At 65.1% G+C, this 57113-nt stretch carries 54 protein-coding genes (2 of these 54 running past the window's edge); 22 read left to right on the top strand and 32 right to left on the bottom strand.

Features of this window, described 5'->3' with window-relative positions:
- A protein-coding gene (locus tag HNO53_RS19025; RefSeq protein WP_209474304.1) for an S-(hydroxymethyl)glutathione dehydrogenase/class III alcohol dehydrogenase crosses the window boundary here: on the top strand, positions 1–56 show its 3' end. Its footprint begins 1054 nt before the window's first position; the window shows 56 of its 1110 coding nt (coding positions 1055–1110); the start codon falls outside the window, past its left edge; its stop codon occupies positions 54–56.
- 343 nt (positions 57–399) lie between these two features.
- On the top strand, positions 400–975 hold the full coding sequence (gfa, locus tag HNO53_RS19030; RefSeq protein WP_209474306.1) for an S-(hydroxymethyl)glutathione synthase: 576 nt from the start codon (positions 400–402) through the stop codon (positions 973–975).
- A 93-nt stretch (positions 976–1068) separates the two neighbouring features.
- On the opposite strand, the gene HNO53_RS19035 is transcribed toward gfa, so the two are convergent.
- The 3 genes from HNO53_RS19035 to HNO53_RS19045 are packed head-to-tail and all read right to left on the bottom strand — an operon-like array spanning position 1069 to position 4059.
- Complete coding sequence (locus tag HNO53_RS19035) at positions 1069–2373, bottom strand: amidohydrolase (RefSeq protein ID WP_242597476.1); 1305 nt, start codon at positions 2371–2373, stop codon at positions 1069–1071.
- A gap of 17 nt (positions 2374–2390) precedes the next feature.
- Entirely contained in the window at positions 2391–3854 is a 1464-nt protein-coding gene (locus tag HNO53_RS19040) for a sodium:solute symporter family protein (protein ID WP_209474310.1), read from the bottom strand.
- Positions 3847–4059, bottom strand: a complete 213-nt coding sequence (locus tag HNO53_RS19045; protein WP_209474312.1) for a hypothetical protein — start codon at positions 4057–4059, stop codon at positions 3847–3849. The genes HNO53_RS19040 and HNO53_RS19045 overlap by 8 nt, the downstream gene beginning before the upstream one ends.
- Before the next feature lie 129 nt (positions 4060–4188).
- Here HNO53_RS19045 and HNO53_RS19050 point away from each other — a divergent pair, with 129 nt between their 5' ends.
- Complete coding sequence (locus HNO53_RS19050) at positions 4189–5085, top strand: LysR family transcriptional regulator (protein ID WP_209474314.1); 897 nt, start codon at positions 4189–4191, stop codon at positions 5083–5085.
- A gap of 9 nt (positions 5086–5094) precedes the next feature.
- On the opposite strand, the gene HNO53_RS19055 is transcribed toward HNO53_RS19050, so the two are convergent.
- From HNO53_RS19055 to HNO53_RS19100, 10 genes are all read right to left on the bottom strand, one after another.
- The gene (locus HNO53_RS19055) at positions 5095–6798 is read right to left on the bottom strand and encodes a DEAD/DEAH box helicase family protein (protein WP_209474316.1); all 1704 of its coding nucleotides are present in this window, start codon (positions 6796–6798) and stop codon (positions 5095–5097) included.
- An 82-nt stretch (positions 6799–6880) separates the two neighbouring features.
- Positions 6881–8083 (bottom strand): benzoate/H(+) symporter BenE family transporter, encoded by a 1203-nt coding sequence (locus HNO53_RS19060; protein WP_209474318.1) that lies wholly within the window; start codon positions 8081–8083, stop codon positions 6881–6883.
- An 89-nt stretch (positions 8084–8172) separates the two neighbouring features.
- Positions 8173–9426: a benzoate/H(+) symporter BenE family transporter gene (locus tag HNO53_RS19065; RefSeq protein WP_209474320.1), complete on the bottom strand. Its 1254-nt coding sequence runs from the start codon at positions 9424–9426 to the stop codon at positions 8173–8175.
- 69 nt (positions 9427–9495) lie between these two features.
- Positions 9496–10278, bottom strand: a complete 783-nt coding sequence (benD, locus tag HNO53_RS19070) for a benzoate diol dehydrogenase BenD (protein WP_209474322.1) — start codon at positions 10276–10278, stop codon at positions 9496–9498.
- On the bottom strand, positions 10275–11318 hold the full coding sequence (gene benC / locus HNO53_RS19075; protein ID WP_209474324.1) for a benzoate 1,2-dioxygenase electron transfer component BenC: 1044 nt from the start codon (positions 11316–11318) through the stop codon (positions 10275–10277). The genes benD and benC overlap by 4 nt, the downstream gene beginning before the upstream one ends.
- Before the next feature lie 25 nt (positions 11319–11343).
- On the bottom strand, positions 11344–11835 hold the full coding sequence (gene benB / locus HNO53_RS19080; protein ID WP_209474326.1) for a benzoate 1,2-dioxygenase small subunit: 492 nt from the start codon (positions 11833–11835) through the stop codon (positions 11344–11346).
- 10 nt (positions 11836–11845) lie between these two features.
- On the bottom strand, positions 11846–13228 hold the full coding sequence (locus HNO53_RS19085; RefSeq protein ID WP_209474328.1) for a Rieske 2Fe-2S domain-containing protein: 1383 nt from the start codon (positions 13226–13228) through the stop codon (positions 11846–11848).
- Positions 13229–13338: 110 nt separating this feature from the next.
- Positions 13339–14313, bottom strand: a complete 975-nt coding sequence (gene catA, locus HNO53_RS19090) for a catechol 1,2-dioxygenase (protein ID WP_209474330.1) — start codon at positions 14311–14313, stop codon at positions 13339–13341.
- A gap of 56 nt (positions 14314–14369) precedes the next feature.
- Positions 14370–14660, bottom strand: a complete 291-nt coding sequence (gene catC, locus HNO53_RS19095) for a muconolactone Delta-isomerase (protein WP_159554963.1) — start codon at positions 14658–14660, stop codon at positions 14370–14372.
- Between the two features lie 15 nt (positions 14661–14675).
- The gene (locus HNO53_RS19100; protein ID WP_209474332.1) at positions 14676–15794 is read right to left on the bottom strand and encodes a muconate cycloisomerase family protein; all 1119 of its coding nucleotides are present in this window, start codon (positions 15792–15794) and stop codon (positions 14676–14678) included.
- A gap of 101 nt (positions 15795–15895) precedes the next feature.
- Here HNO53_RS19100 and HNO53_RS19105 point away from each other — a divergent pair, with 101 nt between their 5' ends.
- On the top strand, positions 15896–16798 hold the full coding sequence (locus HNO53_RS19105; protein WP_209474334.1) for a LysR family transcriptional regulator: 903 nt from the start codon (positions 15896–15898) through the stop codon (positions 16796–16798).
- Here the strand turns inward: HNO53_RS19105 and HNO53_RS19110 are convergent.
- Both HNO53_RS19110 and HNO53_RS19115 read right to left on the bottom strand, forming a co-directional pair.
- Positions 16789–17397, bottom strand: a complete 609-nt coding sequence (locus HNO53_RS19110; RefSeq protein ID WP_209474335.1) for a class I SAM-dependent methyltransferase — start codon at positions 17395–17397, stop codon at positions 16789–16791. The two genes, HNO53_RS19105 and HNO53_RS19110, sit on opposite strands and share 10 nt — an antisense overlap.
- 147 nt (positions 17398–17544) lie before the next feature.
- Positions 17545–18417, bottom strand: a complete 873-nt coding sequence (locus HNO53_RS19115; RefSeq protein WP_209474336.1) for an enoyl-CoA hydratase-related protein — start codon at positions 18415–18417, stop codon at positions 17545–17547.
- 240 nt (positions 18418–18657) lie between these two features.
- Here HNO53_RS19115 and HNO53_RS19120 point away from each other — a divergent pair, with 240 nt between their 5' ends.
- From HNO53_RS19120 to HNO53_RS19155, 8 genes are all read left to right on the top strand, one after another.
- Positions 18658–20304 (top strand): AMP-binding protein, encoded by a 1647-nt coding sequence (locus tag HNO53_RS19120; protein WP_209474337.1) that lies wholly within the window; start codon positions 18658–18660, stop codon positions 20302–20304.
- Between the two features lie 43 nt (positions 20305–20347).
- Entirely contained in the window at positions 20348–21115 is a 768-nt protein-coding gene (locus HNO53_RS19125) for an SDR family NAD(P)-dependent oxidoreductase (protein WP_209474338.1), read from the top strand.
- Positions 21116–21145: 30 nt separating this feature from the next.
- On the top strand, positions 21146–21943 hold the full coding sequence (locus tag HNO53_RS19130; protein WP_209474339.1) for an enoyl-CoA hydratase-related protein: 798 nt from the start codon (positions 21146–21148) through the stop codon (positions 21941–21943).
- A 25-nt stretch (positions 21944–21968) separates the two neighbouring features.
- Positions 21969–23108 (top strand): cyclohexanecarboxyl-CoA dehydrogenase, encoded by a 1140-nt coding sequence (aliB, locus tag HNO53_RS19135; RefSeq protein WP_209474340.1) that lies wholly within the window; start codon positions 21969–21971, stop codon positions 23106–23108.
- The gene (locus HNO53_RS19140; protein ID WP_209474341.1) at positions 23105–23659 is read left to right on the top strand and encodes a MarR family winged helix-turn-helix transcriptional regulator; all 555 of its coding nucleotides are present in this window, start codon (positions 23105–23107) and stop codon (positions 23657–23659) included. Before aliB ends, HNO53_RS19140 begins: the two co-directional genes overlap by 4 nt.
- Before the next feature lie 95 nt (positions 23660–23754).
- Complete coding sequence (locus HNO53_RS19145; protein ID WP_209474343.1) at positions 23755–24978, top strand: ABC transporter substrate-binding protein; 1224 nt, start codon at positions 23755–23757, stop codon at positions 24976–24978.
- Between the two features lie 66 nt (positions 24979–25044).
- On the top strand, positions 25045–25722 hold the full coding sequence (locus HNO53_RS19150; RefSeq protein WP_209474344.1) for a nitroreductase: 678 nt from the start codon (positions 25045–25047) through the stop codon (positions 25720–25722).
- A 111-nt stretch (positions 25723–25833) separates the two neighbouring features.
- Positions 25834–26547 (top strand): SDR family NAD(P)-dependent oxidoreductase, encoded by a 714-nt coding sequence (locus tag HNO53_RS19155; RefSeq protein WP_209474346.1) that lies wholly within the window; start codon positions 25834–25836, stop codon positions 26545–26547.
- Between the two features lie 6 nt (positions 26548–26553).
- On the opposite strand, the gene HNO53_RS19160 is transcribed toward HNO53_RS19155, so the two are convergent.
- From HNO53_RS19160 to pobA, 5 genes are all read right to left on the bottom strand, one after another.
- Entirely contained in the window at positions 26554–27777 is a 1224-nt protein-coding gene (locus tag HNO53_RS19160) for a CaiB/BaiF CoA transferase family protein (RefSeq protein ID WP_209474348.1), read from the bottom strand.
- Between the two features lie 42 nt (positions 27778–27819).
- On the bottom strand, positions 27820–29325 hold the full coding sequence (locus HNO53_RS19165) for a tripartite tricarboxylate transporter permease (protein WP_209474349.1): 1506 nt from the start codon (positions 29323–29325) through the stop codon (positions 27820–27822).
- Positions 29326–29359: 34 nt separating this feature from the next.
- Positions 29360–29860, bottom strand: a complete 501-nt coding sequence (locus tag HNO53_RS19170) for a tripartite tricarboxylate transporter TctB family protein (RefSeq protein ID WP_209474351.1) — start codon at positions 29858–29860, stop codon at positions 29360–29362.
- Between the two features lie 74 nt (positions 29861–29934).
- Positions 29935–30921 carry a Bug family tripartite tricarboxylate transporter substrate binding protein gene (locus HNO53_RS19175; RefSeq protein WP_242597477.1) on the bottom strand — a complete coding sequence of 329 codons (987 nt, stop codon included), beginning with the start codon at positions 30919–30921 and terminating at the stop codon, positions 29935–29937.
- A 189-nt stretch (positions 30922–31110) separates the two neighbouring features.
- The gene (pobA, locus tag HNO53_RS19180) at positions 31111–32295 is read right to left on the bottom strand and encodes a 4-hydroxybenzoate 3-monooxygenase (RefSeq protein ID WP_209474353.1); all 1185 of its coding nucleotides are present in this window, start codon (positions 32293–32295) and stop codon (positions 31111–31113) included.
- 149 nt (positions 32296–32444) lie between these two features.
- Between pobA and HNO53_RS19185 the strand changes: the two genes are divergently transcribed.
- Positions 32445–33371: a helix-turn-helix domain-containing protein gene (locus tag HNO53_RS19185; protein ID WP_209474355.1), complete on the top strand. Its 927-nt coding sequence runs from the start codon at positions 32445–32447 to the stop codon at positions 33369–33371.
- Positions 33372–33431: 60 nt separating this feature from the next.
- On the opposite strand, the gene HNO53_RS19190 is transcribed toward HNO53_RS19185, so the two are convergent.
- From HNO53_RS19190 to HNO53_RS19205, 4 genes are all read right to left on the bottom strand, one after another.
- A complete protein-coding gene (locus HNO53_RS19190; RefSeq protein ID WP_209474357.1) occupies positions 33432–34721 on the bottom strand; it encodes a TRAP transporter large permease in 1290 nt (429 codons plus the stop codon).
- On the bottom strand, positions 34711–35238 hold the full coding sequence (locus HNO53_RS19195) for a TRAP transporter small permease (protein ID WP_209474359.1): 528 nt from the start codon (positions 35236–35238) through the stop codon (positions 34711–34713). Before HNO53_RS19195 ends, HNO53_RS19190 begins: the two co-directional genes overlap by 11 nt.
- A gap of 3 nt (positions 35239–35241) precedes the next feature.
- Positions 35242–36270, bottom strand: a complete 1029-nt coding sequence (locus HNO53_RS19200) for a TRAP transporter substrate-binding protein (protein ID WP_209474360.1) — start codon at positions 36268–36270, stop codon at positions 35242–35244.
- A gap of 238 nt (positions 36271–36508) precedes the next feature.
- Positions 36509–37186, bottom strand: coding sequence for a GntR family transcriptional regulator (locus HNO53_RS19205; RefSeq protein ID WP_209474362.1), 678 nt, complete (start codon positions 37184–37186; stop codon positions 36509–36511).
- Positions 37187–37380: 194 nt separating this feature from the next.
- On the opposite strand from HNO53_RS19205, the gene HNO53_RS19210 reads away from it, so the two are divergent.
- Genes HNO53_RS19210 through HNO53_RS19220 form a run of 3 tightly spaced genes read left to right on the top strand, consistent with a single transcriptional unit; the run spans position 37381 to position 40494 of the window.
- Positions 37381–38463: an aromatic ring-hydroxylating dioxygenase subunit alpha gene (locus HNO53_RS19210; protein ID WP_209474364.1), complete on the top strand. Its 1083-nt coding sequence runs from the start codon at positions 37381–37383 to the stop codon at positions 38461–38463.
- A complete protein-coding gene (locus HNO53_RS19215) occupies positions 38460–39428 on the top strand; it encodes a PDR/VanB family oxidoreductase (RefSeq protein WP_209474366.1) in 969 nt (322 codons plus the stop codon). Before HNO53_RS19210 ends, HNO53_RS19215 begins: the two co-directional genes overlap by 4 nt.
- Before the next feature lie 43 nt (positions 39429–39471).
- On the top strand, positions 39472–40494 hold the full coding sequence (locus HNO53_RS19220) for a TRAP transporter substrate-binding protein (protein ID WP_209474368.1): 1023 nt from the start codon (positions 39472–39474) through the stop codon (positions 40492–40494).
- 66 nt (positions 40495–40560) lie between these two features.
- Here the strand turns inward: HNO53_RS19220 and HNO53_RS19225 are convergent, their stop codons facing one another.
- Positions 40561–41820: a benzoate/H(+) symporter BenE family transporter gene (locus HNO53_RS19225; RefSeq protein ID WP_209474369.1), complete on the bottom strand. Its 1260-nt coding sequence runs from the start codon at positions 41818–41820 to the stop codon at positions 40561–40563.
- A gap of 68 nt (positions 41821–41888) precedes the next feature.
- Positions 41889–43193, bottom strand: coding sequence for a salicylate 1-monooxygenase (gene salA / locus HNO53_RS19230; RefSeq protein WP_209474371.1), 1305 nt, complete (start codon positions 43191–43193; stop codon positions 41889–41891).
- 206 nt (positions 43194–43399) lie between these two features.
- Between salA and HNO53_RS19235 the strand changes: the two genes are divergently transcribed.
- From HNO53_RS19235 to HNO53_RS19250, 4 genes are all read left to right on the top strand, one after another.
- Complete coding sequence (locus tag HNO53_RS19235) at positions 43400–44305, top strand: LysR substrate-binding domain-containing protein (RefSeq protein WP_209474373.1); 906 nt, start codon at positions 43400–43402, stop codon at positions 44303–44305.
- A gap of 202 nt (positions 44306–44507) precedes the next feature.
- Positions 44508–45278: a crotonase/enoyl-CoA hydratase family protein gene (locus HNO53_RS19240; protein ID WP_209474374.1), complete on the top strand. Its 771-nt coding sequence runs from the start codon at positions 44508–44510 to the stop codon at positions 45276–45278.
- Between the two features lie 10 nt (positions 45279–45288).
- Positions 45289–46074 (top strand): SDR family NAD(P)-dependent oxidoreductase, encoded by a 786-nt coding sequence (locus HNO53_RS19245; RefSeq protein ID WP_209474376.1) that lies wholly within the window; start codon positions 45289–45291, stop codon positions 46072–46074.
- 172 nt (positions 46075–46246) lie between these two features.
- Positions 46247–48031 (top strand): acyl-CoA dehydrogenase, encoded by a 1785-nt coding sequence (locus HNO53_RS19250; protein ID WP_209474378.1) that lies wholly within the window; start codon positions 46247–46249, stop codon positions 48029–48031.
- Positions 48032–48248: 217 nt separating this feature from the next.
- Here the strand turns inward: HNO53_RS19250 and HNO53_RS19255 are convergent, their stop codons facing one another.
- The 6 genes from HNO53_RS19255 to dctP all read right to left on the bottom strand — a co-directional run bounded on the left by HNO53_RS19255 (position 48249) and on the right by dctP (position 55334).
- The gene (locus HNO53_RS19255) at positions 48249–49316 is read right to left on the bottom strand and encodes a porin (protein WP_209474380.1); all 1068 of its coding nucleotides are present in this window, start codon (positions 49314–49316) and stop codon (positions 48249–48251) included.
- A gap of 120 nt (positions 49317–49436) precedes the next feature.
- On the bottom strand, positions 49437–50627 hold the full coding sequence (locus HNO53_RS19260) for a thiolase family protein (protein ID WP_209474382.1): 1191 nt from the start codon (positions 50625–50627) through the stop codon (positions 49437–49439).
- A 17-nt stretch (positions 50628–50644) separates the two neighbouring features.
- Positions 50645–52204: an acyl CoA:acetate/3-ketoacid CoA transferase gene (locus HNO53_RS19265; protein WP_209474384.1), complete on the bottom strand. Its 1560-nt coding sequence runs from the start codon at positions 52202–52204 to the stop codon at positions 50645–50647.
- A 115-nt stretch (positions 52205–52319) separates the two neighbouring features.
- Positions 52320–53618, bottom strand: coding sequence for a TRAP transporter large permease (locus tag HNO53_RS19270; RefSeq protein ID WP_209474386.1), 1299 nt, complete (start codon positions 53616–53618; stop codon positions 52320–52322).
- Positions 53619–53623: 5 nt separating this feature from the next.
- Positions 53624–54142 (bottom strand): TRAP transporter small permease, encoded by a 519-nt coding sequence (locus tag HNO53_RS19275; RefSeq protein ID WP_209474388.1) that lies wholly within the window; start codon positions 54140–54142, stop codon positions 53624–53626.
- 58 nt (positions 54143–54200) lie between these two features.
- Complete coding sequence (gene dctP / locus HNO53_RS19280; protein WP_209474390.1) at positions 54201–55334, bottom strand: TRAP transporter substrate-binding protein DctP; 1134 nt, start codon at positions 55332–55334, stop codon at positions 54201–54203.
- Positions 55335–55639: 305 nt separating this feature from the next.
- Between dctP and HNO53_RS19285 the strand changes: the two genes are divergently transcribed.
- Together HNO53_RS19285 and HNO53_RS19290 are read left to right on the top strand one after the other, a co-directional pair.
- A complete protein-coding gene (locus HNO53_RS19285) occupies positions 55640–56869 on the top strand; it encodes a serine hydrolase domain-containing protein (RefSeq protein ID WP_209474392.1) in 1230 nt (409 codons plus the stop codon).
- A gap of 141 nt (positions 56870–57010) precedes the next feature.
- A protein-coding gene (locus HNO53_RS19290; protein WP_209474394.1) for a TorF family putative porin crosses the window boundary here: on the top strand, positions 57011–57113 show its start. Its footprint extends 626 nt past the window's final position; 103 of the gene's 729 nt are visible here — the first part of the coding sequence; the start codon lies at positions 57011–57013; its stop codon lies beyond the right edge, outside the window.

A 57113-nucleotide genomic window follows, 5' to 3' on the forward strand; every position in this document is an offset into this window, starting at 1 on the left:
AGGCGTTCGAGCTGCTGCACGCGGGCAAGAGCATTCGGACGGTGCTGCACTATTGATAGGCGCCCGGGGCCGCGCCCAGAACAGGTCCCCGAAGCTGCATCCATGACAAGGTGCCCGAAGCCGCACCCATGACAGGCGCCCGGGGCCGCGCCAAAGCGCCAGAAGAAAGAAGAAAAGCGATACAGGTCCGAAGCCGTGCCAACCATAACAATGCCCAAGGGCAAGGAGGCACTCATGAGTCTGATGGACATGATTCAGCGCTGGTTCGGCGGCAAACCCGCCCCACCGAAGGCCGCGTCCGGCAGCAGGGCGAGCACCGCCTCGGCAACGAGCGCACCCCGTACGCCGCCGCCAGCGGCGAACCCCTCGACAACGACGACACAGGGGAGTCGATCCACCATGAGCCACCACAGCGTTCACATCCATCCCGCCGTCGATGACGGCGTCAAGCGCGGCAGCGACAGTTTCACCGGCGGCAAGCTCCACTGTCACTGCGCCAGCGATCAGGTCGAGGTGACGATCGACGCCCAGTGCGCCCATAACCACGTCTGCGGCTGCACCAAGTGCTGGAAGCCCGAAGGGGCGCTGTTCTCGATGGTGGCCGTGGTGCCCCGCGACAAGCTCAAGGTCACTGCCCATGAGGAGAAGCTCGAGGTGGTCGACCCCGCCGCCGCCATCCAGCGCCATGCCTGCAAGGGATGCGGCGTGCACATGTACGGCCGTATCGAGAACACCGGGCATCCCTTCCACGGGCTCGACTTCATCCACACCGAGCTGTCCTACGACGAGGGCTGGGCCGGCCCCGAGTTCGCCGCCTTCGTCTCGTCGATCATCGAGTCCGGCGCCGACCCGGAGAACATGGGCAACGTGCGCTCACGGCTGCAGGAGCTCGGCCTGCCGCCCTATGATTGCCTCTCGCCGCCGCTGATGGATGCCATCGCCACGCATACCGCCAAGGCCAAGGGGGTGCTATGACGAGACTGGGAGTCATCACCCAGCCAGACGCCATGGGCCCGCCGAGTGCGGGCCCATGGCGTCTCATGATGTTCGCCTGTTGAAAGTGACGCCTCAGTCGGCCAGGTAGGCCAGGGCCCCCACCGCCATCGCCTCGATACCGGTGCATAGGGTCACATCGTTACCCGGAAAATAGTAAGGCGAATGCGGCATCTCCAGGTGGCGCATCTTCTCCGATACGCTCTTGCCCGGAACCTCGTCCCAGCGCTCCAGCGGTGTGGCGCCGATAAACCAGTAAACGTAAGGGATGTCGCCGCCGCCAAATCCACCGGCGTCGGCATTGCCGAAGAGCGGGAAGTCCTCGCTGCCGTTCAGACGTGGCATCGCATAAAGGCTCCCCTCGCCGAAGTGTTGCGCATGGGCCTGGCGCACATGGGTAACCGCCGTCGGGTCGTTGTGCAGGGCAATGGTCTCGTTGAGTACGCGGAACGTCGGCGGCTTCGGCGAGCGCCCGGCCTCGCACTCGGCGCGGATGATGCGCTCGATGGACGCCACCACTTGGCGGTGCAGGGCGTCATCGAAGCTGCGAATGTTGATCTCCAACTCCGCGGAGTGGGGAATGATGTTGGCCTGGGTGCCAGCATGCAGCTTGCCGACGGTGACCACCACGGTTTCCTCCGGCGGCACCTCGCGGGCAACGATGGTCTGCAGGCGGGTCACCACATGGGCGGCGATTACCACCGGATCCACCGTCTGGGCGGGCATGGAGCCGTGGCCGCCGGCACCGTGCAGGGTCACCGCCAGGTTGGTGCACGCCGCCATGGCGCTACCGGCGATATGCCCGACGGTACCCGCCAACGCCGGCATGTTGTGCTGGCCCAGGATTACGTCTGGGCGGGCGAAACGCTCGTAGAGGCCATCGTCTAGCATGGCCCTGGCACCGCCGAAGATCTCCTCGGCAGGCTGACAAACCAGCATCAGGGTGCCGCGCCAGTGCTCCCTGAGTGCCGCCATCACGCCGGCGGCACCCACCAGGCAGCTGCTGTGCAGGTCATGGCCGCAGGCGTGCATCAGCGGGACGGCACCGCCCCCTTCCGTGGTGGCGGTTTCCCGGCTGGCGAACTCGAGTCCAGTCTCCTCCCGGATGGGCAGCGCATCCATGTCGCCACGCAGCATCACGGTGGGGCCCTCGCCGTTGCGCAGCAGGGCCACCACGCCGGTGCCGCCCACGCCGCGGGTCACCTCGTATCCCAGGCCTTCCAGGGCGGCGGCGAGTCGCTCACCGGTTCGGTGTTCCTGGAAAGGCAGTTCGGGGTACTGATGCAGCAGTCGATAGAGCGACTGGAACTCCTCGAAGCCGACCTCCACCTGGGCGCGCACGGCACTCTTGAGATCTCGAGCAGGGGATAACATCGTCATCATGGCCTCCGAGGCGGTTAGTGACTGGGTGTGCTGGACAATGGCTGGCCATTGCGCGAGGCGCGATCGAGCCCTTGCCACACCGCCACTACCCCCACGTTGAGCAGCATGGCCCACACGCCGGCATGCCAGCCCAACGGCGAGCCCCAGGCAAACTCCATCAGTAGGTAGGCAAGGCTGCCGGCCAGGGCGCCGGCCATGACGCTGGCGCGACGCAGCTGCGGCAGGAATAGTGCCCCGATCACCATCGGGAAGAGCTGGACAATCAGTCCGTAGGCGGTCAGCAGAATCATCACCAGCGAGCCAGGGTTGAGCAGGGCAATGCCGTAGGCCGTCATCGACAGGCCCAGCACGCTCCAGCGTGTCACTTTCACCGTGCTCGTCTCGCTGGCTCCCTTCAGCACGGTGGGCCCCATCACGTCACGCACCAGCACGATGGCCGCGGTGTGCGCCAGGTTGGCGCCGGTGGACATGGCCGCTGCCAGGGCGCCGGAGAGCATCAGGCCAATCACCCAGGGGGAGAAGTTGGCCACGTCCATGACCATGCGCAGCAGCACGGTGTCGGCGCGTTCCAGCGGCGCCTCGGCGAAGGCCAGGATGCCGGCGAAGCCGATGAACAGCAGCGGCACCAGCAGGTAGGCATACAGGGGGTAGAAGACGCTGACCTTGCGCAGGGTCTTGCCGCTGTCGGCGGAGTAGAACTTCATGAACAGGTGTGGCCACATGGCGCCGCCGAAGGCGCTGACCAGCACCGCGGTGCTGAAGTAGCCCCAGTTCATGCCGGTGGCCCCGGGCATCGTCAGGTATTCCGGCGCCGACTGCTGGAGCTGGGCGAACATCTCCGCCACGCCACCGTAGAGGCGCTCGGAGATGGCCAGCCCCAGGAACCAGGCGATGGCGATCATCATGATGCCCTGTATCAGGTTGGTCCAGCCGATGCCGCTCAGGCCGCTGCAGTATACATAGGCGGCCACCACCACGAAGGCCAGCAGGCCGCCCAGCCAGAAGGGGATCAGGCCATCGGTGGCAGCCTGGAACAGCAGACCGGCGCCGGCGATCTGGATGGTCAGGTACGGCACCAAGGCCACTACGCCGATGATCCCGGCCAGCATGCCCAGCGGCTTGCTGCGGTAGTGGTCGGCGATCATGTCGCCTTGGGTCAGGTAGCCGCGCTCGCGACCCAGCTTGGCCACCCGCGGTCCCAGGGCCCATATGGTGATAGGTACCAGCGACAGGTAGGCCAGGATGTAGAAGGCCGGCGCACCGTGCTGGTAGGCCCAGCCCGGGGTGCCCAGGAAAGCGAAGGCAGAAAAGATCTCGGCACCGAGAATGAAGAACAGGATCACCACGCCAACGTGGCGTCCGCCGGCCACGTAGCCTTCCAGGCTGGAACTTGCCTGACCGCGGGCGCGCAGCCCCACCCACAGCACCATGACAAGGTAGGCCAAGGTGATACCGACGACGATCACGGAATCAGTCATGGCGGTCACCTCCGTGGCGGATCACGAAGGCCACCCACATGCCGGCGAACAGCACCAGCATCCACAGGGTGTACCAGAAGAACAGGAAGGGAAGCCCCAACACGGTGGGTTCGATACGGTTGGCGATCAGGGCACCGGGCCAGATCATGGCCAGGGTGCACAGGGCAAAGTGCAGCCCCGTCAGCAGGTGATAGGTCTTGGTCATGGGTTGTCCAGCTCGCCGCAGCGAGTCTTGTTATGGGTTGTACCTTGACTATGACCCAGGCCAAGCGATAGAAAAAATATCGATAATGAATCTTAACCATACCGTTTTGGTATAGCCACTGGAGCCCCCATGGAATTCCGTCAGCTCCATTATTTTGTCGCCGTGGTGGAAGAAGGCTCGATCTCGGCGGCGAGTCGCCGGGTGCATGTCGCCCAGCCCGCCCTCACCCGTCAGATCCGACTGCTGGAGGAGGATCTCGAGACGCGACTGTTCGACCGCCATGTCCGGGGCATGCGCTTGACGGTAGCCGGCCAGGCGCTCTACGAGGAGGCGCAGGAACTGCTCGACCGGAGTATCCGACTCAAGGCACGCCTCTCGGCGCTTGGACGGGGGGTGATCGGCAAGGTCAGCCTGGGTGTAACCGTGACCCACCTATGGGTGCCAGAAGTGGCCAGACTGATGGGGCGTTATCGCGATCGCTACCCCCAGGTCGCCTTCGAGGTGTTTCCACTACTCTCGGGGCCGCAGCTAGACCGGCTGCGGGAAGGCAGTCTCGATGCCGGCATTCTCTATCTCGACGACAGTGGCCAGCCGGGGCTCGAGACCCGCCTGTTGCAGCACGACCACCTGATCCTCGCCGTGCCTGAAGCCTCGCCCTGGGCATGCGAGCCGCCAGCGACCCTCACCGAGCTGGCCGATGCCGACTTCGTCTGGGGCTTTCGAAGCGCCTCGCCGGTCTATTTCGACCGCGTCCAGGCCCATTTCCAGCGCCTCGACTTTCATCCTCGAGTCGTGCAGTACGGCGCCGACAACATCGCCATCCTGAGCATGGTGGCCGCGGGTCTGGGCATCGCCATCTTGCCGGCGGCCAGCAGCTGTCACCCCATGCCGGGCATTCGTTTCCTGAGCCTGCCGGAGCTTGAGGCCTGCAACATGCCTTTGTGGTTCGCCTGGCGGCCGGACAACGACTTGCCGGCACTCGGCAACCTGATCGCGCTCGTCGAGAGCTTCGATGCGCCCGAGTAGCCTCCCCCGCTAGTCCGGCACCCCCAACGCGGCCAACAGCGACGCGTGCTCCGCGTCCTGCCGCTTGGCATGCAATAGCGCTACATCCGCTACCGCGAAGCGCCCCGAGCTGGCACGCAGGTAAGTCTTGCCGCTCGTGGCGTCGACGAAGCGGACCTCCGGCACCTTGGCGAGGCACTGCCTGAGGAAGGTGCAGTTGTTGGCCACCGCGAGCACGTCGCCGCCGGGATAGACCTCCTCCGGGCACGTCGCCGCCGTGTTGATCTTCTTGTAGCGTTCGATGTCGACCAGACCCAGCGGCTCCAGGATGTGGAGCACCTCACGGGTGCCGTGGGCGACGACCTCGGGCGGGGTATGCCTGGGCACGCTGTTGTCGAGGAACACGTACTTGAAGCGCGGTTGCGGACTGGCCAGCCACTTGAAGAACACCCTGGGCATGCCGTCGTAGGCCTCCACGCAGTGGCCCAGGAAGTCCGACACCGCCTTGTAGCGCCCGCGCTCCAGCCCGCGCTGCCAACCCCGCTCTACGGTAGCCTCCGGCGGGGTGATGACGAAGTACATGTGCATGGTGGAAACGTACTTGGCGTAGGTACCGTCCAGCAGGCGGGGGACCGTGTCGGAAGAGAAGCTGTCGAAGCGAAAGCGGTCGATCAGCAGATGGGGAATGGTGCCGTCCCGCTGCGCCTTGTCGCGGATGTAGCGGTCCAGCTTGGCGTCGATCAGCTTGACCTCCTTGCCCGCCAGGCGACCGGCATACTTGTAGGCTTCCCCCAACGCCTCGTAGTCGAGCAGCAGACGACGCCAGATATCGGGGGTGATGGTGCCGTACCGATCCGGTGGCATGCCCAGATCCTGCAGCGTATGTCTCAGCAGATGGCGCAAGGAACTCTTGCCTGCCGCCGAGGCCCCCTTGAAGCTGATCAGGATCGGCTCGTCGGCAAGAGGAACCCTATCGTAGCCTTCCTGCTCGATGGCCCGCTCGACGTACGGCGCCAGCAGGTTGCCGATCAGGCGGCTGCCGTAGTCGTTGCAGGCGTGGCGGGCGATCAGCATCGTCAGCACCTCGCGATCCACCCCGATATGCCCCTGGACCGCAGCAATCGAGCTCAGCACCCGGTAGGCGCTCTTGTAGACGGCCTGCTCCAGTTCGTCCCGGGCAGCCAGCCCGCGCTGCTTGATGTCCTGGATGGCATCTTGGTGGCGCTCCTCCAACGAGCGGCGGTCCTGAGGACGCGGAGCGGAACGCTTACCCAGCCAACGCGCCAGCAAGGAGACGGGCTCAGGGTCGCCCGCCTCCGGTTCGACCGCGAAGGCCGCCGCCAGGATCTCCCCCGCCCTGCCCCGTATCGACTCGCGAAGCCGGTCGAATGCCTGCTGGAATGCCGGCAGATGGGGAGAGAGGTAGTCGGCCAGGATCTTGAGCACGATGCGGCGGAAGTTGTGCCCCAACACCTCTTCCTGTTCGCCCTCGTGCACCAGGATGTCGGCGGTCACCCGCACGATCAGCTCATGCAGCATCAGGCGCTCGGCGCGAAACGCCACCAGCTCCTCCTCCTCGAGCCCGGTGAGCGCTCTCAGTTCGGGGATCTCGGCCAGGTCGGAAGAGACATTGGCCGTGCGATGTATGGTCTCCAGGGGCCGGTAGCGCCTGGGCAAGTCGGCCTCGAGACCGGGGTTCCACGCCGAATACTCGGCAGCAGCTTGGTCAAGCATAGGCGCCACGCACATGCTGAGGTGTCAGGCCGATAGCCGGCGGTCATGCCTCGACATTGGCCGAATTTTCCAAGCGGGGCAATCACGGCTTGTCGACGGCCGCGGAGGCGCCGCGCAACAGCGCGAAGGGCCGATGCAGGATCAGATAGGCCGCGCAGCCGATCACCACGCCCCAGAAGGCCGAACCCAGCCCCAGCAGGCTCATGCCCGAGGCGGTGACCAGGAAGGTGATGATCGAGGCCTCGAGATGCTGCTTCTCGGCGGCCGCCGCGCTGAGGTTGCTGGTAATGGCGCCGATCAGCGCCAGCCCCGCCAACAGGGCGACGAAGGTCACCGGCAGCGAGGTGAACAGCAGTACGATGCTGCCCGAGAACAGCGCCCCGAGCAGGTAGAAGACGCCGTTGGCCACGCCGGCCGTGTAGCGCTTGCCGGGGTCGGGATGCGCCGCCTTGCCGGTGCACAGTGCCGCGGTAATGGCCGCCACCACCGTGGTGATGCCGCCGAACAGCGCCATTGGCAGCGATACCAGCCCGGTAACGGTGAGAATCGGACGGGCCTGGGTGTGGTAGCCGGCGCCACGCAGGATCGCCATGCCCGGCAGGAACTGGCCGGTGAGGCTGACCAGCGCCAGCGGCAATGCCAGGCTCAGCGTGGCATGCAGGGTCCACTCGGGACGGATCACCTGCGGCGTGGCCAGCTGCCACGAGACCCCAGCCAGGCTGGCCCCTTCGAGCCCCACCGCCAGTACGATCCCCACCATCAGCAGCAGCACCAGGAAATAACGCGGGAAGAGCCGCTTGAACAACAGGTAGGCAGTGAGCATGCCCAGCGCCAGGGCCGGCGCGCCCTCCATGGCTGTGAACACGCCGACGCCGAACTGGAACAGGATGCCGGCCATCATAGCCGCGGCGATACCGGGCGGGATCAGCGCGACGATACGGTCGAACGAGCCGCTCACGCCGACCGCGAAGACGATCAGCGCCGCGGTGAGGTAGGCACCCACGGCCTCGTTCAGCGACAGCTCGGGAAACAGCGTGACCAGCAGCGCCGTGCCCGGCGCCGACCAGGCGGTGACCACCGGCACCCTGAGCCACAGGCTCAGGCCGATGCCCGAGACCGCGGCACCGATGGAGATTGCCCACACCCAGGAACTCATCATCTGGGGGGAGATCTCCGCGCTCTGGGCGGCCTGGAAGAAGATCGCCAGCGGGCCGGCGTAGGAGATCAGCACCGCGACGAAACCGGCGGTGACGGCGGGGAGGGAAGCGTCCTTGAGTAGCGACATGGTCAATGGCCTTGGCGATTGTCAGTCAGCAGCAAAAAAGGCCTGAGCCAGCGAGCGGTCTCAGGCCAAGGAGGATCGTGCGTAGCGGGTCAGCGAGCTGCGGCGGCCTCCCCGCGCGAGCTGCGAGCCTCGCGGGAGAAGTCGAAGTCGCGGAACTCCACCAGCATGGAGAGGCCCGCCCCCAGCACCAGTGCCCAGAAGGAGGAGCCGATGCCGAAGATCTGGATCCCCGAGACGGCGATCAGGAAGGAGAACATCGCGCCCACTTCATGCTTGCCGGAGAAGGTCATGTGCATGGCCGAGCTGATCACCCGCAGCAGCGCCAGACCGGCGATGATGGCAATGAAGTAGCTCGGCATCGCCTCGATCAGGCTGAACACGAAGCCGTAGAAGGGCGCCGCCGTGACGAAGATGATGCCGACGATCACCGCCGCCACCCAGCGCTTGTCGTGGCTGCCGGCTTCCGGCCCCGAGCAGATCCCGGTCATCGGCGCGGCGATGCAGGTGCTGTGCAGATTGAAGAAGGCCGAGACCATGGTGCCGAAGCCGCCCAGCGCGGTGATGGCATTGGCCGGCGCGCTCTTGTAGCCCATGCCCTTGACCAGCCCCACCCCGGCGGGAGTCTCCATGCCGACGAGAATCAGCGCCAGCGGCAAGCCGTAGGCCAGGAAGGCCTCCAGGGTAAAGGCCGGCATGATGAACTCGGGCAGCTTGAAGGTGAACGTGACGCTCGAGAAATCGGCACCGGAAAGCGCCATGTAGCCGACGCCTACCAGCAGCGTGACCACCAGCGGCGGCACCCGGCGCAGGTAGCGTGCGGCGAAGAAGAAGGAGAGGATCATGATCGTCGCCGGCACCAAGGCATTCTGCAGCGGCATTACCATGTTGGTGCCGAACTTGAGCAGTATGCCCGCCACCATGCCCATCACGATGGGCATCGGAATCAAGCGCATGACCAGGCTCATCCACCCTGCCAGGCCCACCACCAGCGCAATGGCCCCCGCGATCAGCGTGGCGCCCAGCGCCTCGTTGAGGCCGACGATGGGAATGATGGCAGCGAACAGCAGCGCCCCGGGGATCGAGTTGGCCATCGGCAGCGGCAACCGGTAGTAGGCCGGCAGGAACAGTCCGAACAGACCGTTGATCATCAGGTAGCTGATCACCCACAGCAGGGTGAACTCCTGGGGGAGCCCCGCCGCGGTACCGGCGCTGATATGGATGACGCCGGCGCTGAGGCCAAAGATCCCGGCCACCACACCGGCACTCAGGTTGTCGGCGTTGAGGTCACGGATGAAGTCGCGTGGCGCCGTGGCAAGGCCGGCGCCCTTCTCGATATGTCTCACGTTGTGCTCCAGGGGTATTTTTTGTGTTTGAAGTATTGGCGCTAATAGGGGACGTGTTGCTTGGGTCGATCAGCCGCTATCGCCTCCTGCCACCGGAACCACCGTCCCGGTGATATAGCTGGCCTCACGCGAAGCCAGGAACAGGACCGGTGCCGCCATCTCATCCAGGGTGCCGTAGCGCCCCATCAGACAGCTGTTCTTGGTCTGGTCGATGTGGGCCTGGAACCAGGCCTGCTCCTGCTCGTTGCGCGGCTCGGGAGTACCGCGCGAGATCCGCCGCGGCGGCGCCTCGGTGCCGCCGGGGGCGGTGGCCACCACGCGTATGCCGTGCTCGGCATATTCGAAGGCCAGGGAGGCGGTCAGGGCGTTGACGCCACCCTTGGCCGCCGAGTAGGGAATTCGATGGATGCCGCGCGTCGCCGCCGACGACACGTTGACGATGACACCGCCGCCCTGCTCCACCAGGGTGGGCAAGGCCGCACGGCAGCACCACAGCGTCGGCATCAGCGAACGGGTAATCTCGGCCGAGATCTGGGCCTCGGTGAACTCGGTGAAGGGCTTGAAATTGATCGCGCCCCCCACGTTGTTGATCAGGATGTCGAGGCGACCGTAGTGCTCGACGGTCCTGCGCATCGCCTCCTCCGCCCCCTGCCATGTCTCCAGGTCGGCCTGCAGCGCGATGGCCTCGACGCCCTGATCGCACAGCCCGGCCACCACCTCGTGGATGAGCTCGGCGCGATCCACCAGCGCCAGCCGGGCGCCCTCGGCGCCGGCGCGCTCGGCGACGCGCCGGCCGATGCCCTGGGCGGCGCCGGTGATCACCATGACCTGCTCGGCAAAGCGCATGCTCATGCCACCGCCTCCTTCTTCGCCTCTTCCGGCGCCAGGCTCGGGGTGAACTTCTCGTAGTGGAAGCTGGCCGGCGAGATGCCCTGCTCGCGGAAGTGAGCGAGCACCGCATCCACCATCGGCGGCGGCCCGCACAGGTAGACGTCGACCTCGCCGTCGTGCAGCAGCTCGGGGGCCATGTGGTGGGTCACGTAGCCCTTGCGCGGGTGCTCGCTGGCCGCATCGGCCACCACCGTGGTGTAGGCGAAGTCGGGCAGCGCCTCGACGAAGGCGTCGAGCTCGTCGAGCTTGACCAGGTGGTCATCGACGTTCACCCCGTAGAGCAGTCGCACCGGCTGGTCGCAGCCGCGCGCCTGCAGCTGGCGCAGCATGGAGAGGAACGGTGCCAGCCCGGTGCCGCCGGCCAGCATCAGCACGGGGCGCTCGACCTCGCGCAGATAGAAGCTGCCCATCGGCCCGGTCAGGGTCAGGTCATCCTCGGGTTTGGCCGCCCCGGTCAGGTAGCCGCTCATCAGACCATTCGGCACGTTGCGGATGAGGAAGGTCGCGCGCCGCTCGCCGGGCAGCGAGCTGAACGAGTAGGAGCGGGTCTCGTCGCTGCCCGGCACCTGGATGTTGACGTACTGCCCCGGCAGGAAGGTCAGCCCCTCGCCTTCGTCAAGGTCGACGACCAGCTCGAAGCTGTCCTCGGAGAGGCGCGAAACCTCGGCGACCCGGCCGGGGAACTCGCCGACCCCGGTCTTGCACAGGGTCGAGGCCACCGGTACCTGCACCACGCAGTCCGACGACGGCACCATCTGGCAGGTCAGCACCTTGCCTTCGGCGGCCTCCTCGTCGGACAGCGCCTCGTCGATGTACTCGTCGCCCAGGTCGAAGGCGCCCTGCTCGCAGGTGCCCTTGCAGGTACCGCAGACGCCGTCGGAGCAATCCATCGGCAGGTTGACCTTGTGACGATAGGCGGCGTCGAGCACCGTTTCACCGTCCTTGCAGCTGATGAAGCGGGTCACGCCGTCTTCGAAGTTGAGGGCTATGGTGTAGCTCATGCTCGTCTCCTCCCACCGCGGTCGCTCAGATGTGGTAGATGTCGATGACCTGGTGGATGTAGTCGTTGTTCAGCACCACCTTCTTGTAGGTGATCAGCGGCGCGTCGCCGGACACGTCCAGGGTATAGAACGAGGTGCCGAAATAGGCGCTGGTCTGCTGGTAGCGGTGGCTCAGGGTGTGCCAGTTGAAGCGCAGCTCGACCGTGTCGCCCTGCTGCGAGAGCAGCTCCAGGTTGGTGACCTGGTGGGTGGTGCGCGGCTCGGGGATGCTGGTCGCCCCGGAGCGCTCGGTCTTGATGCGGTAGACGCGGTCCTCGAGACCCTCGCGGTTGGGGTAGTAGATCAGCGAGATCTCGCTCTGGGGGTCCTCGGTCAGCCGGTCGTCGTCATCCCACGCCGGCATCCAGAAGACCACGTCCTTGCTGTAGCAGGTCAGCCACTCGTCCCACTCGCGGTCGTCGAGCAGGCGGGCTTCGCGATGAACGAAGGCCTGGATGGCCAGAAAATCGATGCTCATGGTGCCCTCCTCAGGATGCGCTTGTTTCAGCGGACGCGGTGGCGATGAACTGGCTGCGTTCCTTGTCGATGGCGCGCAGCATCTCCTCGACCCAGTGCTTGTGGTGCAGCACGTAGAGCCCTTCGTCCTCGGGTGAGGCACCGCTGAGCAGCGGCTTCATGTCGATGGCACGGGCGTTGTCGTCGGCGCCCTCGATCCACTGCTTGGCACCGCGGGAGAGATCGTTCCACTCGGCGTCGAGGCCGGCGTAGCCGTTCTGGCAGGCGCGGAACTCCTCCAGGTCATCCGGCGTGCCCATGCCACTGACGTTGAAGAAATCCTCGTACTGACGGATGCGCAGGGCGCGGTTCTCGGCCGACTCGCCCTTGGGCGCGAAGCAGTAGATGGTGACCTCGCTCTTGTCCACGGCGATCGGCCGGATCACACGGATCTGGGTGGAGAACTGGTCCATCAGGTAGACGTTGGGGTAGAGGCAGAGATTGCGGGTCTGGTTGACGATGGAGTCGGCACGCGCCTCGCCGAGCTCCTGCTCGATGCGCTCGCGCTGGGAGTAGACCGGGCGCACCTCGGGGTTGAGCAGGCGCGTCCACAGCATCATGTGGCCGTTCTCGTAGGAGTAGAAGCCGCCCATGCTCTTCGACCAGCCGTTGGCGTCCACCGCCTTGGTGCCCCCGGCGTCGTAGTTGCGCCGCTCCATGGTCGAGGCGTAGTTCCAGTGCACGGTGCTGACGTGGTAGCCGTCGGCGCCGTTCTCTGCGCCCAGCTTCCAGTTGCCGTTGAAGGTGTAGGAGGAGGTGCCACGCAGGATCTCGATGCCCTCCGGCGCCTGGTCGACGATGTTGTCGATGATCTTGGTGGTCTCGCCGAGGTACTCGGTGAGCGGGGCGACGTCGGCGCTCAAGCTGCCGAATAGGAAGCCGCGATAGTTCTCGAAGCGCGCCACGCGCTTGAGATCGTGGGAGCCCTCCTGCTTGAAGCTCTCGGGATAGGCGCCAGTCTTCTCGTTCTTGGCCTTGAGCAGCTTGCCGTCGTTCTTGAACGACCAGCCGTGGAACGGGCAGGTGAAGGTGCCCTTGTTGCCGCGCTTCTTACGGCACAGGGTGGCACCGCGGTGGGCGCAGGCGTTGATCAGCGCGTGCAGCTCGCCCTGCTTGTCGCGGGTGATGATCACCGGCTGGCGGCCCATGGTGACGGTCATGTAGTCGCCCGGCTCGGCGATCTGGCTCTCGTGGGCCAGGAACAACCAGTTGCCTTCGAAGATGTGCTTCATCTCCAGCTCGAAGAAGGCCGGGTCGGTGAACATGCTGCGGTGGCAGCGGAAGATGCCGTTCTCGGGGTCGTCGACGACGGCGCCGCGAACACGCTTCTCGAGACGATCAAGCTGTGCGGTCATGGCTCCAACTCCTCGTTGCTCTTGTCTTGGGTCATGAGGCTCCCCTACCCACCGGCCCGGGGCCGGCGGGGGAGCACTTCATGGGGATGGGATCGGGTAGCGGCGGGCGCTCAGACCTCGGCGGTGCCGGCCAACTGGCTGGCCTGGTCCTCGGCGTCTTCCAGGGCCCGCGGGCGCTTGTGGCGGACCTGCAGCTCGGGGGCCTCGGTGCGCGCCAGCTCGACATCGAACACTACCTCGGAGAACGGACCGTCCAGTTCGCGCCTGGCGATCTCGGCCGGGTCCTCGATGCGATTCGCCGGGATGACCAGCTCCTCGCGGGTGGCGAAGGCGAAATCGTCGAAGGTGTATGGGTCGCCGGCCAGGTTGATCTGAGTGGTCAGGTGGCGATGCCCCGGCGCGGAAATGAAGAAGTGGATGTGCGCCGGACGCTGGCCGTGGCGGCCCAGGGCCTTGAGCACCTGGTCGGTGGGGGCACCTTCCGGTACGCCGTAGCCGGAGGGGATGATGCTGCGCGCGGTATAGCGGCCCTGCGCATCGGTGACGATGGTGCGGCGCAGGTTGTACTCGCTCTGGGACTTGTCGAAGAAGGAGTAGCCGCCCTTGGAGTCGGCGTGCCAGATCTCCACCTTGGCGCCGGCCACCGGCTTGCCGTCGACGTCGCGCACCTGGCCGGTCAGCCACATGGTCTCACCGTCCGGGTCCTGACCGTCGTCCATGCGCGCGAAGCCCTCGGCCTCAGGGGCACCGGCGACATACAGCGGGCCCTCGATGGTGCGCGGCGTACCGCCGTTGCGCTTGGCCTCGGCGTCGATGGCATCCTGACGCATGTCGAGATAGTGATCGAAGCCGAGTCCCGGCGAGAGCAGGCCGAACTGGGTCTGGCCGCCCAGCGCATTGAGCAGGCTGACGGTCGACCAGTACTCCTCGGGGGTGACGTCGAAATCGTCGATCAGCCGGTACAGGTCGGAGAGCAGGCGATGCATGATCTGCTTGGCACGGTGGCTGCCGCCCTGCTCGTCGAAGCCGGAGACGGCCTTCAGGAAGTTCTGCACCTCGGGGGTATCGAAGATCTTCACGGTCATGGGTCATTCCTCGTTGTCGTTGGTTGCCCTACGGGGCTGGCGTGATGCGTCGCGGCTCAGCTGTCGTCGTCGCGAATGGAGGACGGATGGCGGCACAGCGGCTTGACGCCGATCTCCATCCACGGGAAGAGCGGCAGGCCCGCGACAAGCTCCTGCAACTCGGCGTTGTCGCGCACGTCGAAGATGCTGACGTTGGCGTAGCTGCCGGCGACCCGCCACAGGTGGCGCCACTTGCCCTGGCGCTGAAGCTCCTGGGCGTACTCCTTCTCGCGCGCCTTGATCGCGGCGGCCTCTTCGGCCGGCATCGACGGCGGCAGCTTGACGGTCATTTCCACCTGGAAAAGCATGCGTGTGTCCTCCGGTTACTTGCGGGTGAAGTGAGCGAGCTTGTCCTCATCCAGGGCGATGCCCAGCCCCGGCCCGGTGGGCAGCGCGACGCCGAACTCGCCGTAGGCCAGCGGTTCGGCGACGATGTCCTCCTTGAGCAGCAGCGGGCCGAACATCTCGCTGCCCCAGGCCAGCTCGGGCAGCGTGGCCCAGGCGTGCAGCGAAGCGGCGGTGCCGATGGTGCCCTCGAGCAGGGTGCCGCCGTAGAGGCCGATGCCGGCCGCCTGGGCGACCTGGGCCAGTGCCAGGGCGCCGCGCGGGCCGCCGGCCTTGGCAATCTTCAGCGCGTAGGCGCCATTGAAGCCGGCTGCGGCCAGGGTGAAACCGTCACGGGCGTCGGCCACCGCCTCGTCGGCCAGCATCGGCACCTCGAAGCGATTGGCCAGACGTACCAGACCGGCATGCTCGCGGGCGGGTATCGGCTGCTCGATCAGGTCGATGCCGGCCGCCTGCAGCGCGGCGATGCCGCGCACGGCGGTGCTCTCGTCCCACGCCTGGTTGACGTCGACCCGGACACTGGCTCGCTCGCCCAGCGCCTCCTTGATCGCGGCCACGTGGCGCACGTCGTCGTCCACGCCGTTGGCGCCGATCTTGAGCTTGAAATCGCAGTGGCGGCGCTGCTCCAGGCGCTGGAAGGCCTCGTCGATATCGCGGGCGGTATCACCGCTGGCCAGCGTCCACAGCACCGGCAGGTGGTCGTGGCGCGCACCGCCGAGCAGCTCGGCCACGGGCAGGCCCAGGCGCTTGCCCTGGGCGTCGAGCAGCGCGGTCTCCAGCGCCGACTTGGCGATGGCGTTGCCACGCGCATGGCGGTCGAGACGGGCGCGCAGCGTGGCCACGGCGTCCGCCGGCCGGCCGATCAGCAGCGGCGCCAGGTAGGCGTCGATGTTGCGCTTGATGCTCTCGGGGCTCTCGGGCCCGTAGGCGAGCCCGCCGATGGTAGTGCCCTCGCCCAGCCCCTCGATGCCGTCGGAGTCGCGCAGACGCACGATGACCAGCGTCTGGCAGGCCATGGTGGTCATGGAAAGCTTGTGGGGGCGGATGGTCGGCAGATCGACCAGCAGCGTTTCGATGGACTCGATGACGGATGACATGCGCGCTCCGGAGTTCGGTGTTTCGATACCGTGGCAGTTTGATTGCCCCGGCGCGGCCGAACCAATATCGTTTAGGTCCCGAGCCATACCCTGGAGGTATCATGGAGCTGCGACATCTGCGCTACTTCTGCGTCGTGGCAGAGGAGCTTAACCTGACCCGGGCGGCAGCCAAGCTACATATGGCGCAGCCACCTTTATCAAGGCAAATCAAGCAACTGGAGGGAGAAATCGGCGCCGAACTGTTCGAGAGGAGCGCGCGCGGGCTGCGCCTGACGCCAGCGGGTCAGCTCTTCCATGAGCATACCCTGCAGATACTGGAAAAGATCGACACCACCGTCGCCGCCACCCAGCGCCTGGCCCGCAGCAAGCGCAGGATATTCGGCATCGGCTTCGTTCCGTCGGTGTTCTACGGGCAGTTGCCGCTGCTGGTGCGGGAATTACGACAAAAGGATAATGTTGAGCTGATGCTGGCTGAGCTGACCACGGTGCAGCAGATGAAGGCGCTCAAGAGCGGACGCATCGACATGGGCTTCGGCCGCATGCGCATCGACGACCCCGACGTGGAGCAGGAGAACCTGTTCGACGAGCCCCTGATGGCGGCCCTGCCCGAAGGCCACCCGCTGGCCGAGACCAAACCGACCCTGGCCCAGCTCGCCGAGTATCCGCTAGTGTTGTTTCCGGCCCAGCCGCGCCCGAGCCTGGCCGATATGACGCTCGGTCTATTCCGCCGCCGCGGCCTCAAGGTCACCGTGGCACAGGAGGCCAACGAGCTGCAGACGGCGCTGGCGCTGGTCGCCTCGGAAATCGGTATCACTCTGGTGCCGGAGCAGGTCAAGCGCGTCCGTCGCGACGGCATCGTTTACGTCTACCTCGCCGACCCGGGTCTCACCTCACCGGTACTGTGCAGTCGTCGGCGCGGAGAGCAGCCCTCAGAGATCATGCGCGAGGCCAATGCCATCCTCGAGGTGCTGGTGGAAAATCGCCGCAGCGGGCGCTATCCCTGAGGAGAAGCCACCGCCAGGCACGCTGCCCGGCTGCCATGGCGCGCCAGCAGCGTGAACTCCTCCAGCACCAACCCGGCGGCGTTGAGCTGCACCCGGAAGGGCTCCTCGTAGGTCACGCGGCCGAAATCGATGCTGGTGAGCCGCTTGAGCATGGGCTTGAAGCGCTCCATTGCGCGGGAGGGCCGCTGCTGGAAGGTCTGGGTGAAATAGAGACGGCCATCCGGTTTCAGCAGCGCCGTACAGTGGCGCAGCGCTCGCTCGGGCTCCGGCAACAGCATGAAACTGGCTGAGAAATAGACGGCATCGTAGGGGCCACCTTCGTGGTCGTAGACGGACTCAAGGCGCACCTGGGTGTGTTCACCCAAGGCAGCTTCCGCGAGCCGTCGCCAGGCACGCTCGATGTAGTCGGCGTCGATATCGATACCGGTGATGCGCAGCCCCTTGCGTCTCACCGTCTCGGCGTTGGCCGCCAGCGCCCCGGCCGTGCCGACCCCGACGTCCAGCAGCGCCGCCTCCTCGGGCAACCGCTCGAGCACTTCGGCGTACCAGCGTGCGGTGAGCCTGAGGATGAGAGTGTCGTAGATCCAGCTGCGTAACATCGGTTGGCTTCCTGCGTGCCCGTATGCTGCCTGCGATGAGGACCACCTCAGGCAGCCCGAGCCCAGCATAGGCGATCCCGCCAGCGTGGGCTAACGACTGCCCGACAGGTCTCTCGGTCCGTAGTATTGCGAACACGCTGTGACAAGTCAGGAAGCAGGCGTGGACATGCCTCGACGCTGCCCACCACGACGAGCGGCCAGCCGCGCCTCGGCCCGTTGCTGGAACTGCGACGAGCCCAGGCACTCCAGATGCAGCATCCATTCCCGTCGCAGCCCTTCGTCGAAAGGCTGGTAGACGGCGGAATTCATCACTTCGAACAGTCTGGCGCAGGCCGGGTTGTCGCGCGCCTCGTCAGGCAGCACGCGGTACTGGCTCTCGAGCCAACCGGCCGCATCGGCAACCGGCACCTTGATACGCCGTTCGCGGGCTCGTCTCACCCCCTGCGCCGCCAGTTTCCACGCCTCGGCCTGCTGCTCGGCCTCCACGTGCAGCCGCGGTGTGACTGCGTCGACTAGGCCCAGCCGCTTCGCTTCTGCGGCGCCGATGGTCTCGCCGGTAAGCAGCAGGCGCAACGCAGAAGCGAGCCCCACCAGCCGGGGCAACCGCTGGGTACCGCCGGCGCAGGGTATCAACCCCAGGGCGATTTGCGGCAACCCCAGACGCAGCTCGGGCGGACCTAGCCGATAGTGGCAGGCCATGGCCAGCTCGAGGCCGCCGCCCAGCACCGCCCCGTGCAGCCAGGCCACACAGGGCTTTTCGCAGTTTTCGATTGCACGAGTCAGCTCGGGCAATGATGGCGCCTCATGCAGCCGATCGAGCTCGCCCATGTCGGCGCCCGCCGAGAAGCAGCGCCCCCCCGCCTTGAGCAGGATCCACTCCACTGTCGAATCTTTCTCGGCGTCGTTGAAAGCCTGGCGCAGCTCGCTGCGCAGCCGCTGGGTCAGGGCATTGACCGGCGGATTGAACAGGGTGATACGCGCGCAGTCGCCCTCGCGAATCAGGGTCACGGCTCGGCTCATGGCTCGTCTCGCTGTGTCGTGTATGAGAGATTCATCGCAGCATTACTGACAACCTGTTGTCACAGGCGCTCCTTCACACCCTCTTCAGATCAGGATTCAAGTCTAGCCAAACTAAAATAAAAGACAACGTGTTGACATAAAATCTCAGCTCGCCTAGCTTAATCCTTAAGGCGCGTCGGGCCACGCCTAGCCGCCGACGCCCAGCCACAATAACGAACAACGGCAACAGCAGGAGCTCGTATGGCTATCGAGACGAATCTAACTCCCGAGCGCAGGCAGGCGATGATCGCCCTAGGCGCCTGGAATGACATGCTCTTGACGGATTATCTGGAAGAGGCCGTGGCCAGCGCCGCCGGTCGCCCGGCCATTGTCACCTACCGCATGGCCGATGGCACTCATGAGTCGCTGACCTACGCCGAGCTGGATGAGAAGGTCACCCGCATGGCGGCGGGCCTGGCCGGCCTGGGCGTAGCGAAAGGCGATGTGGTCTCCTGCCAGTTGCCCAACTGGTGGCAGATGACCGCGCTGCACCTGGCCTGCATCCGCATCGGTGCGGTACTCAATCCGCTGATGCCGATCTTCCGCGAACATGAGCTGCGCTTCATGCTGGCCCAGGCCGAGAGCAAGGTATTCGTCGTGCCCGTCGTGTTTCGCGGCTTCGATCACTCCGCCATGGCCCGGAGCCTGAAGGCCGAGATCACCAGCCTAGAGCAGGTGCTGGTGGTAGGCGGCGAGGGCGTAGACAGTTTCGAGACGGTACTGCTCGAACGCGCCTGGGAGCGGGAAACGGATACCGCCGCGCTGTTCCGCGAGCGTCGGCCTGCAGGCGACGACGTGGTGCAACTGCTGTATACCTCCGGCACCACCGGCAAGCCCAAGGGGGTGATGCACACCTCCAACACCCTGATGAGCCACATCCGTCCCTTTGCCACCCGGCTGGGCCTGGGCAATGACGATACCATCTTTATGCCTTCCCCCCTGGCCCACCAGCTCGGCTTCCTCTATGGACTGATGCTGCCGCTTTACCTCAAGGCCACGGCGGTACTGCAGGACACCTGGAAACCGGCCGAGGCCGTCACCATCATCCGCGCCGAACAGCCCAGCCTGATGCTCGGCTCCACGCCCTTCCTGGCCGACATCGCCGAGCAGGCCGAGGCCCACGGTCCCGAGCTGCAGTCGCTCAAGCTGTTCATGTGTGCCGGCGCGCCGATCCCCAGCCCGCTGGTGGAGAAGGCCGCGCGCAACCTGCCGACTCGGATCATTTCCGCCTGGGGCATGACCGAGAACGGCGCGGTGACCACCACCCGTCCCGGCGACGATCCCTCCCGCGCCGTGCACACCGACGGCCTGCCGCTGCCCTTCATGGAGCTGAAAGTCACCGACCTGGAGGGCAACCCTTTGCCGCCCGGCGAGGAAGGACCGCTCTACGTGCGCGGTGCCAGCCTGTTCGTCGGTTACTTCAAGCAGACCGAGCTCTATGGCGTCGATGCCGAGGGCTGGTTCCCCACCGGCGACCTGGCTCGCCTCGACGAGCAGGGCTACGTGCGCATCACTGGACGCTCCAAGGACGTAGTGATCCGCGGCGGCGAGAACATCCCCATCGTCGATATCGAGAACGCGCTCTACCAGCATCCTGCGATCCAGGCCGTGGCCCTGGTGGGGCGTCCCGACGAGCGCCTGGGCGAGCGGCTGTGCGCTTACGTGACCCTCAAGGAGGGCGTCGAGTCGCTGACGCTGGCGGATGTCACCGCCTTTCTCAGCGAGCGTCAGGTGACGCGCCAGTACCAGCCGGAGCACCTCGTAGTGCTCGACGAGCTGCCGCGGACGCCGTCGGGAAAGATCCAGAAATTCAAGCTGCGCGAGCAGGCCGCCCGGAACGTGGCGTGACGCGAGGCAACCGCTTACCCAATCGGCAACGAGAGAGAACTGCATGAGAGGACTTCAGGACAAGACCGTCATCGTCACCGGTGGCGGTGGCGGCATCGGTCGCGCGGTATGTCGCCGCTTCGCCGAGGAAGGCAGCAAGGTGGCGGTGCTCGACCGCGACCTCGACGCCGCCCGCAGCACCGTTGAGATGATCGCCGAGGCCGGCGGCCAGGCCCGCGCCTATGGCGCCGACATCACCGACTATGCCGCCATCGTCGACACGGTCGAGCGCATCGAGGCCGAGCTCGGCGTGCCCCGGGTGCTGGTCAACAACGCCGGCTTCGATCGTTTCATGCCGTTCCTCAAGACCGAGCCGGCGCTGTGGGAGTCGCTGATCGCGGTGAACCTCACCGGCGCGCTCAACATGCATCACCTGGTGCTGCCGCGGATGATCGAGGCCGGCGGCGGCAAGGTGATCAACGTCGCTTCCGACGCCGCCCGGGTCGGCTCCTCCGGCGAGGCGGTCTACGCCGCCTGTAAGGCCGGCCTGCTGGGACTGAGCAAGACCCTTGCCCGCGAGCTCGCCACCAAGGGCGTGACCCTCAACGTGGTCTGCCCCGGCCCCACCGACACCGCGCTGCTTCAGGGCTTCGCCGAGACCTCACGCGATCCGGAGAAGCTGCTCGAGGCGTTCCGCAACGCGGTGCCCATGCGTCGCATCGGCCAGCCCGAGGACTACCCGGGCATCATCGCTCTGCTCGCCAGCGACGACGCCGACTTCATCACCGGCCAGGTGATCAGCGTTTCCGGCGGCCTGACGATGGCGGGTTGACGCCTCAGCACTTCTTTCCTGGAGAACCGCATGACACTGCAGACCCCGCACTACGAAGACATTATCTATGACGTCACCGACGGCGTGGCGACCATCACCATCAACCGTCCGGAGCGCTACAACGCCTTTCGCGGCCAGACCTGCATGGAATTGCTTGACGCCTTCAACCGCGCCGGCTGGGACAAGTCGGTGGGCGTGATCGTGCTCACCGGCGCCGGCGACAAGGCGTTCTGCACCGGCGGCGACCAGGGCGCCCACGAGGGCCAGTACGACGGCCGCGGCATCATCGGCCTGCCGGTGGAGGAGCTGCAGACGCTGATCCGCCAGGTGCCCAAGCCGGTAATCGCCCGGGTGCAGGGCTTTGCCATCGGCGGCGGCCACGTGCTGGCCTTGGTGTGCGACCTGACCATCGCCTCGGAGAATGCCGTGTTCGGCCAGGTGGGGCCCAAGGTGGGCTCGGTGGACCCGGGCTTCGGCACCGCCTACATGGCGCGGGTGATCGGCGAGAAGCGCGCCCGCGAGATGTGGTACTTGTGCCGCAAGTACAGCGCCACCCAGGCGCTGGAGTGGGGTCTGGCCAATGCCGTGGTGCCAGCCGACAGGCTCGACGAGGAGGTGCGCCAATGGTGCGACGAGATCCTCGAGAAGAGCCCCACCGCCCTCTCCATCGCCAAGCGCTCGTTCAATGCCGACAGCGAGAACATCGCCGGCATCGGCGCCATGGGCATGCAGGCGCTGAGCCTCTACTACGACACCGACGAATCGCGGGAGGGAGTGGCTGCCTTCAAGGAGAAGCGTCGGCCCGAGTTCAGAAAATTCTACAAGTGACGCCCCCTGACGTGAGGACGACAGCATGAACTTTGCCTTTACCGAACAGCAGCAGGCCATACGCGAGAGCGTGGCACGGCTGGCCGCCGATGCCCTGGCCCCACGCTACCGGGCCCGCGAGCAGGAGGCACAGATCGAGCGCGAAGTCGTCGCCCAGCTCGGCGAGATGGGCTGCCTGGGCGGCGAACTGCCCGAGGAGTACGGCGGCAGCGGCCTGGACTGCGTGACCAGCGGCATCATCGTCGAGGAGATTGCCCGCGGCGACTTCAACGTAGCCTACCTGCCGCTGCTGGCCTCGCTCAACGGCCAGATCATCGCCCGCTACGCCCGCCCCGAGCTGGCCCGCGAGTGGCTCGGCGGCATCACCGCCGGGCGCAAGATCGCCTGTATCGCGCTGACCGAGCCCCATGGCGGCTCCGATGCCGCCAACCTCAAGCTCAAGGCCACCCGCGACGGCGAGCGCTTCCTGCTCAGCGGCGAGAAGACCTCGATCTCCATGGCCGACCAGGCCGACGTGGCGGTGGTGTTCGCCCGCACCGGCACCCAGGAGCAGCGCGCCTCAGGTATCAGCGCCTTCCTGATACCGATGGATTCGCCCGGCATCTCCACCAGCCGCTTCGAGGACTCGGGGCAGCGCGCCATTGGCCGCGGCTCGATTTTCTTCGACAATGTCGCGGTACCGGCCGATCACATGCTCGGCGACGAGGGGCAGGGCTTCAGGCAGGTGATGCAGGGCTTCGACTACAGCCGCGCGCTGATCGGTCTGCAGTGCCTGGCGGTGGCCCAGCAGTCGCTGGACGAGACCTGGCAGTGGCTCACCGAGCGCGAGGCCTTCGGCCACAAGCTCGCCGACTTCCAGGGCCTGACCCATCCGCTGGCGGAGTACCAGACCTACGTTCAGGCCGCCCGCCTGCAGTGCTACTACGCGCTGTGGCTGAAGGACAACGAGCTGCCCCACACCAGCGAGGCGGCAATGAACAAATGGTGGGGGCCTAAGCTTGCCTTCGACGTGATCAAGCAGTGCATGCTTGCCCACGGTCATACCGGCTGGGGCGAGGACATGCCCTTCTCTCAGCGCATGCGCGACGTGCTGGGGCTGCAGATCGGCGACGGTACCGCCCAGATCATGAAAAACATCATCGCCCGCCAGGCGGTGCCCAGATGACCAGCCTCATCGCGACCGGACGCCCTGACTCCCGCCTGGCGGCGCTGCTCGACAAAGGAGTGTCATCGATGGCGATTCAGGACGACAAGAGCGTGGCCAACCGGCTGTTCTTCCGTCTCTTCCAGGCCAGCAATATCCTGCAGAAGCAGACGGTAGGCCAGGTCGGCCTGAGCACGGTCCAGTGGGCCGTGCTCGGCGCCCTGTCGCGCAAGGGATACGAGGACGGCATCTCTTTCAATCAGCTTACCGAGTACCTGATCGTCAGCCGCCAGAACCTCGACGGCGTGCTCAAGCGGCTGGAGCGGGACGACCACGTCAAGCGCATCCCTCATCCCGACGACAAGCGCGCCCGGCTGATCCTGCTCACTGACAAGGGCCGCGCTTTCTGGGAGAGCCTGCAGCCGAAGATCCACGAGTTCTATGCCCAGGGGCTGGCCAACTTCACCTTCGACGAGACGGTGAGCCTGCTGCACTACCTCAACAAGTTCCAGAAGGACCTGGAGGCCATCGCCATGCAGGAAGCCCCCAACGCCGAGCGCGAGGAGAGCTGAACCACCCAGAGCCCAAACGCACCCCCATCACGACGCACGACCCCACAACGCCAACAACAAACAGCCTCGTCATGCGACGAGGTAGGAGAGTTCGTATGTCCGCAAAACGCCAATTCACCCTGAAAAGCGGCCTGCTGGGCCTGGCCGTGACCCTTGCCGCCGGCACCGCCCAGGCCGGGATCAGCGATGACGCGATTCGCATCGGCTACCTCGCCGACATGTCCGGCCCCTACCGCGACCTGGCCGGCCCGGGCGGGCTGGAAGCACTGCGCATGGCCGTGGAGGACCACGGCGGCAGCATTCATGGCGCCCCCATCGAGGTGTTCAGCGCCGATGACCGCAACAGTGCCGACGTAGGCGCCAACACCGTGCGCGAGTGGATCGACCAGCGCAACGTCGACATGGTCGGCGGGCTGGTCGCCTCATCGGTGACTATCGCCGCCACCCAGCTGCTCGCCGAGCACGACAAGATCGGCATGGTAGCCGGCGCCGCCGCGCTCAGCGTGACCAACGAGCACTGCACGCCCAACCACATTCAATGGGTCTACGACACCCATGCTATGTCCAACGGCACGGCCCGCGCCATCGTCGAGGAGGGCGGCGACAGCTGGTACATCATCGCCGCCGACTACGCCTTCGGCCATTCGCTGGAAGCCGACGTGGAGAAGGTAGTGGAAGCGAACAGCGGTCAAGTGCTGGGAAAGGTGCGCCATCCGCTCAACACCGCCGACTTCTCCTCCTACATGCTGCAGGCCCAGGGCTCCGGGGCGAAGATCGTCGGACTGGCCAACGCCGGCGCCGACACGGTCAACGCCATCAGCACGGCCGGGCAGTTCGGCCTGACGGAATCGGGCCAGTCGCTGGCGGGACTGATGGTGTTCCTCAACGACATCCACGCGCTGGGTCTGGAGACCACCCAGGGCATGCAGCTCACCACCGGCTGGTACTGGGACATGAACGACGAGGCCCGCGCCTGGGCGCAGCGCTACTACGAGCGCATGGATAGCATGCCGACCATGGTCCAGGCCGGGGTCTACTCCAGCGTCATGCACTACCTCAACGCCATCAAGGCCACCGGCACCGACGATGCGGCCACGCTGCGCACCTGGATGGGCGAAACGCCGGTCAACGACATGTTCACTTCCAACGGCGTGATTCGCGAGGATGGGCGCATGGTTCACGACATGTACCTGGTGGAGGTGAAGTCGCCCGCCGAGTCGGAAGGCGAATGGGACCTCTACCGCATCCTGCGTACCATTCCGGGAGACGAGGCCTTCCTGCCGCTGGCGCAGAGCGGCTGTCATCTGGTCACTTCCTGAGCGCCTGCCGGGCCGCGCCGCCAGCGGTCCGGCTTCTTGCCCAACCCCATATCGCGAGGAGCCTCCATGCACGTCGACGACGCCATCCGCAGCCGCAAATCCGTTCGCCGCTTCCTGGCCGACCCGGTCAGCCGCGACACGCTGGCCCACCTCATCGAAGTCGCCGGACGCGCGCCCAGCGGCAACAACATCCAGCCGTGGCAGGTTCACGTGGTGACGGGCGAGGCACTGCACCGGCTCAGCGCTGCCATCCTCGCCGCCTTCGATAGCGGCGAGGAGCATCACCCCCAGTACGCCTACTACCCCACCCAATGGTTCGAACCCTACCGCGAGCGGCGCCAGCGCTGCGGCTACGGTCTCTACGAAGCACTTGGCATCAAGCGCGAGGACAAGGTCCGGCGCCACGCACAGATGCGCCGCAACTTCCTTTTCTTCGATGCGCCGGTGGCCATGATCGTGACCCTCGACCGGCGCCTTGAGACCGGCAGCTACATGGATGCCGGCATGCTGATCCAGAGCCTGATGACCGCCGCCCGCGGCCAGGGCCTGCACACCTGCGCCCAGGCCGCCCTGGCCTGGTACCACCGGATCATTCGCGCGCAGCTGGGGCTCGCCGACCATGAGCTGGTGCTGTGCGCCATCGCCGTGGGCCACGAAGACCCCGAGGCAGCGGAGAACCGCTTCATCACCGAGCGCGAGCCGGTGGAGAACGTCGCCAGATTTCACGGCTTCGAAACCATCTGAACGGCTCACCATCTCTAACGAGACGAAGGTCGGGTTGCTGTGCCGCTGTCGGAGCGAAACCATAGCGAACTAACGTACGCATAACGCACATAACAGCCAAACGGAGCCCACATGAGCGAACCCTGTGCCATTGTCACCGGCGGTGCCCGTAACATCGGCCAGTCCATCGCACTGCGCCTGCAGCGCGATGGCTATCGCACCTTCGTGCTGGATATCATCGATCCCGAGGCGGAATCGCTCAGGGCCGACGCTCGCCTGGTCGACCTCGCCGAAGTGGAAGCGACCCGAGAGGTTCTTGCCGAGATCGCCGCCTCCCACCGCGTGGATTGCCTGGTCAACAACGTGGGGATCGTCGCGCCGGCACTGCTCGACGAAACGCGGGTGGAGGACTTCGACCGCCTGATGCACCTAAACGTGCGCTCGGCCCTGGTCTGCACACAGGTGCTGCTAGCGGGCATGCGCGAGCGGCGCCACGGCCGTATCGTGATCAATGCCAGCCGCGTGGTGCTGGGCAAGGAGGCGCGCAGCCTCTACAGCGCGACCAAGGGCGCGCTGCAATCCATGGCCCGTACCTGGGCGCTGGAGCTGGCCAGCGACGGCATCACGGTCAACTGCGTCGCCCCCGGCCCCATCGCCACCAGCGCCTTCTGGGAGAACAACCCGCCGGACTCCGAGCGCGCACGGCGCATCATCGACAACATCCCGGCGCGGCGCCTGGGCCAGCCAGAGGACGTCGCCCAGGCGGTGAGCTTCTTCTGCGACGCGCGTAGCGGCTTCGTCACCGGCCAGACCCTCTTCGTCTGCGGCGGCGTCAGCGTCGGCTGATCCGCACTAGATCACGCCGCGCTGGCGCAACTCGGCGATCTCCTTCGGCGCCCTGTCGAGCAGCCGCGCCAGCACGTCGTCGGTGTCCTCGCCCAGCGCCGGCGGCGCCTTGCGATAGTCCAGCCGCGTACGAGAGTACTTGATCGGGTTGGCCACGCCGGGCACCGGCCCGTGGCGCGACTCCAGCTCGATCTGCATCTCCCGCGCCTTGACCTGAGGGTCGTCGAAGACCTGAGCGATGTTCTGGATCGGCCCGCAGGGCACCGCGATCTCGCCCAGCAGCGCGATCCACTCGGCGGCGGTACGGCTGCGCGTGATCTCGACCATGATCGGCACCAGCTCGAGGCGATGTCTCACCCGCGCCGGATTGGTGGCGAAGCGCGGGTCCTCAGCCAGTTCAGGCCGCCCAACCGCTTGGCAGAAGCGCTGGAATTGACCGTCGTTGCCGATGGCGATGATCACCTTCTCGCCGTCGGCAGTAGGAAACGGTTGATAGGGCACCAGGTTGGGATGGTATTCGCCGGTGCGGGTGGGTGGCGTACCGCTGCAGAAGTAGTTCTGCGCCTGGTTGGCCAGCCAGCTCACTTGGACGTCGAGCAGGGCCATGTCGATGTACTGCCCTTCGCCGGTCAGGTGACGATGATGCAGCGCGCCGAGAATGGCGATGGTCGCGTTCATGCCGGTGGTCAGGTCCGCTACTGCCATGCCGACTCGCTGCGGTCCCGCGCCGGGCTCGCCGTCAGCCGCGCCGGTGATGCTCATCAGCCCGCCCTGGGCCTGGATCAGATAGTCGTAGCCGGCCATGGCGGCCATCGGTCCGGTCTGGCCGAAACCGGTGATGGAGCAGTAGATCAATCCCGGATTGATGGCTTCCAGGGTGGTGTAGTCGAGGCCCTTGCGCGCCAGCCCGCCGCTCTTGAAGTTCTCCACCAGGATATCGCTCTCGGCAGCCAGCTCGCGGATCAATGCCTGACCCTCGGGCTTGCCCATGTCCACGGTTACCGAGTGCTTGCCGCGGTTGGCCGAGAGATAGTAGGCGGATTCGCGGGTCTCGTTGCCGTCACGATCCGCGAGCCAGGGCGGCCCCCAGTGGCGCGTGTCGTCACCGCTCACCGGGCGCTCGATCTTGATCACCTCCGCGCCCATGTCGGCGAGTATCTGGGTGCACCAGGGCCCGGCCATCACTCGGCTCAGGTCGAGCACGCGCAGGCCTGTCAGTGGTCCCGCCATGTCATCGCCTCCCCGCGCTTGCGTTCCGTTCGTGGCCGGTGCTCATGGTGTCTCCTGTGTCGAAGCGGTGCGGGCGGACTGGCGGCGCGCCACGAAATAGCGATAGATCGCCAGCAGGATCGAGCCCAGCGTCAAGGCGATGAAGAACCAGGTGATCGGACCGCGCGCGAAGATCGCCAGATCATTGCCGCCGATCAGCAGCGAGCGGCGAAGGTTATCCTCGAACATCGGTCCGAGGATGAAGCCGATCAGGAACGGGGCAGCGGGGATCGCCGCGCGGTTGAAGACATAGCCGAGCACACCGAAGCCCAGCATCAGCCACACGTCGAAGGTATCGTTGTTGACCGCGTAGGCGCCGTAGACGCAAAACATCAACACGATGGGGAAGAGGATCTCCTTGGGAATGTCGGCGATCAGCGAGAAATACTTGATCGCGCCGTTGCCCACCACCACCAGCACCAGCGAACTAAACATGATGCCCATGAACAGGGCGTAGATCAGCGGCAGATTCTCTTGGAACAGGATCGGCCCCGGCGTCAAGCCATGCACCATGAAGGCACCGAGGATAATCGCGGTGATCACGTCGCCGGGAATGCCCAGCGACAGCAGCGGAATCATGGTCGCCCCCGCCACGCCGTTGTTGCCCGCCTCCGAGGCGGCCACGCCTTCCACTTCGCCCTTGCCAAAGTTGTCGCGCCGCGGCGAGCGGCGCCGGGCGTCGCTGTAGGAGATGAAGGCCGCGGCGGTTGCGCCGGTGCCGGGAATGGCGCCAATGATCACGCCGATCAGGCTGCCGCGGATGATGCTCTTCATGCAGCGCTTGAGTTCGGCCAGCGAGAGACCGGCCCCGCTGGCCTTGGCCTTGATGTGCGGCAGCGCCTTCCTGCGGTAGAACTCGATGATCTCGGGGATGGCGAACAACCCGATCAGCAACGGAATGAACGAGATCGAGTCCATCAGGTTGTAGTTGCCGAAGGTGAGTCGCTGGGAGCCGAAGACCTCATCCAGCCCCACCAGCGAGAGAAGGATGCCCATCAACGCCGCCAACAGCCCCTTGATCATCGAGCCGCTGGCCAGTGAGATGATGATGGTCAACGAGAAGCAGATCAGCCAGAAGAACTCCGGGGCGCCGAAGTTCAGGGCGATCTTGGCCAAGTAGGCGGCGAAGAAAATCAACGCAATATTGGAGATGAAATCGGCGATCACCGACGAGTAGAGGGCCGTCTTCAGCGCCTTCTTGGCGTGCCCCTGCTGAGCCATGGGGTAGCCGTCGAGAAGGGTGCAGGCCGAGGCGGGCGAGCCCGGCGTACGGATCAGGATAGCGGTGATCGAGCCGCCGTACATACCACCCTTGTAGATGCCAACCAGCAGCAGGATGGCTGCCACCGGCTGCATGGAGAAGGTGAACGGCAGGGCCAGTGCCACCGCCATGGTGGCAGTCAGACCGGGGATGGAGCCTACCACCACCCCGATGACGACGCCCAGCGCGATGGCCAGGAAATTCTCCAGATGGAGGAAGAGCTGCAGGACTTCCGAAACGATTTCCATACGTCACCTAGTAGCAGGTTTGTGCGATCTGCCATCAGAAAGGCATCACCGGTAGCGGCACGTTCATGACCTTGACGAAAAGAAAGGTGACGACGACGGGAAAGACAATGGCCAACCCATAGACCCACCAGGTACGCACCGGATGGGCTACGAACAGGATCAGGGTGGCGAGGATACCGCTGATCACCGCACCCAGCGCCTCGAACAGGGCCACGTAGACCACCAGCGCCACGACCATCAGGGCAAAGCGGCGCCGCGGCCCCTTCTCGATGCGGCGACCGTCCTCCTTGCCAGTGCCATCAACCATCAATCCCTGCACGATCAGCAGAAGAGAGAAGCCGAGCAGCAGCCCGCCCACGATGCGCGGCAGCCAGCGCGGCGACATCATCGGGTTCTGCAGGATGGGCGGCTCATTGATGTAGTTGGGCACCAGATAGAACAGCAGAATCACGGAAGCAATCAGCAGCAAGCCCCCTGCCAGGACGTCGCCCGGATCGCGGATCGGCCCACCGCGCTTGTTGACGGGTGTCGACATAACCACCTCGCTGAAGAAACAGGTGAGGCGAGGACAAAGCCCTCGCCTCGATGATCGCTGGGTCGTTTCCGGTGTTACTGGCTAATGCCAGCCTGCTCGGCGACGTCCTGCCAGCGCTCCACCTCCTGAGCGATGAACTGCTTGAACTCCTCGCCGGCCACCTGGCCCGGCTCGGCGCCCAGCTGATCGGCGAAGTTGACGAACTCCTCGCGCTGCATCACGGCGCCGAGCGCTTCATGCATGGCGTCCTGCGCTTCCTCGGGGAACGACTCGTGGGCGATCAGGCCGAACCAGGCGGTGGTGACGAACTGATCGAGGTTGTAGTCGCCCACTTCGCGCAGGGTCGGTACGTCGGGCAGGTGTTCGGAACGCTCGGCGGAGGTGACGGCCAGGGCCTTCAGGTCGCCAGACTTGATATGCGAGAGCACGGTCGGCATGTTCTCGAACGACACGTCGACGTCGCCGCCAAGCAGGGCTGGCAAGGCCGCGCCGCTGCCGGCGAACGGCACGGCCGTCATGTTGGTCTCGGTCAGGGTCTTGAACAGCTCGCCTGACATATGGATGGAGCTGCCCACGCCGCTGTGGCTGAAGGTCATGTTCTGCTCCTTGGCCGCCTCGACAAATTCGGACACGCTGTCGTAGGGGCTATCGGCCGGCACCACCATGACGTTCGGAATGTCGATCAGGTTCTGCAGGAAGACGAAGTCCTCGACCGGATCGTAGGCCAGGTCGGGGTAGATCGCCGCGCCGATGGTGTGGCCTGGGGAGGCCATGAGGATCGTGTGGTCGACATCGCGGCCACCGCGCGCCAGGCGCCCGGTGGCCACGGTGGAACCCGCGCCGGGGCGATTCTCGACCACCACGTTGGCATCCAGCTCTTCTTGCAGCAGGTCGGCGACGCGGCGCGAGAGAACGTCGGTGGTACCACCCGGCGCATACGGAACGACGAGACGCACGTCGTCGGTCGGCCATTCATTGGCCTGGACCGTCGAGACGGAGACTGCCATCGCCAGACCACTACCACATGCCGCCAGGCACGCTTTTTTCAGGAAGTTCGTCATCACGCCACCTTAGTTGTCGTTTGTTGAAATGTTCGCAAAGCGCACATTTATTCGCGGTAACAACGAGAGTACTGGGTTAATCTACTGCCCCAAACCCGACCTTAGTCTTACCAGGGTTTTGCCTACCCAAGAAAAAACCCGGGCCAACTGCCAGCGCCCGGGTCAAGGAGGAAACATGGGAGAGAGGTGTTACTCCAGCGACTCGTAGGGCAGGCCGACGTAGTTCTCGGCAATGGTCTTGAGGCCCGCCTCCGAGGAAGTGAGGTAGTCGAGTTCGGCCTGCTGCATGCGGGTCTCGAAGCCCTCCTCGTCGGAGAACTTGTGCAGCAGCGAGGTCATCCACCAGGAGAAACGCTCGGCCTTCCAGATGCGCTTGAGGCAGGTCTGGGAATAGTTGGGGATCAGGTCGGTGCGGCCTTCCTGGTACACCTTGACCATCAGCCGATAGAGCGTATTGACATCGCTGGCGGCGAGATTGAGCCCCTTGGCCCCGGTAGGCGGCACGATATGGGCGGCATCACCCACCAGGAATAGCTTGCCGTACTGCATCGGCTCGACCACGAAGCTGCGCAGCGGGGCGATGCTCTTCTCCAGCGAAGGCCCGGTAACCAGCTTGGCCGCCACGTCCTCGGGCAGGCGCCGCTTGAGCTCGTCCCAGAAGCGCTCGTCGGACCACTCCTCGACCTTTTCGTCGAGCGGCACCTGGACGTAGTAGCGGCTGCGTGTGGGCGAACGCATGCTGCACAGAGCGAAGCCGCGCTCGTGGCGGGCGTAGATCAGTTCGTCGGCGACCGGCGGGGTGTCGGCGAGCAGGCCCAGCCAGCCGAACGGGTAGACCTTCTCGAACTCCTTGATGCGATCCTTGGGGATCGACCGGCGCGAGACGCCGTGGAAACCGTCGCAGCCGGCTATGTAGTCGCAGTCGAGGCGCACGCTCTCGCCGTCCTTCTCAAAGGTGACATAAGGGGCGTCGCTTTCAAGATCATGCGGCTGCACATTGTCCGCCTCGTAAATCGTCGTGCCGCCGCTCGCCTCGCGAGCCTCCATCAGGTCGCGGGTCACTTCCGTCTGGCCGTAGACCATCACCGTCTTGCCGCCGGTCAACCCGGCGAGGTCGACGCGTACGCGGCGATTGTCGAAGGCCAGCTCGACGCCATCGTGAGGCAGGCCCTCCTCATCCATGCGCGCATCGACACCGGCCTCGCGCAGCAGGTCGACCATGCCCTGCTCCAGCACCCCGGCGCGAATTCGGCTGAGCACGTACTCGCCGCTCTTGCGTTCGAGAATCACGTTGTCGATGCCTTGGCGGCTCAGCAGTTGGCCCAGCAGCAGCCCGGAGGGGCCGGCACCGATGATGGCGACTTGGGTTTTCATGAGCTATGCCTCATTGTCTCGTCCGGGATGACATGAGTTGCATTTTTCAATGAAAAGGGACGCGCTTTAAGGCAAGATCCTTTTTATCACTTGGACTTTTCAAGCCATGCCGGCCGACTTTGGTCGTACCCGCCAGGCAGGAGGCGAGCATGTTCCAGCCAACGGAGACATCCGTTCCCGTTTTCAAGCTTTATGGCGAAACCCGTCACTGGCCGACACCCGACCTGCTGCACTGCGAGTCGATCCCCGAGCGCAGCCGGCTGCACGACTGGCACATCCGCCCCCACCGGCACGCAGACCTGGTGCACGTACTGCACATCGCCAATGGCCGAGTCGAACTGGAGCTGGAAGGCACGCAGCACACCCTTCATGGTCCTCTGGTGATCGTGGTCCCGGCGATGACCATCCACGGCTTTCGCTTCTCGCAGGATATCCAGGGCCACATCGTGACCCTGGCGCAGCCGCTGGCCGAGCAGCTTGGCCAACGCCTCGAAGAACAGGCCAGCGTGCTGCGGCACGCCGACTATCATCTGCTCGAACAGCCTCGAAAGGCCCAACGCCTAGCCGCCCTGGTCGAACAGATCGATGCGGAATACCGTCAGCCCGCGCCGGGACGCGACCGCATGCTGGAGTCCCAGGTCCAGGCCCTGGTAATCGAACTCTCCCGGCAAGCCGAATCGCACGCCCCCTCCGGCCTGCGCCAACGCGACCGTGGACACGAACGGCTGGCGAGTTTCCAGGCGCTGATCGAGGCGCAGTATCGTCAGCAGCCCAGCATCGAGCGGTTTGCCGAGCAGCTCGGCATGAGCAGCGCCCATCTCAACACGCTGTGCCGCCGCCTGGCGGACCGCAGCGCGCTGCAATTGCTGCACGAACGCCTGTTGCTGGAAGCCAAGCGCCAGCTCACCTACACCAACATGACCATCAGCCAGATCGCCGACAGCCTCGGCTTCTCCGAGCCGGCTTACTTCACCCGCTTCTTCAAGCGCAATACCGGCCTCTCACCGCGAGACTTCCGGGTGCGGCAGCATGCCGCCGAGGCCCAGAGACAAGACGCCCCCGATCAGGCCAGCTGAGCGGGGGCGGCGTCATGACCCAGCGCCCGGTTTGCAGGGCACTGCGTCGTTGCGTCGAACTTAGAGCAGGAACAGCGTGGTCAGTACCGGGAAGGCCACCAGCAGCGCCAGGCGCACGAAGTCCGAGACGATGAAAGGTGCCACGCCGCGGAAGATCTCGCCCAGCCCCACATGGGGCGCCATCGCCTTGATCACGAAGACGTTCATGCCCACCGGCGGGGTGATAAGCCCGAGCTCCACGGTCAGCACCGTCACGATGCCAAACCATACCGGATCGATCCCCAGCGACTGGATGATGGGGTACACCACAGGCACCGTGATCACCAGCATGGCGATGGAGTCCATGAACATCCCCAGCACGAAGTAGAGCAGCAGGATGCACAGCACCACCACCATCGGGGCCAGGTCCGCGCCGTAGAGGAAGTCGCTGATCGAGAACGAGATCCGCGACACCGAGATGAAGTAGCCCAGCGTCTCGGCCCCTACCAGCATGAAGAACACCACCGCGGAGAGCGCCAGGGTCTCCTGCACGCTATGCCATAGCCCGCTCCAGCGCATGCCCTTGAACAGGGCATAGAGCAGCGTGGCGAAAGCCCCGACACTAGCCCCCTCGGTGGGAGTGAAGGCGCCGAAGTAGATGCCCAGGATCATCACCAGGAACACGGCGAAGAAGGGCACCAGCCCGCCCATCGACAGCAGCTTCTCCTTCCATGGCGTGGGCTCTCCCGCCACAGCAAGGGAGGGGCGCAGGCGCATCACGACGCTGACCGTGAGCGCATACATCACCAGCCCCATCAGCCCCGGCACCAGGCCGGCCATGAACATGTCGCCCACCGATTGCTCAGTGAGGATGGCGTAGATCAGCAGCGCGATGGAGGGCGGGATCATGATGCCGAGCGTGCCGCCGGCGGCCAGCGCCCCGGTAGCCAGGCCGCGGTTGTAGCCGTAGCGCTCCATCTCCGGCAGCGCCACGCGGGTCATGGTGCTGGCAGTGGCCAGCGACGAACCGGAGATCGCCGAGAAGACCCCGCATGAGCCAATGGCAGAAATCGCCAGCCCCCCTTTCCACCCGCCGCAGATGCTGCGTGCAGATTCAAACAGTTTGCCGGCCATGCCGGAGTGCGCCGCCAGCACGCCCATCAGGATGAACATGGGCACGGCGCTGAAGCTGTAGTTGGAGAGCACTTCCACCGGCACCGTCTTGACCTGGGCGATGGCTGCATCCCAACTGATCACTTGGGCGAAGCCCACCACCCCGACCGTCAGCATGGTCAGTGCCACGGGCACGCGCAGCACCATCAGCACCAGCAGCATGCCCAGCCCGATGGCGCCGATCATTTCACTCCCCATGGGAGACCTCCTGTTCGCTGCCGAACACTGCACCAAGCAGCGCATGGATCAGGCTGCGCAGGCCCAGCAGCAGGCTGAGCAGCGCGGCCGCCTGGTAGATGGGCCCCATGGGCAGACGCAGGTCCTGGGTGACCTCACCGTGGCGGGTCGCCGCCGTGGCCGAGTCGAGCAGGCCGATGAAGAGCACCAGCCCCAGCGCGGCGAAGCCCAGCAGATAGAAACCGTGCAGGCGATGCTTGATGGCAGGGGCGAGGCCATGGGAGAAGGCTTCCACCACCACTTGGCTCTTCTCTACGTTGGCCGCCATGGCCGCCAGCAGCGAACACAGCATCAGGTAGCTCACCAGTTCCACGCTGCCGGTTACGCGCAGGGCAATGGCTCCTTCGGTCAGACGGTAGAGATAACGTGTGCCGACATCGGCGATGGTCACCGTCAGCAGCGCCAGCAAGGCGATGCCGGCGACGACACGACAAACGAGGGCCAGCCAGTGGCTGGCCCGTTCGAGGAACGCCTGCATGGCTTACCCCTGATCTTCCGCACAGGACTCGCTGGCGGCAAGCGCGGCCTCGTAGACCTCTCGCGCCGGAAGACCACGCTCCTCGACCTGGGTGAGGTAGCTCTCGATCCCCAGCTCCAGCGGCGCCTGCCAGTCCGGGTTTTCCAGCGGGTTCTCGATCTCACGGATGGTGTGGCCGGCGTCCCTGGCTTCCTGCTTGCCCTCGACGTCGAGCCGGTCGAACACGGCGCCGGCATTCTCGGCCCACTTCATGCCGGAGTTGGCATCGATTACCGCCTGCTGCTCGGGGCTGAGCCGGTCGTAGCTGTTCTGGCTCATGGTGGCGACGAAGATCAGCGTGTAGAACGGCACTTCGGTGTGATAGTTGACCAGCTCGTTGATACGGAAGCCCTTGAGGCCCTCCCACGGGAAGCTCAGGCCATCGACGACGCCACGCTGCATGGCGGTGTAGATTTCCGGCGCCGGCATACCCACCGGGTTGGCGCCCATGGCCTCGAGCATCTCGCCGGCCACGGCAGTGGGGCGGCGAATGCGCAGTCCCTCGAGGTCGGACGGCACTTGAACGTCGGTATCGATGGTGTGGATTCCGCCCGGCCCGGTGGTGAACATGAACAGCGGCCGCGTATCGGCATACTCCTCGTCGAGATGGCCGTCGTCGTAGAGCGTCTGCAGCACGCAGGCGCCCTGGGTCGCATTGGTCGCCACGCCGGGCAGCTCGACGATCTGCGACAGCGGGAAGCGGCCGGCGGTGTAGCCCTGTGCCGTGGCACCGATATCGGCGATGCCGTTGCCTACCGCCTCGTAGATGGCGTCGGGCTTGGCCAGGGTACCGGAAGGGAACATCTCCACGCGCAGCTCGCCGCCGGACTCCTCCTCGATGGTGTCGGCCCAAGCCTCGAAGATGTCCTGGTTGATGCCCGAGGCACCCGGCCAGAAGTGGGCCATGCGCAGGGTAGTCGCGGCCTGGGCGGAAGCGGTGGTGATGGCAGCGATGGAGGCTGCCAGCAGGCAGCGGGACAGGACACGGTTCATGGGTGCCTCCAGGAGATCGTTGTAATGAACATATCGATTGTTCGCTATACGAATTTACGTTCGTATTATCGGCTAAACTACCTCACTACCGACGACCTCGTTAATCGACTTTAGTCGATGTCGTCAGGATTTTTTCCCATCGCGCACATTTGCTGGCAAAAACCCACGGCTTACCAGGATTTTCGGCTCGCTTTCTTGGACTTTTCGCTGCTCACGGCACCCGGTCACCTGGGCGGATTTACCCACCCAGGCCGAACAACTCCCCATAGCGCAGGCCAATGAAAGCATGCTCGCGCATCAGCATCTCGGCCCGGGCGCCCTCGCCGTGGCGCAGCGCCTGCACCACCAGTTCATGCTGCACCTGGGCCAGCTGCAGCTTGCGGTATTCGCGATCCAGCGCCTCGCTGTCGATGACGATGGAGTCCGCCGCGGCGAAGGGCAGATGATTGTTGCGCGCGATGGCATCGCCGATCACCGGGCTGCCGGAGGAGCCGACGATGGTCTCGTGGAAATGCCGATTGAGCTCGCTCCACACGTCGACGTCGCGCTCTTCGAGGTAGCCCTTGGCCAGCAGCTCCCGCCCCTTTTGGATCCAAACTTCCAGTTTGGCATCCAGCGCCGGTGAAAGTCCCTGCTCGGCCAGACGCCGGGACGCCAACCCCTCCAGCACCCCGCGAACCTCCACCGCACAGAGCACGTCTGCTTCGGTGAACTCCCGCACCATGAAGCCTCGCTTGCCTGCCCTCTGCAGCAACCCCTCCTGCTCAAGGGTACGAAAGGCCAGGCGCACCGGCGTCCGCGAGACCCCCAACTGTTCGGAAACCGCCACCTCGCCGAGGCGCTCGCCCGGCTGGTAGGCCCCCTCGCCGATCAGCTTGCGCAACCGACTCACCACGCTCTTGTCGCTGTTACTCACCCGATCTCCTTGATGCCCTTGCACATTCTTGTTGATTCGGACTTGGATCCAACTAAAGCATAAGTTGACCTATTATACGGCATGAAGCTCTACTTTGGATCCAAACATAACGTTCCTGACCGTAGACATTCCTGACATAGAGGGTAGCGCCGCTCCATGCCACGACATGAGCCAATACCCCAAAGGAGAGAGCCGTGACGCATCAAGCCCCCCATTCCCACGCCCCCTATCCCAAGAATGCCTGGTACGTCGCCTGCACCCCGGACGAGATCGAGGAGAAACCGCTGGGGCGTACCATCTGCAACGAGCCGATCGTCTTCTTTCGTGGCGACGAAGGCCGCGTGGCCGCAGTGGAAGACTTCTGCCCCCACCGCGGAGCCCCGCTGTCGCTGGGCTTCGTACGCGACGGCAAGCTGGTGTGCGGCTACCACGGCCTGGAAATGGGCTGCAACGGCAAGTGCGCCAGCATGCCGGGCCAGCGGGTGCGTGGCTTCCCGAGCATCCGCGCCTACCCGGTGGAGGAGCGTCACGGCTTCGTGTGGCTCTGGCCGGGCGATCCGGACAAGGCCGACCCGAACCTGATCCCCGAGCTGCACTGGGCCAATAGCCCCGACTGGGCCTATGGCGGCGGGCTCTACCACGTCCGCTGCGAATATCGCCTGATGATTGATAATCTCATGGACCTGACTCATGAGACCTATGTGCACGCCTCCAGCATCGGCCAGCCGGAGATCGAGGAGGCCGCCCCCGAGACTTCCGTCAATGGCGAGGAAGTCATTACCAGCCGACACATGGAAAATATCCCGGCCCCTCCCTTCTGGCAGGCAGCCCTGCGCGGCTGTGGCCTGGCCGACGACGTGCCGGTGGATCGCTGGCAGATCTGCCGCTTCACCCCGCCGAGCCACGTGCACATAGACGTGGGCGTGGCCCATGCCGGCAACGGCGGCTATGACGCCCCGGCGGAGGTCAAGGCATCGAGCATCGTGGTCGATTTCATCACTCCCGAGACCGACACCTCGATCTGGTACTTCTGGGGCATGGCGCGCAACTTCAAGCCCGAGGACGCCGAACTCACCGCCAAGATCCGCGAAGGCCAGGGCAAGATCTTCGCCGAGGACCTGGAGATGCTCGAGGCCCAGCAGCGCAACCTGCTGCGCTATCCCGACCGCCAGCTGCTCAAGCTCAACATCGACGGCGGCGGCGTTCAGGCGAGGCGCATCATCGACCGCATCCTCGTCGAGGAGCAGGAAGCCGATAAAGCGGGGGCCACGGCATGAGCGGCACGCCCCTCTCGCTGATCGTCGAGGTCAAGGCGCGTCACGACGAAGCCCGGGATATCGCCACCTTCGAGCTTGCCGACCCCCACGGCCGGCCGCTGCCGGCTTTCAGCGCCGGGGCGCATGTCGATGTGCAGATCAAGCCGGGGCTCATCAGGCAATACTCGCTGTGCAACCATCCCGAAGAGCGCGACCGCTACCTGATCGGCGTACTGCGCGACCCGACCTCGCGCGGAGGCTCGGTGGCGATGCACGAGGAGATTCAGGTGGGCGACTTGATCCAGATCAGCGCACCCAAGAATCACTTCCCGCTGGAGCACGCCAAGCGCACCCTGCTGTTCGCCGGCGGCATCGGCGTGACGCCGATCCTGTGCATGGCCGAACGCCTGGCGCACACCGACGCCGACTTCGAGATGCACTACTGCACGCGCGCCGCCGAGCGCACGGCGTTTCTCGAGCGCATTCGCCAGGGAACCTTCGCCGAGCGCGTTCATTTTCACTTCGATGACGGCGAGCCCGAACAGAAGCTCGACTTGGAGCCCCTGGTCGGCACCCCCGACCCCGGGACCCAGATCTATATCTGCGGCCCGAAGGGCTTTATCGACTTCGTGCTGGCGACCTGCAAGGCCCATGGCTGGGCTAGCCATCAGCTGCACACCGAGTACTTCGCCGGCGCCGTGGCCGACACCAGCGACGACGGCAGCTTCGAGGTCAAGATTGCCAGCAGCGGCGCCAGCTTCACCGTGCCCGCCGACAAGACGGTGCACCAGGTGCTCGCCGAGAACGGCATCGAGATCATGGTCTCCTGCGAACAGGGGGTCTGCGGTACTTGCCTGACCCGGGTGCTCGAGGGCGAGCCCGACCACCGTGACCTCTACCTGGACGACGACGAGCACGCCGCCAACGACCAGTTCACCCCCTGTTGCTCACGAGCCAAAAGCAAGGTCTTGGTGCTGGACCTCTGACCAGCCCCCCTCACTACTCCATAACGACAAGAGGAACACCCCCATGACACCCAGCAAGACCGTGAACCGAATCGCCCTATCCAGTGCGCTGGCCGCCGCTCTTCTGGCCACACCGGCCCTGGCCGAGGCCACTACCCTGCGCATCGCCCACGTCTGGCCCGGCGGCTCACTGATCGACCGCGAGCTGTTCCAGGCCTGGGCGGAGAGCGTCGAAGCGACCTCGGATGGCCGTCTGAAAGTTGAAGTCTATCCCAGCCAGACCCTGGCAAAGTCCGACAAGACCTACGAAAGCGTCGTCACCGGCGTCGCCGACATCGGGGCCTCGGCGCAGGGCTACAACGCCGGGCGCTTTCCGCTGACCCAGGTGGCCGAACTTCCCGGCGTCTCGGCCAGCAGCCGCCAGGGCTCGTGTATTCTGCAGTCGCTCCAAGAACAGGGGCACTTCGAAGAGGAATACGCCGATACCCGGCCGCTGTTCCTGTTCACCACCGGCCCCGGCTACCTGCATACCAAGGAGCGCCTGATCGAGACCCCTCAGGACCTGGAAGGACTGCGCCTGCGCCGCCCTACGCCGGTGGTCGGCGACATGTTCAACCGCCTTGGCGCCCAGGCCGTGGGCATGCCGGCCCCGGATGTCTTCACCGCCATGCAGCGTGGCGTGGTGGACGGCCTGAGCTTCAACTGGGAGGGCATGAAGACCTTCCACCTCAACGAGCTGGCCAGCTACCACACCGAGGTGCCGCTTTACGACCTGTCGCTGTTCGTCACCATGAGCCAGCGCACCTATGACGGCCTGCCCGAGGACCTGCAGCAGGTGATCGACGACCACAGCGGCATGGAGTGGTCGCTGCGCGCCGCTGCCGTCTACGACGAGCTGATCCGCCAGGGACGCGAGGACGCCGAGGAAGCCGGCCACGAATTCCTGGTCATCGAGGATGCCCTCGACCACCCCGACTGGGGCCCGGTGCTGCAGCAAACCATCGACGGCTATCTGGAGGAAGTCGGCGGCGAGGCCGGTGAGATCTACGAGGCCGCCATGGCTCTGCGGGAGGAGTGTACTGCCTGACAGCGCTCGCCAAACCTCCCCCCCGACGGCGGCCCTCGGGCCGCCGTCGGTGTTCTTGGCGAAGCTTCAGCCAGCCTTCTTGCTCAATGACACCTTGCCGGTCACCAACCGGGCAGTGCCGAACCCAAAATCCCGCGTCTCGAAGAGCAGCGAGACGAACACCCCCAGCACCAACGCCCAGAAGGATGCGCCGATGCCCAGGATCTGCAGACCGGAAGTTGCGATCAGGAAGGCGAATATTCCCCCCATCTCGTGCTTGCCCGAGAACGTTACCTGCATCGCCGAGGTGATGACCCGGACCAGGGCCAGGCCGGCGATGATGGCGATGAAGTAGCCCGGCATGGCCTGGATCAGGCTGACCATGAAGCCGTAGAAGGGGGCGCCCAGCATGAAGACTGCCCCGGTGATCACCGCCGCCACCCAGCGCTTATCGTGATCGCCGGCCTCGGGAGAGGCGCAGATACCCGTTGCCGGGGCCGCAATACAGGTGCTGTGCAGGTTGAAGAAGGCCGAGATCATGGTACCGATGCCACCCACAGTGGTGATGGCGTTGGCCGGCACCGCCTTGTAGCCCATGCCCTTGACCAGGCCCACCCCGGCCGGCGTCTCCATACCCACCAGGATCAGCGCCAGCGGCAGACCATAGGCCAGGAAGGCCTGCAGGGTGAACTCGGGCACGATGAACTCGGGGAAGGTCACCGAGAACGCCACCCCGGAGAAGTCGACGCCGGAATAGGCCATGTAGGCGATACCGGCCAGCATGGCCACGATCAGCGGCGGTACCCTACGAAGCAGCCGCGCCGAGATGAAGAAGGCCAGGATCATGATGGCCGCCGGCAACATGGCACTCTCCAGCGGCGCCACCATGTTGAGCCCGAACTTGAGCAGGATGCCAGCGACCATGCCCATCACGATCGGCATGGGGATCAGCTTCATCACGATGCCCATCACCCCGGCCAATCCGGCCACCAGGGAGATGGCACCGGCGATGAGGGTCGCCCCCAGGGCCGCTTCCAGCCCGACCACTGGAATCACCGCCGCGAACAGCAGCGCGCCGGGAATGGAGTTGGCCATGGGCAACGGCAATCGGTAGTAGGCCGGCACGACCAGACCGAACAGGCCGTTGATCAGCAGGTAGCTGACGACCCAAATCAAGAGGAAGTGGGAATCAAGACCGGCAGCAGTGCCAGCGCTGATATGAATAATGCCGGCACTGAGGCCGAATATCCCGGCAACGAGTCCGGCGCTGAGATTGTCGATATTGAGATCACGCAAGAAGTCTCGAGGTGCGGTCCGAAGGCCCACCCCCTTCTCGATATGTGTCATGGTGTGCTCCAGGGGTTGTTATCGTTGTCTTCAGGGGTTTGGGATTAACCTCCCATGTCAGCGCGGGGTCAGGCCGTTGCGAAAGAGTCCGCCGACTCCCACCCCAAGCGCACTCTGGCCGCAGCCACGTCATTCCGTAGGTCATGGTTCCAGAGCCAGTCGAAACGGGTCTCCAGATCGGCGGCGAGCCGTGCCTCGTCAGCGCCAATTCCCGGCGCGCTGTACTCGTAGAGGTCCCCTGCTTCATGAGAGGTACGCTGTACCCTGCAGGCGCGCGCGTGGCGGACCGCCTCGAAGGCAGCCAGTGCTTGCTGGGCGTTTTGCCGGGTACAGGAGGTATCGGTCAGCAGGCTGGCCAGCACGTAGGCGTCCTCCAACGCCTGGCCGGCTCCCGCGCCCTGGTGGGGCACCATGGCATGGGCCGCATCCCCCACGATCAGCACCCGACCGCGGTGATAGAAGGGCAGCTCCGGCAGCTCATGCAGGGCCCAGCGGGTCGGCTCGGGAATGCAGCCCAGGATGGCCCGGGAAGCGGCGCTCCAATCGGCAAAGACCTCCAGCAACTCCTGCTGGGCCACGGCCTTGACCCACTCCTCGCCCTCGGGCAGCCGGGGATTGGGGGTGGAGCGATCGGTGATGAAGGCCACCACGTTGATCAGCTCGGACTGCTTGACCGGGAAGGTCAGGATGTGACGGTCGGGGCCCAGGTACATCTGCGGCACCAGCGCCAGCCGCCGGTCGGCTCCCCTGGCCTCCATGGCCGCCTCCAGTTGCCCGGTGGGGATCATGCCGCGATAGGCATAGGTGCCGCTCCAGAAGGGGCCGAGGTCACCGTACTGCTCGGGGGGTAGCACATGGTCACGCATCGCCGACTTGATGCCATCGAAGCCGATAAGGATGTCGCAGCGATGGCGGCTGCCATCCTCGAAGTCCACCTCGACGCCGTCGTCATCCTGCCTGACCTCGACACAGCGCTTGCCGAAGCGGGCGATGCCCTCGGGCAGATTGGCGACGATGGCGTCCAGGAAGTCGGCGCGGTGCACCGAGGACTGCCCGCAGCCCGGCGCCAGGGAAGCGGTCAGGTAGGCGTCGTCGCGGCCGCGCCGCCATTCGAACCAGACATCCTCGAAGGGAGCCGGGGAGGAGTCGGCGATGCGGCGATACGCACTCTCCAGACCGAGCAGGGAGATGGCCCGCACGGCGTTGGGTCCGAAGGAGACGCCGGCACCGATCTCGGAGAACTGCGGTGCGGCCTCGAAGAGCTGGACGTCGAGGCCGGCATCCCGCGACAGGGCCACGGCGAAGGCCACACCGCCGATGCCGCCGCCGACGATGCCGATGGAAAGGCGTTTTGGTTGGAGGTTGGATACCATGGTCGTGCTCCCGTGAAGTGGCCGGAGGATGTGTCCTTACGCTAGGCACACCCCTCGCTGGGGACCACACAGCACCCTGCATTCACTGCATAAGCACGACTAATAAGCCGGTAAAACAAGAATCTGGATGATTCCGATCCTTCGAGCCTCGACCTTTGTCCAATGCCACGAACGGCCGGAAGACACCCGCTGACGACGAGAACGCCATGATCAAGCTGTCGGAGATCGACGTGAACCTGCTGGTGGTCTTCGACCTCCTCTACCAGGAGCAGAACACCCAGCGCGTGGCGCTACGCCTCGGGCTCACCCAGCCCGCGGTCAGTCACGCCCTGAAACGGCTGCGCACCCTGCTCGGCGACGAGCTCTTCGAGCGTACCTCCAAGGGCCTGATGCCGACACCATTGGCCTCCCGCCTGCATCCGCCCATCGCCGAGGCCCTGGCCCGGCTGCAGGAGACCCTCAACCGGCCGGACGACTTCGACCCGGCGGTGAGCGAGCGCACCTTCAACATCGCCATGACCGACATCGGCGAGATCGTTTTCCTGCCTCGCCTGCTCCAGCGCCTGGCCCGGGAGGCGCCGGGCATCGCCCTGAACACGGTACGCAGCCAGAACGAGGACCTGAAGCGCGAGATGGAGGACGGACGAATCGACCTGGCCATCGGCCTGATTCCGCAGCTCGGCGCCGGCTTCTACCAGCAGGGGCTCTTCGTGCAGCGCTATGTCTGCCTGATGAGAGCCGACCATCCCCTGGCAGCGGGAGAGTTCGACCTGGACGCCTTCGCCGCCGCCCAGCATGCCGTGGTGGTGGCCCGGGGCACCGGCCATGGCATCGTGGAGGAGCAGTTGGCCCGGTCCCGCATCACCCGGCCGGTCAGGCTCGAGCTGCCCCACTTCGCCGCCGTGCCCTATATCGTCAGCAGCACCGACCTGGTGGTGACGGTCACCGACAAGCTGGCCGAGGTGACCCGGGAGCGGTTCCGGCTGGCGATGCGCGAGCACCCCGTGCCCTTCCCCGAGATTCCGATCAACCTCTTCTGGCACAGGCGCTTCCATCAGGATGCCGGCAACCGCTGGCTGCGCGGTATGGTCTTCGAGATGTTCGCCGAGTGACGGTGGCCCTATAGCACTACGGCGGCGGCCCTCGGGCCGCCGTTTTCGTTACGCCCCACGCCGAAGTCCGCACTAGACCAAAGACGTAACAGAGCAAGAATGACCCGTCGGGGATGGTGCTGTAGTCTTTATACTGTTTATAATCACAACAGTATCTGTGGACAACAAGCGCTCAGCCTGACGAACCACTGCCGAGGCCCCCATGACCGAAACTCTCGTCAAGAAGTCTATGGATGACAGCATCTACACCATCACGCTGGCACGACCGGAGAAACGTAACGCCGTCAGCGATCGCCTGCTCAGCGCTTTGGAAGAGGCACTGACCGCCACCCCTGAAAATGCCCGGGTCATCGTTCTTGCTGCCGAGGGCAAGCACTTCTGCGCCGGGCTCGACCTGGCCGAACACCAGCACCGTGAGCCCTTTGGCGTGGTAAAGCACTCCCGCAGTTGGCATCGCATCTTCGATCGGTTGCAGAACGGCGGCATTCCGGTGGTCAGCGCCATGCAGGGTGCCGTCATCGGCGGCGGCCTGGAGCTTGCCACCGCCACTCATGTGCGAGTCGCCGAGACCAGTACCGTCTATCAACTCCCCGAGGGGCGCCACGGCATCTTCGTCGGTGGCGGCGCCTCGGTGCGGGTGGCCAACATCATCGGTCCCGGCCGCATGTGCGAAATGATGCTCACCGGCCGGGTCATGGCGGCGGACGAGGGCCAGCGACTCGGCCTCTCCCACTATGTGGTCGGCGAGGGCGAGAGCCTCGACAAGGCGCGCCAGTTGGCGGCCCGCATCGCCGAGAACGCCCCCATGGCCAACTGGGCCATGGTCTCCGCCATCTCGCGTATCGACAACATGGCCAGCGACGACGGCCTGTTCGTCGAGTCGCTGACCGCCGCGCTGACCCAGACCAGCCCCGAGGTCGCCGAACGTATCGGGGATTTTTTCAAGAAGAAAGGCCAGGGCCCACGTACCTGAGGAGGACATCATGAAATTTCAGGACAACACGTTCATCGTTTCCGGCGGCGCCTCGGGGCTGGGAGAAGCCACCGCGCGTGCCTTGCACGATGCCGGCGCCAACCTCGTGATCGTCGATCTCAATGCCGAGCGCGGCGAGGCGCTGGCAGGCGAGCTGAACGCCAGGAGCGCCACCGATCGCGCGCTGTTCCAGCGTACCGACGTCACCCGTGAGGCTGATGCCGAAGCCGCGGTAGCACTGGCCGTGGACGCCTTCGGCGGCCTGCAAGGGCTGGTCAACTGCGCCGGGGTCGGCGATCCCGCCAAGGTGGTCGACCGTCACGGCGAACCGCTAGCGCTGGAGGCTTTCTCGCGCATCATCAACATCAACCTGCTGGGCAGCTTCAACATGCTGCGCCTGGCCGCCGCGGCCATGGCCAAGGGCGAGCCTCAGGCCGACGGCGAGCGCGGGGTGATCATCAATACCGCTTCCGTAGCCGCCTTCGACGGCCAGATTGGCCAGCCCGCCTATGCGGCCTCCAAGGGCGGCATCGTCGCCATGACCCTGCCCATCGCCCGGGAGTTGGCGCGCCATGGCATCCGCGTGATGACCATTGCCCCGGGGCTGTTCCGGACCCCGCTGATGGAAGCCCTGCCGGAGGAAGCGCAGCAATCGCTGGCGGCTTCCATTCCCTTTCCCAGCCGCCTTGGCAAGCCCGACGAATTTGCGCGCCTGGCCTGCCATATCGTCGACAACCCCATGCTCAACGGCGAGACCATTCGCTTGGATGGCGCTATCCGCATGGCCCCTCGGTAAGGAAACCTGATTTATTACTGCGCCCGATATCCTGGCCGCTGGCGGTGCTAGCAATCCTCATTGAGCAATCAGTCAACTCCGGATGCTGCGCTCCGGCAGCGGCCAGCCTCTCTTCGCTCGCGACATAAATCCGCGTTCCCTTTTTCACAAAACGAGATACGGAAAGGGCATCATGCTTGATTACCAAGCGCCGCTGCGCGATATGCAGTTCATCCTCGAGGAGCTGGCCGGTCTCGAGCGGATCGGCAAGCTGCCCGAATGCGAGGATGCCTCGCCGGATCTGGTCAACGCCGTGCTGGAGGAGGCCGGCAAGTTTGCCTCCGGCGTGCTCGCTCCGCTCAACCCGGTCGGCGATCAGCAGGGCTGTCGCCTGGAAGGCGAGCGAGTGGTCGCGCCCGAGGGCTGGCAGGCGGCCTACGACCAGTTCCGCGAGGCCGGCTGGATCGGCCTTTCCCTGCCCGCGGAGCACGGCGGCCAGGGACTGCCCAAGCTGGTCTCCACCCCGGTGTGGGAGATGTGGTTCTCGGCCAACATGGCCTTCGCCATGCTGCCCCAGCTCAACGTCGGCCAGACCGAAGCGCTGACCATCGCCGCCAGCGAGGAACAGAAGGCCACCTGGCTGGACAAGATCGTCAGCGGCGAGTGGGCGGCCACCATGAACCTCACCGAGCCCCAGGCCGGCTCCGACCTGGCCGCCACGCGCATGCGCGCCGAGCCCACGGAAGACGGCGCGTTTCGCTTGTATGGGCAAAAGATCTTTATCTCCTACGGCGAGCACGAGCTCACCCCCAACATCGTGCATCTGGTACTCGCCCGGCTGCCCGACGCCCCGCCCGGGGTGAAGGGGCTGTCGCTATTCCTGGTGCCCAAGTACCTGCTCGACGAGCGGGGCGAGCCGGGGCAGCGCAACGATATCCGCTGCATCGCCATCGAGCACAAGATGGGCATCCACGGCAGCCCCACCTGCACCCTCAGCTACGGCGACGATGGGGGCGCGCTGGGCTATCTGGTGGGCGAACCGCACCAGGGCCTGGCCACCATGTTCGTGATGATGAACGATGCCCGCTTCAGCGTCGGGGTGCAGGGCGTGGCCCTCGGCGAGCGCGCCTATCAGGCCGCACTCGCCTACGCCCGCGAACGCGTCCAGGGTCGCGACATCGTCAGCGGTGAGAGCGGCAGGCCGATCCTCGTCCACCCCGACGTCAAGCGCATGCTGGTCTCGATGCGCGCCCGGCTGATGGCCATGCGCGGCCTGCTCTACAGCGCCGCCGGCTGGTTCGATATCGCCCGCCACCACCCCGACGCCGAGGTCGCCGACAAGCACCGGCGCTACGTCGATCTGCTGATGCCGGTGGCCAAGGGCTGGTGCACCGAGGTCGGCAACGACCTCTGCGACGAGGCCATCCAGGTGTTCGGCGGCATGGGCTTCGTCGAGGAGACCGGCGTCGCCCAGCTGTTCCGCGATGCCCGCGTCATCACCATCTACGAGGGCACCACCGGCATCCAGGCCAACGACCTGCTGGGGCGCAAGATCCTGCGCGAAGACGGCACCACCCTGCGCGAACTGATCGGTGATATTCGCGAGACCGCCGTCCGGCTCCGTGCCCATGAGCGACTCGGCGACCTGGCGGGGGCACTCGACGACCAGGCCACCCTGCTCGACGAAAGTGTCGACTGGCTGCTCGTCCACCAGGCCGACACCGCTGTGCTCTTCGCCGGCGCCGTGCCGCTACTGCATCTGCTGGGCACCGCCTGCGGTGCCTGGCAGATGGCGCGCCTGGCGCTGGCCGCCGAGGCCCGGCATGAGCAAAGAGAGGGTGACGCCGAGTACTTGCTGAGCCTGATAGAACTGGCCCGCTTCTACCTGGCCACCCAGGCCCCTCACGCTCATGCCTACGGCCATACCCTGCGCCATGCCGGCGCGGTGCTGAGCCATTTTCCCGAGCAGGGATTCTAAACCTGCGCGAACGAGACACACACAGATCGGGCCGCCACCGCTGCTGCTCTCGCTCCCAGGCAACGTTCAGATAAACACGACCTACCCTACCGGCTTGCCTGATGACCGACAGGCTGCCCAGATTGTTGCCCTCCGGCTGCCAGCAAAAAGGGGCGAATCATTGAACATCAATGATTCGCCCCAACGATTGCGATCGAAACAAGGGCCAGGTATTTCCTCAGAACTTGTACATCGCCATCAACTCCACCTGTTGCCCAGCCGGACGCAGCGGCATGGTCGTCGCATTGCGGTCGCGCCACTCGATGCCGAAGTCCAGGTTGGGCAAGTAGGTATAGATCAGATTGACGTTAACCATCTGGAGGGTGTCGTCGGCAACGGTCGGCGCCACCTCGTCCGCTTCCACCTGGGCATAGCGAATATTGCCCCGGAGTCGGTCACTGAAGCGATGGCTCAGACCGGCACTCAACCCTGTCGTACTCACCAGATCGCCAGACGCATCGACCTCCCCGCGTGCAGCGATTGTGCTGGGGTTCGTTGCCCCATTATACCCCCAGCCGGAGTAGACGTTGTTGCCTTTCCCCGTGTAGCCGCCCAGCGCAAGAGCGGTATCACCGAAGTTGAACTTGGCAGCGAGGGAAAACGCGGCGCCGAATTCCGAATCGTCGATGCCGGTCTCGACCTCCCGCCCGGTAACCGCGGCATTGAAAGCGTGTCCCGACTCGGTGCGGTAAGTGTAGGAGGCGACCATGTCCGGGAAATCGGCATCCTGGTAGACCGGATCCTGGAGACTGAAGCGGAAACCACCCGGTGTGTAGTGCAGCACCACGTCGGGTCGTACGACCGCGCCGCTACCGGAAACGCTTCCGACCCCCGTGCCATAGAAATCGAGAACCTCGACGTCAAATGGTGCATTGGCAAAGAACTGCCCCGACCAGGTCTGCCCGAGGGTAAAGTCGTCGACCTGGATGAAGGCGTGGCGCAAACGCATGGCGTAACTGGTATCCGATGCATCCGTGGCATTATCCCAGAAATCACCCTCTATGAAGCCCGTCACGCTATGGCCTTGAATGTCCTTGTCGACCTTGAAATTGATGCGTGACTGACGTGCACTGGCATCGAAGTTTCTGTCGCCCCCATCGGGGTCGGTAAAGATTCCCTCCGCCTTGACGTAGCCACCGATACTCAGATTCGCGCCACCGACCTCACCCAGATCCAGGGCATTCGCCTGTGCCGAAAAAGCGGAAAGCGCGACCGCCATGGCCAGTCTTTTTTTATTCAATTTCATTATTCATCTCCGTGTTGTTCTAGTTGACGTCTACAACGTGAAACCCATCTCCCTTGCTTTCTTGCATTCACACCCGCCGTCTCCCTTGGCGGGCTTTCCCGGTCGTAGAACCGGAGAAAATCAGCCCACCTTGACGATCAGCGCGGCCGCGGAGTCGCCTGCCGCGCAGCCGGTGACCAGGGCGTAGCCGCCGCCTTTGAGCGCGGTCTCCTCGATGGCTTCGATCAGCAGGCGAGCCAGCGTCGGCGCCTGGGGATGGCCGTAGACCAGCGAGGTGCCGTAGTTGTTGAAGGTGTGGGCATCGAGCCCCAGCGCCTTGGCCAGGTGCAGGTCGTTGGCGATGAACGGCGTGTGATTCTTGATCGTCTTGATTTGGTCGAGCCGGAGATCGGCGCGGGCGAGCGCGCGCTTGACCGAATCGGCCGGTGCCATCGGCATGTGGGCCGGCTTGGTGCGGGCATGGCCGTAGGCCACTACCTGCACGGCCATCTGTGGTTCGCGGCTGAGCTCAACGGCGCGCTCACGAGTGGTGACGACAATGCCGGCATTGGCATCGGCCGGGTGGGTCTGGGCCCCATAGGTATGAATGCCGTCCGGCTGAACCGCCCGCAGCCTGGCGAGGCCCTCGGCACTGGTCGCGGTCACGCCCTCGTCGGCCTCGACGAGCTTGGTCTCCTTGCGCGAGACAGCCACCTCCACCGGAAACATGTAGCGCTTCTGAAAGGCGCGCTCGTCGGCCAGCGCCTCGGCATACTGCTCATAGCGCCGCAGGGTCAGCTCGTCGGCCTGCTCGCGGCTGAAGCCATGCTCGCGTGCCACGTTCTCGGCGGTGGTCAGCATGTCCTTGCCGGTGGCCGGGTCGGCGGCGATGTTGTCCATGTTCCAGTTCTCGGCGATCACCTCGCCGCCTGGCCCGTTGGGATTCGGCCAGATGGTGTGCGGACCGTTGGAGGGCCGGTCGGCCAGCAGGCAATAGGTGGTATCGAAGCTGCCGGAGTCCACCGCCAGGGCGGCATTGAACACCGCCGTGGTGGCGGTGGCGCAGGCCTGGGTGATGTTCTGCCCCGGCGCCTGGCCGGCGCCCATCATGGCCGCGGCCCAGGGCGCGCCGTAGAAGATCGACTTCTGGCCCACCGACACGCCCAGGTAGAGGTAGTCGATGATGGCGGGGTCGATTTCGCGGCTGGTGAACCAGCGCTTGCTGGTGGCCGCGCCCAGCTCGATGGCGTTGACGTTGGCCAGGCTGCCCATCCACTTGCAGAAAGGCGTGGTGTAGTAGCCGCCGTAAGGGATGTAGGCGTTCTTGAACATGTCCGATCTCCTGATGTTCAGCCGCGTGCCAGGTGCACGCGCAGGCCGCCCCAGCGGGGCTGGAAGAGTTCGGCCGGCATTTCGCGCAGCTCTGTGGCGATGCGCGGCACGAAGTCCATGGCTGCGAGGATGTCGCGCTCGACATCGAGGCCCGGGGCAATTTCGGTGAGGGTGATTTCGCCATCGATCAGCTCGAAGACGCAGCGCTCGGTGACGAACAGCACCGGCTTGCCGGTCTGCTGGGCATAGCGGCCGCTGAAGGTGATCTGGTCGACGCGCTGGACGAATTTACGGCGGTGGCCCTCCTGGCGGATCTGCAGCCGGCCATCCTCCACCGCCAGCTCGCCGCCGTTGGTGAAAGTTCCGCAGAACACCACCTTGCGGGCGTTCTGACTGATGTTGATGAAGCCGCCAGGCCCCACCACCTTGTCGCCGAATTTGCTGACGTTGAGGTTGCCCTCGTGGTCGGTCTGGGCCAGGCCGAGGAAGCAGACGTCCAGCCCGCCGCCGTCGTAGAAGTCGAACTGGTAACCGTGGTCGATGATCGCCTCGGCGTTGTAGGAGGTGGCGAAGTCGCCGCCACTGGCGGGCACGCCGCCGTAGGTGCCGAGTTCGGTGGTCAGGGTCATCAGGTCGCTGACGCCCTCCTCCGCCGCCACGCTGGAAACCCCTTCGGGCATGCCGATACCGAGGTTGACCACTCCGCCCGGCACCAGCTCCATGGCGGCGCGCCGGGCGATCACCTTGCGCGGGTCCAGCGCCATCGGCTTGATACCGCCCAGCGGCACCTTGAGATCGCCGGAAAGCGCCGGGTTGTAGCCGGTGGTGATGGTCTGCATGTGGTGTTCGGGCTCGGCCACCACCACGTAGTCGACCAGATCGCCCGGCACCTTGACCCGCTGGGGATGCAGGCTGCCCTGCTGGGCCAGGTACTCCACCTGGGCGATGACGATGCCGCCGCTGTTGCGGGCCGCCTGGGCCATGGAGAGCTGCTCAAGGAACAGCGCTTCGCGCTCCAGGCTCAGGTTGCCGCGCTCGTCGGCGGTGGTGGCGCGGATCACCGCCACGTCCACCGGAAAGCTGCGATAGAGCAGCCACTCCTCGCCCTCGAGTTCGACCAGCTTGACCAGTTCCTCGACTGCGGCCGCGTTGGCCTTGCCGCCTTCGAGGCGTGGGTCGACGAAGGTGCCAAGCCCCACCTTGCTGAGCACGCCGGGCTTCTTGCCGGCGATGTGACGCCACAGGTGGGCCAGCACGCCTTGCGGCAGCAGGTAGCCCTCGAGGCGGTTCTCGCGGATCAGCTCGCCCATGCGGGGGGCCTGGCCGGTGTGCCCGCTGATCAGCCGCTTGACCAGGCCGGCATGTCCCAGGTGGTTCATGCCGCGTTGTTTGCCATCGCCACATCCGCAGCTGTGCGCCACGGTGAGATTTCGGGGCGCACCCGTCTCAAGGAATCGCCGCTCCAGCGCGGTGGCTACGGCTTCGGCGAAGCCGCACAGGCCGGCAGTGGACCAGATGACGGTGGCGTCATCCTGTATCAAGCCCGCGGCGGTGGTGCTGTCGATGACCTTGTTCACTCTCTCGGCCTCCTTGGGAGGAATTTGTGATTGAGAAATAAATATATTGTTTTATAAACAAACTATTTGAGCCGAAGGAAGGCTGACGATTGGCCGCGCAGCCATCCTTACTGGATCAGCCGCCGGTCAGCACCAGCACGATCTGGGGAAAGAAAACCACCAGCGCCACCACGACGATATCGGCCACCAGGAAGGTCGATACGCCACGGAAAATGTCCATCAGCGAGGCATACTGACCCGCCACGCCCTTGATCACGAAGATGTTCATGCCCACCGGCGGGGTGATCATGCCAATCTCCAGCAGCTTCACCAGCAGCACGCCGAACCAGATCAGACTCACGTCATACAGCTCGAAGACCGGGAGCAGCACCGGCAGGGTCACCAGCATGGCGCCGAAGGGCTCCATGAACAGCCCGAGGAAGAGATAGATCAGTACCACCACCAGCATCAGTTCGAGGTAGGAAAGCTCCCAGCCGGTCACCGCCCCGGTGATGTAGCCGGCCAGCCCGCTCAGACTCAGGAACAGCGTGAACATGCTGGCACCGACGCCGATGACCAGCAGCGACGAGGTGGTGGAAAGCGTCTCGAGCAGCGCGGCCTTCATTGCCCGGCCGTTCAGGCGCCGCAGCAGCAGGCCGATGAGGATCGCCCCGGCGGCCCCCACGGCACCCGCCTCAGTGGCGGTAAAGAACCCCGAGAAGAGGCCGCCGAACACCAGCACGCCCAGCACCAGCACCGGCCAGATATCGAGCAGCGCCTGTCGAGCGGTGATATCGCGGGCTCCCACGGCCTCCCGCGGCACGATGTCGGGACGCCTCCAGCTGACCAGCAGGATCACCAGGCTGTAACTCAGCGCCGTCAGCAGGCCGACAGTAATGCCACCCAGAAACACTTGGGTGATGGAGACCTGGGCGAACACGCCATAGACGATCATCAGAATGCTGGGTGGGATCAGTGCACCGATGGTGCCGCCGGCGGCAATAGTGCCGCAGGCGAAGCTCGGCTTGTAGCCGCCACTCACCATCTCGGGAATGGCGATGCGTCCCATGGCAGCCGAGCAGGCCACGCTGGAACCGCTCACCGCGGCGAAACCGGAGCTGGCGACGATACTCGAGATCGCCACGCCTCCGGGCAGCCAGCGAAACACCACCTTGGCGGCACTGAACAACCCGTTGGTGAGACCGGTGTGATAACAGACGAAGCCCATCAGCAGAAACATCGGCACCGCACTGAGCGTCCATTTGGCAATGAATTCGTACGGCGTCGAAGAGAGCATGCCGATGGCGGTGTTCCAGCCGAACATCACCGTCATGCCGCCCAGCGAAACGACCACCAGGGCGAGCGCCACCGGCACACGCAGTGCCAGCAGCAGCATGAGGATGGCGAGGCCGTAGAAGCCGACATCAACGGACATGGAGATCACCTTTCATCGGGCGTGCTGGAGGGGTGAACCGCACCTCTGGCCAGGAACGGCAAGCGCACCATGCAGACCACCGCCGCCAGGGCGAAGGCAACGGGCAAGGCGAAGTAGGTCGGCCAGACCGGCATGGGGAAGTTCAGCGACATCACGTAGGAGCCAATGGCGTATTGCTCCATTGCCTTGCCCCAGGTCGCCACGGCCAGGACCGCATAGACCGCAGTCGAGAGCAGCGATACCAGCACATCGGAAAGGCGCAGCAGCCAAGGCTTCATCAGCCCTTCCAGCGCCTCCACGGCAATCATCTCCCTGCGCCACTCCACCCAACCCAGCGGCAGCAGCGCCAGGGTGATCAGGTAGTAACGGGTCACCAGCTCGACGGTAGCGGGGATCGACACGGACAACGTGGTACGCAGCAGCACATCCAGGGTGATGTGGATCACCATCAGCAGGATACCGAGCGTACCCAGCAGTGCCAGGCCGACGGCGGCCCGGTTGGTGACACGATAGAGAGCGTCCATGGCGTGGCTCCGGCATCAAGGGGGCCCAAGGCCGGTGGTTCCGGCCTTGGGTGCGGCATCAGGTTCCGTAAGTGGAGAAATCCACCCCGTTCCAGATCTCGCGATTCATGGCCTCGGCAACCGCCTCGGGATCCGCGCCGACCTCCTCGATGATGCCGGTCCACTTCTCCACCAGCGACTGGAAACGCTCGATCTTGGCGGCGGCATCTTCTACGCCATGGCGGCTCTCCGCCTGCTCCGCGGCATAGATCAGATCTTCCTCGAGGAAAGCCTCGACGGCCTCCATCAGCTCGGGCTCGGGTTCCAGAATCTCGATACCGTTTTCACCTGCCACCTCGCGGGCCTCGTCAGCCATCTCGTAGCCCCAGCGTTGGGTGATGGCGGCAGACGCCTCGACCGAGGCATGGACCAGTGCCTCACGCTGATCGGCAGAGAGAGAGTCCCACGCCTGCTGGCCGACCGCATGGGAGATGGTGCTATGGAAAGTGCCCAGCTCGACATCGGTGACGTAATTCAGCACGTCATCCAGGCGAAAGGAGATGATATCGGCAACGGAAGCGATAGTGCCTTCGATCACCCCCTGGGAGAGCGATTCGTACGTCTCCCCTACCGGTATCGAGGCCGGCGACACGCCCACCGACTCTGCCCAGCGGGAATACTGGGGGCCACCCACCCGCATGCGCAGCCCCTGCAGGTCGTCGAGCGACCGTACCGGCTCGGTGCTCAGGATGCGGTAGAGATCCGAGGCATGAGAGCTGGTATAAACGAGGCCCAATTGCTTGAGCTCCTGCTGACATTCGGCACAGGTGACGATGTATTCGGTCACCGCCGCTCCCATGGCATGGGGGTTGGTGCCCAGGAAAGCCAGGTCGCCGACCAGGTTGATCTCGGGCAGGTCGGCCGGAAAGTAGGCAGGCAGGAAGAGCCCCACCTCCACCAGGCCACTCTTGATGGCATTACGCATATTGCCGATGTTGGCTACCTCGGTGCCCAGCAGGTTGCCCGCCAAGTCGCCATCGGTTTTCTCGGCCAGGCGCTCGGCGAATTCGGTGAACATCGGATCGTAGGCGGGATGCGCTGGCGGCACCCCGGGAGCCATGCGCAGATCGCGGGCCTGAGCCTGGACGGTCAGTACCAGGCTACCGGCAGTAGCGGCGACGGCAAGGGACTTGAGCAGCGTACGACGTGTCATGGGATACCTCAGCGGCTTATATTTGTTTGTGTGTAAAACAATAGTGCATGTCATCTATCTGTTGGCCGATTATAGTCCAGCCAGCAACCCCTCCCGATACCCGACTTTGGTATAGGAGACGTCACTAGCCGACTGGTGCGAGGTATGCCGGTTGAGTAGTGGCTCGGCTGGAAGGCCAGCACATACAGCTGTCCGCTGCCCTTGTTCTCTCTTTCGGCGACTCCCCTGCATCTGCAGAGGTTTTTTTCGACTTCCCCTTTCCTAGCATGGTCCTCGCACCTCTCCTCCCAAGAAAGGACGACCCCATGCGTAGCACCTACAAGAACAACGCCATCGCCCTTGCGGCACTGGCCGCACTCTATTCGACCGTTGCCCTGGCATCCCCCTCGGAAGCACCCGACAGCGAGTGGACAACCGAAACGCTGGTCAACTCCCGGGCCAACATGTTTTATCCCGACCTCAACCACCTGACGTTCCAGTCCCTGAGCAAGATGTTTGCCACGCGGGTGGTGGAAGCCTCGCCCACCCCATGGACCCTGGAAAAAGCCCCAATGGAGATCGATGGGACCTTCATGCTGGAAGGCGAGGAAGTCCCCCTCGAGGCGTTTCTGGAAGGGACGAAAACCAATGCCCTGCTCGTTCTCAAGGATGGAAAGATCGCCTACGAGCGCTATCGCAATGGTCTCGACGAGGCGACCCCGCACGCCGTCTTCTCGGTTTCCAAGTCGATCCTCGCGACCCTGGTCGGCTTTGCCATCGAGGACGGCAGCATCGCCAGCCTCGATGACAAGGTGGTCGATTATGTGCCGGCCCTGGCTGGCAGCGGCTACGAGGATGTCAGCATCCTCGATGTGCTGAGGATGCGCTCCGGCGTGGACTGGGAAGAGGTTTACGAGTTCGGCGGCACCACCCAGCTCACCGAGGTGCATGACAACGCCCTGGTCGCTTACCGCTACCGCTGGTGCGACTACGCGGCCACATCCTCCGAGCGCCAATACGAGCCCGGTGAGAGATTCAACTACTCGACCCTGGATACTAGCGTGCTCGGCTGTGTGTTGGAGGGTGCCGTCGGTATGACGGTGGCCAACTACATGACGGAGAATCTCTGGCAGCCCGCCGGCATGGAGTTCGACGCCTACTGGATCATGGACGGCCCCGAGTCCGTCGGGAACGAGTTCTACGGCGCCGGCTTCAACGCCACGCTGCGCGACCTCGGACGCTTCGGTCTCATGATGCTCAACCAGGGCGAGGCCAACGGCGTCCAGGTGCTCTCCGAGGACTGGGTGGAAGCCTCCACCGTTTCCGACCCCGGCTACGAGCGCATCTCGGCAGATGCTTCCATCGGCTACCAGTACCAGTGGTGGACCTTCCCTGACCGGAAAGCCTACTCGGCTATCGGCATCTACAACCAGTTCGTCTATATCGACCCGCAGAGCCAGACGGTGATCGTCAAGCTGAGCCACACGCCCGATGCCCAGGGCTGGGAAGACGACACCCTGGCCTTCTTCGAGAAGATTTCACACCTCACCCCTTAGTTGAGGCGAAGCATCCCGCACTCGGGAGGCCTCCTACCTGGGAGGCTTTCCGTCCCCTTGTGGGCTCAAGCCTCCCCAGTGCTCGCCCACAAGCTCTCGACTTGTCACGACTCGATAATTTCAACAATAGGGTAGAAAGACATGAACAAGACATCGACCTGGCTGGCCACCGGCATTTTCTGCGCCGCCTCCCTCTCTGCTCATGCCTGGGAAATCAATGACGATTTCTCCCTCTATCTCGATA

It is taken from the genome of Billgrantia antri, assembly GCF_017868935.1.
Taxonomy (GTDB): Bacteria; Pseudomonadota; Gammaproteobacteria; order Pseudomonadales; family Halomonadaceae; genus Halomonas; species Halomonas antri.

Bases quoted from the DNA above. Each gene is read 5' to 3' on its own strand.
- gfa (WP_209474306.1), top strand. From the start codon at position 400: ATGAGCCACCACAGCGTTCACATCCATCCCGCCGTCGATGACGGCGTC.
- HNO53_RS19035 (WP_242597476.1), bottom strand. From the start codon at position 2,373: ATGACGATGTTATCCCCTGCTCGAGATCTCAAGAGTGCCGTGCGCGCC.
- HNO53_RS19040 (WP_209474310.1), bottom strand. From the start codon at position 3,854: ATGACTGATTCCGTGATCGTCGTCGGTATCACCTTGGCCTACCTTGTC.
- HNO53_RS19045 (WP_209474312.1), bottom strand. From the start codon at position 4,059: ATGACCAAGACCTATCACCTGCTGACGGGGCTGCACTTTGCCCTGTGC.
- HNO53_RS19050 (WP_209474314.1), top strand. From the start codon at position 4,189: ATGGAATTCCGTCAGCTCCATTATTTTGTCGCCGTGGTGGAAGAAGGC.
- HNO53_RS19055 (WP_209474316.1), bottom strand. From the start codon at position 6,798: ATGCTTGACCAAGCTGCTGCCGAGTATTCGGCGTGGAACCCCGGTCTC.
- HNO53_RS19060 (WP_209474318.1), bottom strand. From the start codon at position 8,083: ATGTCGCTACTCAAGGACGCTTCCCTCCCCGCCGTCACCGCCGGTTTC.
- benD (WP_209474322.1), bottom strand. From the start codon at position 10,278: ATGAGCATGCGCTTTGCCGAGCAGGTCATGGTGATCACCGGCGCCGCC.
- benC (WP_209474324.1), bottom strand. From the start codon at position 11,318: ATGAGCTACACCATAGCCCTCAACTTCGAAGACGGCGTGACCCGCTTC.
- benB (WP_209474326.1), bottom strand. From the start codon at position 11,835: ATGAGCATCGATTTTCTGGCCATCCAGGCCTTCGTTCATCGCGAAGCC.
- HNO53_RS19085 (WP_209474328.1), bottom strand. From the start codon at position 13,228: ATGACCGCACAGCTTGATCGTCTCGAGAAGCGTGTTCGCGGCGCCGTC.
- catA (WP_209474330.1), bottom strand. From the start codon at position 14,313: ATGACCGTGAAGATCTTCGATACCCCCGAGGTGCAGAACTTCCTGAAG.
- catC (WP_159554963.1), bottom strand. From the start codon at position 14,660: ATGCTTTTCCAGGTGGAAATGACCGTCAAGCTGCCGCCGTCGATGCCG.
- HNO53_RS19100 (WP_209474332.1), bottom strand. From the start codon at position 15,794: ATGTCATCCGTCATCGAGTCCATCGAAACGCTGCTGGTCGATCTGCCG.
- HNO53_RS19105 (WP_209474334.1), top strand. From the start codon at position 15,896: ATGGAGCTGCGACATCTGCGCTACTTCTGCGTCGTGGCAGAGGAGCTT.
- HNO53_RS19110 (WP_209474335.1), bottom strand. From the start codon at position 17,397: ATGTTACGCAGCTGGATCTACGACACTCTCATCCTCAGGCTCACCGCA.
- HNO53_RS19115 (WP_209474336.1), bottom strand. From the start codon at position 18,417: ATGAGCCGAGCCGTGACCCTGATTCGCGAGGGCGACTGCGCGCGTATC.
- HNO53_RS19120 (WP_209474337.1), top strand. From the start codon at position 18,658: ATGGCTATCGAGACGAATCTAACTCCCGAGCGCAGGCAGGCGATGATC.
- HNO53_RS19125 (WP_209474338.1), top strand. From the start codon at position 20,348: ATGAGAGGACTTCAGGACAAGACCGTCATCGTCACCGGTGGCGGTGGC.
- HNO53_RS19130 (WP_209474339.1), top strand. From the start codon at position 21,146: ATGACACTGCAGACCCCGCACTACGAAGACATTATCTATGACGTCACC.
- aliB (WP_209474340.1), top strand. From the start codon at position 21,969: ATGAACTTTGCCTTTACCGAACAGCAGCAGGCCATACGCGAGAGCGTG.
- HNO53_RS19140 (WP_209474341.1), top strand. From the start codon at position 23,105: ATGACCAGCCTCATCGCGACCGGACGCCCTGACTCCCGCCTGGCGGCG.
- HNO53_RS19145 (WP_209474343.1), top strand. From the start codon at position 23,755: ATGTCCGCAAAACGCCAATTCACCCTGAAAAGCGGCCTGCTGGGCCTG.
- HNO53_RS19150 (WP_209474344.1), top strand. From the start codon at position 25,045: ATGCACGTCGACGACGCCATCCGCAGCCGCAAATCCGTTCGCCGCTTC.
- HNO53_RS19155 (WP_209474346.1), top strand. From the start codon at position 25,834: ATGAGCGAACCCTGTGCCATTGTCACCGGCGGTGCCCGTAACATCGGC.
- HNO53_RS19160 (WP_209474348.1), bottom strand. From the start codon at position 27,777: ATGGCGGGACCACTGACAGGCCTGCGCGTGCTCGACCTGAGCCGAGTG.
- HNO53_RS19165 (WP_209474349.1), bottom strand. From the start codon at position 29,325: ATGGAAATCGTTTCGGAAGTCCTGCAGCTCTTCCTCCATCTGGAGAAT.
- HNO53_RS19170 (WP_209474351.1), bottom strand. From the start codon at position 29,860: ATGTCGACACCCGTCAACAAGCGCGGTGGGCCGATCCGCGATCCGGGC.
- HNO53_RS19175 (WP_242597477.1), bottom strand. From the start codon at position 30,921: ATGACGAACTTCCTGAAAAAAGCGTGCCTGGCGGCATGTGGTAGTGGT.
- pobA (WP_209474353.1), bottom strand. From the start codon at position 32,295: ATGAAAACCCAAGTCGCCATCATCGGTGCCGGCCCCTCCGGGCTGCTG.
- HNO53_RS19185 (WP_209474355.1), top strand. From the start codon at position 32,445: ATGTTCCAGCCAACGGAGACATCCGTTCCCGTTTTCAAGCTTTATGGC.
- HNO53_RS19190 (WP_209474357.1), bottom strand. From the start codon at position 34,721: ATGGGGAGTGAAATGATCGGCGCCATCGGGCTGGGCATGCTGCTGGTG.
- HNO53_RS19195 (WP_209474359.1), bottom strand. From the start codon at position 35,238: ATGCAGGCGTTCCTCGAACGGGCCAGCCACTGGCTGGCCCTCGTTTGT.
- HNO53_RS19200 (WP_209474360.1), bottom strand. From the start codon at position 36,270: ATGAACCGTGTCCTGTCCCGCTGCCTGCTGGCAGCCTCCATCGCTGCC.
- HNO53_RS19215 (WP_209474366.1), top strand. From the start codon at position 38,460: ATGAGCGGCACGCCCCTCTCGCTGATCGTCGAGGTCAAGGCGCGTCAC.
- HNO53_RS19220 (WP_209474368.1), top strand. From the start codon at position 39,472: ATGACACCCAGCAAGACCGTGAACCGAATCGCCCTATCCAGTGCGCTG.
- HNO53_RS19225 (WP_209474369.1), bottom strand. From the start codon at position 41,820: ATGACACATATCGAGAAGGGGGTGGGCCTTCGGACCGCACCTCGAGAC.
- salA (WP_209474371.1), bottom strand. From the start codon at position 43,193: ATGGTATCCAACCTCCAACCAAAACGCCTTTCCATCGGCATCGTCGGC.
- HNO53_RS19235 (WP_209474373.1), top strand. From the start codon at position 43,400: ATGATCAAGCTGTCGGAGATCGACGTGAACCTGCTGGTGGTCTTCGAC.
- HNO53_RS19240 (WP_209474374.1), top strand. From the start codon at position 44,508: ATGACCGAAACTCTCGTCAAGAAGTCTATGGATGACAGCATCTACACC.
- HNO53_RS19245 (WP_209474376.1), top strand. From the start codon at position 45,289: ATGAAATTTCAGGACAACACGTTCATCGTTTCCGGCGGCGCCTCGGGG.
- HNO53_RS19250 (WP_209474378.1), top strand. From the start codon at position 46,247: ATGCTTGATTACCAAGCGCCGCTGCGCGATATGCAGTTCATCCTCGAG.
- HNO53_RS19255 (WP_209474380.1), bottom strand. From the start codon at position 49,316: ATGAAATTGAATAAAAAAAGACTGGCCATGGCGGTCGCGCTTTCCGCT.
- HNO53_RS19260 (WP_209474382.1), bottom strand. From the start codon at position 50,627: ATGTTCAAGAACGCCTACATCCCTTACGGCGGCTACTACACCACGCCT.
- HNO53_RS19270 (WP_209474386.1), bottom strand. From the start codon at position 53,618: ATGTCCGTTGATGTCGGCTTCTACGGCCTCGCCATCCTCATGCTGCTG.
- HNO53_RS19275 (WP_209474388.1), bottom strand. From the start codon at position 54,142: ATGGACGCTCTCTATCGTGTCACCAACCGGGCCGCCGTCGGCCTGGCA.
- dctP (WP_209474390.1), bottom strand. From the start codon at position 55,334: ATGACACGTCGTACGCTGCTCAAGTCCCTTGCCGTCGCCGCTACTGCC.
- HNO53_RS19285 (WP_209474392.1), top strand. From the start codon at position 55,640: ATGCGTAGCACCTACAAGAACAACGCCATCGCCCTTGCGGCACTGGCC.